Origin of the sequence: Micromonospora parastrephiae (assembly GCF_016802865.1) — a bacterium.
Taxonomy (GTDB): Bacteria; Actinomycetota; Actinomycetes; order Mycobacteriales; family Micromonosporaceae; genus Micromonospora; species Micromonospora parastrephiae.
In genome coordinates this window covers 1-43,850 of the sequence record NZ_JAEVHM010000031.1, presented here as the reverse complement: position 1 = coordinate 43,850, position 43,850 = coordinate 1, and the positions used below count along the sequence as shown (strand labels likewise).

At 72.0% G+C, this 43,850-nt stretch carries 33 protein-coding genes and 8 pseudogenes; 20 read left to right on the top strand and 21 right to left on the bottom strand.

Annotation, left to right across the window (positions count from 1 at the left end):
• Window positions 1–1,356 (top strand): bifunctional 3'-5' exonuclease/DNA polymerase (locus JNW91_RS09655; protein WP_203174536.1); only part of this gene is annotated, 1,356 nt, incomplete at its 5' end.
• 171 nt (window positions 1,357–1,527) lie between these two features.
• Window positions 1,528–2,121: a nucleotidyltransferase family protein gene (locus JNW91_RS09650; protein WP_203174542.1), complete on the top strand. Its 594-nt coding sequence runs from the start codon at window positions 1,528–1,530 to the stop codon at window positions 2,119–2,121.
• 102 nt (window positions 2,122–2,223) lie between these two features.
• Here JNW91_RS09650 and JNW91_RS09645 read toward each other — a convergent pair whose 3' ends face one another.
• The 6 genes and pseudogenes from JNW91_RS09645 to JNW91_RS09620 all read right to left on the bottom strand — a co-directional run bounded on the left by JNW91_RS09645 (window position 2,224) and on the right by JNW91_RS09620 (window position 9,759).
• On the bottom strand, window positions 2,224–3,633 hold the full coding sequence (locus JNW91_RS09645; protein WP_203174535.1) for a GH1 family beta-glucosidase: 1,410 nt from the start codon (window positions 3,631–3,633) through the stop codon (window positions 2,224–2,226).
• Entirely contained in the window at window positions 3,630–5,276 is a 1,647-nt protein-coding gene (yicI, locus tag JNW91_RS09640) for an alpha-xylosidase (protein WP_309244301.1), read from the bottom strand. Before yicI ends, JNW91_RS09645 begins: the two co-directional genes overlap by 4 nt.
• Window positions 5,277–5,320: 44 nt before the next feature.
• Window positions 5,321–6,865 (bottom strand): annotated as a pseudogene (locus JNW91_RS09635) (penicillin acylase family protein); the annotation flags it as partial.
• A complete protein-coding gene (locus JNW91_RS09630) occupies window positions 6,862–7,674 on the bottom strand; it encodes an ABC transporter ATP-binding protein (RefSeq protein WP_203174534.1) in 813 nt (270 codons plus the stop codon). The pseudogene JNW91_RS09635 and the gene JNW91_RS09630, both read right to left, overlap by 4 nt.
• A gap of 29 nt (window positions 7,675–7,703) precedes the next feature.
• Window positions 7,704–8,731 (bottom strand): annotated as a pseudogene (locus JNW91_RS09625) (FecCD family ABC transporter permease).
• 35 nt (window positions 8,732–8,766) lie between these two features.
• Window positions 8,767–9,759 carry a FecCD family ABC transporter permease gene (locus JNW91_RS09620; protein ID WP_407664294.1) on the bottom strand — a complete coding sequence of 331 codons (993 nt, stop codon included), beginning with the start codon at window positions 9,757–9,759 and terminating at the stop codon, window positions 8,767–8,769.
• Window positions 9,760–9,947: 188 nt separating this feature from the next.
• Here JNW91_RS09620 and JNW91_RS09615 point away from each other — a divergent pair, with 188 nt between their 5' ends.
• The 7 genes from JNW91_RS09615 to JNW91_RS09585 all read left to right on the top strand — a co-directional run bounded on the left by JNW91_RS09615 (window position 9,948) and on the right by JNW91_RS09585 (window position 19,869).
• A complete protein-coding gene (locus tag JNW91_RS09615; protein WP_203174533.1) occupies window positions 9,948–10,979 on the top strand; it encodes an ABC transporter substrate-binding protein in 1,032 nt (343 codons plus the stop codon).
• A gap of 4 nt (window positions 10,980–10,983) precedes the next feature.
• Window positions 10,984–11,841, top strand: a complete 858-nt coding sequence (locus JNW91_RS09610; RefSeq protein ID WP_203174532.1) for a siderophore-interacting protein — start codon at window positions 10,984–10,986, stop codon at window positions 11,839–11,841.
• Window positions 11,842–11,933: 92 nt separating this feature from the next.
• Window positions 11,934–13,478: a pyridoxal phosphate-dependent decarboxylase family protein gene (locus JNW91_RS09605; protein ID WP_309244300.1), complete on the top strand. Its 1,545-nt coding sequence runs from the start codon at window positions 11,934–11,936 to the stop codon at window positions 13,476–13,478.
• A 34-nt stretch (window positions 13,479–13,512) separates the two neighbouring features.
• Window positions 13,513–14,787 (top strand): lysine N(6)-hydroxylase/L-ornithine N(5)-oxygenase family protein, encoded by a 1,275-nt coding sequence (locus JNW91_RS09600; RefSeq protein ID WP_203174539.1) that lies wholly within the window; start codon window positions 13,513–13,515, stop codon window positions 14,785–14,787.
• Window positions 14,784–15,362 carry a GNAT family N-acetyltransferase gene (locus tag JNW91_RS09595; protein ID WP_203174531.1) on the top strand — a complete coding sequence of 193 codons (579 nt, stop codon included), beginning with the start codon at window positions 14,784–14,786 and terminating at the stop codon, window positions 15,360–15,362. The genes JNW91_RS09600 and JNW91_RS09595 overlap by 4 nt, the downstream gene beginning before the upstream one ends.
• Complete coding sequence (locus JNW91_RS09590) at window positions 15,359–17,197, top strand: IucA/IucC family protein (protein WP_309244299.1); 1,839 nt, start codon at window positions 15,359–15,361, stop codon at window positions 17,195–17,197. Before JNW91_RS09595 ends, JNW91_RS09590 begins: the two co-directional genes overlap by 4 nt.
• Before the next feature lie 338 nt (window positions 17,198–17,535).
• A complete protein-coding gene (locus JNW91_RS09585) occupies window positions 17,536–19,869 on the top strand; it encodes a beta-L-arabinofuranosidase domain-containing protein (RefSeq protein ID WP_203174530.1) in 2,334 nt (777 codons plus the stop codon).
• 21 nt (window positions 19,870–19,890) lie between these two features.
• On the opposite strand, the gene JNW91_RS09580 is transcribed toward JNW91_RS09585, so the two are convergent.
• Window positions 19,891–20,355, bottom strand: a complete 465-nt coding sequence (locus tag JNW91_RS09580) for a MarR family winged helix-turn-helix transcriptional regulator (RefSeq protein ID WP_203174529.1) — start codon at window positions 20,353–20,355, stop codon at window positions 19,891–19,893.
• A 136-nt stretch (window positions 20,356–20,491) separates the two neighbouring features.
• Between JNW91_RS09580 and JNW91_RS09575 the strand changes: the two genes are divergently transcribed.
• Both JNW91_RS09575 and JNW91_RS09570 read left to right on the top strand, forming a co-directional pair.
• Complete coding sequence (locus JNW91_RS09575) at window positions 20,492–21,052, top strand: NADPH-dependent FMN reductase (RefSeq protein WP_203174528.1); 561 nt, start codon at window positions 20,492–20,494, stop codon at window positions 21,050–21,052.
• Window positions 21,053–21,187: 135 nt separating this feature from the next.
• Entirely contained in the window at window positions 21,188–22,477 is a 1,290-nt protein-coding gene (locus tag JNW91_RS09570; RefSeq protein ID WP_203174527.1) for an MFS transporter, read from the top strand.
• A 113-nt stretch (window positions 22,478–22,590) separates the two neighbouring features.
• Here JNW91_RS09570 and JNW91_RS09565 read toward each other — a convergent pair whose 3' ends face one another.
• Genes JNW91_RS09565 through JNW91_RS09555 form a run of 3 tightly spaced genes read right to left on the bottom strand, consistent with a single transcriptional unit; the run spans window position 22,591 to window position 25,195 of the window.
• A complete protein-coding gene (locus JNW91_RS09565) occupies window positions 22,591–23,076 on the bottom strand; it encodes a GNAT family N-acetyltransferase (RefSeq protein ID WP_203174526.1) in 486 nt (161 codons plus the stop codon).
• 47 nt (window positions 23,077–23,123) lie between these two features.
• Entirely contained in the window at window positions 23,124–24,128 is a 1,005-nt protein-coding gene (locus JNW91_RS09560) for a phosphotransferase family protein (protein WP_203174525.1), read from the bottom strand.
• Between the two features lie 2 nt (window positions 24,129–24,130).
• Window positions 24,131–25,195, bottom strand: coding sequence for a LacI family DNA-binding transcriptional regulator (locus JNW91_RS09555; protein WP_203174524.1), 1,065 nt, complete (start codon window positions 25,193–25,195; stop codon window positions 24,131–24,133).
• Window positions 25,196–25,287: 92 nt separating this feature from the next.
• On the opposite strand from JNW91_RS09555, the gene JNW91_RS32085 reads away from it, so the two are divergent.
• Both JNW91_RS32085 and JNW91_RS09545 read left to right on the top strand, forming a co-directional pair.
• Window positions 25,288–25,632 (top strand): cupin domain-containing protein, encoded by a 345-nt coding sequence (locus JNW91_RS32085; RefSeq protein WP_203174523.1) that lies wholly within the window; start codon window positions 25,288–25,290, stop codon window positions 25,630–25,632.
• A pseudogene (locus tag JNW91_RS09545) lies at window positions 25,625–25,837 on the top strand (cupin); the annotation flags it as partial. The gene JNW91_RS32085 and the pseudogene JNW91_RS09545, both read left to right, overlap by 8 nt.
• 113 nt (window positions 25,838–25,950) lie before the next feature.
• Here JNW91_RS09545 and JNW91_RS09540 read toward each other — a convergent pair.
• Window positions 25,951–26,040: pseudogene (locus tag JNW91_RS09540) on the bottom strand (DNA-binding response regulator); the annotation flags it as partial.
• A gap of 24 nt (window positions 26,041–26,064) precedes the next feature.
• The gene (locus JNW91_RS09535) at window positions 26,065–27,321 is read right to left on the bottom strand and encodes a sensor histidine kinase (protein ID WP_407664295.1); all 1,257 of its coding nucleotides are present in this window, start codon (window positions 27,319–27,321) and stop codon (window positions 26,065–26,067) included.
• Between the two features lie 227 nt (window positions 27,322–27,548).
• On the opposite strand from JNW91_RS09535, the gene phoU reads away from it, so the two are divergent.
• Window positions 27,549–28,202, top strand: a complete 654-nt coding sequence (gene phoU / locus JNW91_RS09530) for a phosphate signaling complex protein PhoU (protein ID WP_203174521.1) — start codon at window positions 27,549–27,551, stop codon at window positions 28,200–28,202.
• A gap of 49 nt (window positions 28,203–28,251) precedes the next feature.
• Here the strand turns inward: phoU and JNW91_RS09525 are convergent, their stop codons facing one another.
• Window positions 28,252–29,019: a phosphoglyceromutase gene (locus JNW91_RS09525; protein WP_203174520.1), complete on the bottom strand. Its 768-nt coding sequence runs from the start codon at window positions 29,017–29,019 to the stop codon at window positions 28,252–28,254.
• Window positions 29,020–29,172: 153 nt separating this feature from the next.
• Here JNW91_RS09525 and JNW91_RS09520 point away from each other — a divergent pair, with 153 nt between their 5' ends.
• Window positions 29,173–30,453, top strand: a complete 1,281-nt coding sequence (locus JNW91_RS09520) for an MDR family MFS transporter (RefSeq protein WP_203174519.1) — start codon at window positions 29,173–29,175, stop codon at window positions 30,451–30,453.
• Between the two features lie 46 nt (window positions 30,454–30,499).
• A pseudogene (locus JNW91_RS09515) lies at window positions 30,500–31,782 on the top strand (MFS transporter).
• A 393-nt stretch (window positions 31,783–32,175) separates the two neighbouring features.
• Here JNW91_RS09515 and JNW91_RS09510 read toward each other — a convergent pair.
• From JNW91_RS09510 to mshA, 3 genes are all read right to left on the bottom strand, one after another.
• Window positions 32,176–33,036 carry a hypothetical protein gene (locus JNW91_RS09510; RefSeq protein WP_238424670.1) on the bottom strand — a complete coding sequence of 287 codons (861 nt, stop codon included), beginning with the start codon at window positions 33,034–33,036 and terminating at the stop codon, window positions 32,176–32,178.
• A gap of 226 nt (window positions 33,037–33,262) precedes the next feature.
• On the bottom strand, window positions 33,263–33,778 hold the full coding sequence (locus tag JNW91_RS09505) for a type III secretion system chaperone family protein (RefSeq protein ID WP_203174517.1): 516 nt from the start codon (window positions 33,776–33,778) through the stop codon (window positions 33,263–33,265).
• A 57-nt stretch (window positions 33,779–33,835) separates the two neighbouring features.
• Window positions 33,836–35,197: a D-inositol-3-phosphate glycosyltransferase gene (gene mshA / locus JNW91_RS09500; RefSeq protein ID WP_407664292.1), complete on the bottom strand. Its 1,362-nt coding sequence runs from the start codon at window positions 35,195–35,197 to the stop codon at window positions 33,836–33,838.
• Between the two features lie 215 nt (window positions 35,198–35,412).
• Here mshA and JNW91_RS09495 point away from each other — a divergent pair, with 215 nt between their 5' ends.
• Window positions 35,413–36,177, top strand: coding sequence for an SDR family oxidoreductase (locus JNW91_RS09495; protein ID WP_203174516.1), 765 nt, complete (start codon window positions 35,413–35,415; stop codon window positions 36,175–36,177).
• Window positions 36,178–36,204: 27 nt separating this feature from the next.
• Window positions 36,205–36,968: pseudogene (locus JNW91_RS09490) on the top strand (class I SAM-dependent methyltransferase).
• Here JNW91_RS09490 and JNW91_RS09485 read toward each other — a convergent pair.
• The 5 genes and pseudogenes from JNW91_RS09485 to JNW91_RS09465 form a co-directional block, all read right to left on the bottom strand.
• A pseudogene (locus JNW91_RS09485) lies at window positions 36,934–37,482 on the bottom strand (diguanylate cyclase domain-containing protein); the annotation flags it as partial. The pseudogenes JNW91_RS09490 and JNW91_RS09485 sit on opposite strands and share 35 nt — an antisense overlap.
• A 79-nt stretch (window positions 37,483–37,561) precedes the next feature.
• Window positions 37,562–38,371 carry an SAM-dependent methyltransferase gene (locus JNW91_RS09480; RefSeq protein ID WP_203174515.1) on the bottom strand — a complete coding sequence of 270 codons (810 nt, stop codon included), beginning with the start codon at window positions 38,369–38,371 and terminating at the stop codon, window positions 37,562–37,564.
• A gap of 189 nt (window positions 38,372–38,560) precedes the next feature.
• Window positions 38,561–39,229, bottom strand: a complete 669-nt coding sequence (locus tag JNW91_RS09475; RefSeq protein WP_007072219.1) for a response regulator transcription factor — start codon at window positions 39,227–39,229, stop codon at window positions 38,561–38,563.
• 7 nt (window positions 39,230–39,236) lie between these two features.
• Window positions 39,237–40,928: a sensor histidine kinase gene (locus JNW91_RS09470; protein ID WP_203174514.1), complete on the bottom strand. Its 1,692-nt coding sequence runs from the start codon at window positions 40,926–40,928 to the stop codon at window positions 39,237–39,239.
• 14 nt (window positions 40,929–40,942) lie between these two features.
• The gene (locus tag JNW91_RS09465) at window positions 40,943–42,751 is read right to left on the bottom strand and encodes an AMP-dependent synthetase/ligase (protein ID WP_203174513.1); all 1,809 of its coding nucleotides are present in this window, start codon (window positions 42,749–42,751) and stop codon (window positions 40,943–40,945) included.
• 220 nt (window positions 42,752–42,971) lie between these two features.
• On the opposite strand from JNW91_RS09465, the gene JNW91_RS09460 reads away from it, so the two are divergent.
• Together JNW91_RS09460 and JNW91_RS09455 are read left to right on the top strand one after the other, a co-directional pair.
• Window positions 42,972–43,427, top strand: coding sequence for an SRPBCC family protein (locus JNW91_RS09460; protein WP_203174512.1), 456 nt, complete (start codon window positions 42,972–42,974; stop codon window positions 43,425–43,427).
• 31 nt (window positions 43,428–43,458) lie between these two features.
• Window positions 43,459–43,850, top strand: a pseudogene (locus JNW91_RS09455) (hypothetical protein); the annotation flags it as partial.

Sequence of the window (43,850 nt, the reverse complement as noted above, 5' to 3'; positions counted from 1 at the left end):
CCGCCGCCGCGCGCCCCCGGCGCCCGCCCGGGGCACGGCCAGGGCGCGCTCTTCGACACGCTGCCGGGCCCGCCGGGCCCGGGCATCGAGGCACTGACCCAGGTGTACGCCGACCAGCTCGCCCGGGTCGCCACCACCGAGCACCCGGGGCGGTTCCGGCTGCTGGTGGCCGCCGAGTCGGCCGGTGCGCTGATCGCCGTGGAGATGGGTGTCGCCGGGCTGCCCTGGCGCGCCGAGGTGCACGACGCGATCCTCGCCGAGCTGCTGGGCGAGCCGTCTCCGGTGGGCGGGCCGCCGCGTCGGTTGGCCGAGTTGGCGGCCCGGATGGCCGACGCGTTCGGCGTCCGTCGGTTGCACGCCGACTCTCCGGCCGAGCTGTTGAAGGCGTTCGCCCGGGTCGGCGTGGAGCTGCCCAACACCCGGGCCTGGGTGTTGCGCGGGGTGGACCATCCGGCGGTGCCACTGGTGCTGGAATACAAGGAGCTGTACCGGATCTGGACGGCGCACGGCTGGTCCTGGCGTGAGCAGTGGGTGCGCGACGGGCGGTTCCAGCCGGAGTACGTGCCGGGTGGGGTGGTGTCCGGCCGCTGGGCGACCCGTGGCGGTGGCGCCCTGCAGATCCCGAAGGTGATCCGCCGGGCGGTGGTGGCCGACCCGGGCTGGCGGCTGGTGGTCGCCGACGCCGGTCAGTTGGAGCCGCGCGTCCTGGCGGCGGTCTCCGGTGATGCCCGGCTGGCGGCGGCGGGCGGTGCCGGCGATCTCTACGCCGCGCTCGCCCGGGACTCGTTCGGTGGTGACCGGGCACGAGCCAAGGTGGCGCTGCTCGGCGCGATGTACGGGCAGACCGGCGGGGCAGCGGTGCCCGCGTTGGCGGTGCTCAAGCGCAGTTACCCGACGGCGTTCGGCTTCGTCGAGGCGGCGGCGCGCACCGGTGAGGCGGGTGGGCTGGTGCGCTCCTGGCTGGGGCGGACGTGCCCGCCGGGCGCGCTCGGGTTCGGTGATCCCGACGAGGCGCCGGTCGATCCGGACGCGGCGGCCGATCCGCGGGGTCCCCGGGCGCGGGCCGCCCGGTCGAGAGGGCGGTTCACCCGTAACTTCGTCATCCAGGCCACCGCCGCGGAGTGGGCGTCGACGTTGCTGGCGACACTGCGTACGGAGCTGTCCGGCAGCGCCGCCGAGTTGGTCTTCTTCCAGCACGACGAGGTGATCGTGCACGCCCCGCAAGGCGAGGCCGCCGACGTCGCCGAGGCTGTCAGGCGGGCGGGGGAGCGGGCGTCGGCGCTGCTGTTCGGTGCCACACCGGTCCGTTTTCCGCTGGATCTGTCCATCGTCGACTGCTACGCCGACGCGGCCTGAGCCCGTCGACGGAGGTCGACTGTCGGGCTCCGATGCGTAACGGTTGCACTATTTCTCCTTTTCGCCCCGCCACCCGTGAGCGGCCGTCCTCGTTGCAGTGTCCGTAGGAGGGGCCGACCGGTCACGCTCGGTCCCGTGCTGGAGGGGGCGCAGCTGAACCGGATCGCAGCAATGATCATCGCCGCAGGCGGGGGACGACGGATCGGTGGTCCCGAGGCCCTGCTGCACCAGGGCGAGAAGCCCCTGGTCAACCAGATGATCGACACGATGACCAAGGCGGGCTGCGAGCAGATCGTGGTCGTGCTGGGTGCCGCCGCCGATCAGGTCCGGGAAACCGCCGACCTGGGCAGGGCCACCGTTGTGATCAACAAAGCGTGGGGCACCGGGGTCGGCTCGTCCATCCGGGCCGGCCTGGCCGCCATGGACGACGAGGGGATCGAGGCGGTGGTGGTGGTCCCGGTCGACATGCCGGGCCTGACCGCCGCGGCGGTTCGCCGGGTGGCCGCGCTGCCCTACCCGGACGTGCTGGTCTGCGCCACCTACGACGGGTTACGCGGCTACCCGATGCTGTTCGGCCGCCGGCACTGGCCCGGCATCGCCACCCTGGCCAGCGCCGACGTGGGCGCCCGCCCGTACCTGCTGGCGCACAAGGACCAGATCGTCGACATCGCCTGCGACTCGGTGGCCGACGGCAGCCGGGTCGACACACCGGAGCTGATGGCGCTCTACGGCCTGACCGTCCCGCCCCAGCGGGTAGGCGTCTAGGGCCGACCCTCGTCATCATGAGTTGTGGTGCCCAATTTAGTGCTCTAGCAGCTAATTTGTCGCCCACCACAACTCCATGATCGACCCGGCAGGGTGGGACGTTTACTCCTGGGCCTGGTCCAGTTCGCCGGTGGCGGCGAGCCGCTGGTACCAGTAGGCGCTGTCCTTCCAGGTGCGGACCTGCGTGTCGTAGTCGACGCGGATGATCCCGAAGCGGCGGTCGTAGCCGTAGCCCCACTCGAAGTTGTCCAGCAGCGACCAGACGAAGTAGCCGCGAACGTCCGCACCCTGAGCGCGGGCGTCGGCCATCGCGCCGATGTGTCCGCGCAGGTAGTCGATCCGCCGGTCGTCGTGGATCCGGCCGTCGTCCGACACCACGTCGTCGAAGGCCGCGCCGTTCTCGGTGATCATCATCGGCTGGCTGGGGTACTCCCGGTGCAGCCGCAGCAGCAGCTCCGTCAGGGCCGGCGGGTCGATGTTCCAACCCATCGCGGTGTACGGGCCGGGCTGCGGCAGGAAGTCGACGCGCTCGGCGGCGACCCACGGCGTCGACGTGGAGGCGCCGTGCCCGTCGGCGTCGGAGCGGGCCGACACCCCGTCCCAGGCCCGGACCAGGGTGCTGGAGTAGTAGTTCACCCCGAGCACGTCCAGCGGCACCGCGATCAGCTTCTCGTCGCCCTCGCGGACGAACGACCAGTCGGTGACCGACGCGGTGTCGGCGAGCAGGTCGGCCGGGTACTCCCCGTCCAGCATCGGGCCGAGGAACGCCCGGTTGGCGAGCGCGTCGATCCGCCGCACCGCATCCCGGTCGGCTTCGGAATCCGAGGCCGGCCGGATGACGTGCAGATTCAGCGTCACCGACAGCTCGGCGGCCGGCGCCAGCTCCCGGACCACCCGCCCGGCCAGGCCGTGGGCGAGGTTGAGGTGGTGCACCGCGGCCAGCGCCGCCGCCGGTTCGGTCCGGCCCGGCGCGTGTACGCCGGAGGCGTAGCCCAGGTACGCGGAGCACCACGGCTCGTTCAGCGTGGTCCAGGTGTGCACCCGGTCGCCCAGCGCGCCGACGATGCCGGCGGCGTACTCCTGGAAGCGCAGCGCCGTGTCCCGGGACGCCCAGCCGTCGGCCTCCTCCAACTCCTGCGGCAGGTCCCAGTGGTACATGGTGGCCACCGGGCGGACGCCCCGCTCCAGCAGCCCGTCCACCAGCCGCGAGTAGAAGTCGATGCCGGCCTGGTTGAACCGGCCCGAACCGCCCGGCTGCACCCGGGGCCAGGAGACCGAGAACCGGTACGCGCCCAGGCCCAGCTCGGCGATGTGGTCCAGGTCCTGCTGCCACCGGTGGTAGTGGTCGGCGGCCACGTCACCGGTGTCGCCGTTCAGCGTCCGCCCGGGAGTGTGGCTGTACGTGTCCCAGATGGACGGTCCGCGGCCGTCCTCGGCAGCGGCGCCCTCGATCTGGTACGCGGCAGTCGCCGACCCCCAGAGGAAGCTCTCCGGGAAGTGGTGTTGCGTCATCGTTCCGTCCCCTGGATCTCGCAGATGTAGCCCGTCGAGGCGCCGGCGACCAGTTCGGCGCTGGCCGTGACACCGTCGTAGCGCACCTCGAACTCGGCGCCCGGACCGTGCCCGGGTGACGGTACCCGTACCCGGGTCCGCTGCCCCTCGGCCGGTGCGTAGAGCCGCAGCCGCACGTCGTCGGCCCACTCGTAGTCCGGCCGGTCGGTGCGGGAGCCGAACGGGATGACCGCGCCGGGGCGGGCCAGCACGGGCAGGCTGTCGTACCCGTGCTTCTCGGTCACCCACGCCGGCCCGGTGACCTGCGCGCCGGTGACCAGGTGCGTCCAGGTGCCGGCGGGCACGTAGAAGGTGACCTCCCCGTCGGCGCTGAGCACCGGCGCGACCAGCACGTCGGAGCCGAGCATGTACTGCCGGTCCAGGTGCGCCGTGGCCGGGTCGTCCGGGAACTCCACGATCATCGGGCGCATCATCGGCGTACCGTCGCGGTGCGCCTCCTGCGCGGCGGCGGCGAGGTACGGCATCAGGCTGAGCTTGAGCTGCGTGAAGTGTCGCAGCACGTCGACGGCCTCGTCGTCGTACGCCCACGGCACCCGGTACGAGCCGGAGCCGTGCAGCCGGGAGTGCGAGGAGAGCAGCCCGAACGCGATCCACCGCTTGAACACCGCCGGGTCGGGGGTGCCCTCGAAGCCGCCGATGTCGTGGCTCCAGTAGCCGAAGCCGGACGCCGCCAGCGACAGCCCGCCGCGCAGCGACTCGGCCATCGCGACGAACGTGGACTCGCAGTCGCCACCCCAGTGCACCGGGAACTGCTGCCCGCCGGCGGTGGCCGAGCGGGCGAACAGCACCGCCTCGCCCTTCCCGCGTTCGGTCTCCAACAGCTCGAAGACCGCCTTGTTGTACAGGTAGGAGTAGTAGTTGTGCATCCGCTGCGGGTCCGAGCCGTCGTGCCACACCACGTCGGTCGGGATGCGCTCACCGAAGTCGGTCTTGAAGCAGTCGACGCCCATGTCCAGCAGGGCCTTGAGCTTGCCGGTGAACCAGCGGACCGCGTCCGGGTTGGTGAAGTCGACCAGCGCCATGCCGGCCTGCCACTTGTCCCACTGCCAGACCGAGCCGTCGGGGTTGCGGACCAGGTAGCCGGCCTCGCGGCCCTCCTCGAACAGGTAGGAGCGCTGCGCGATGTACGGGTTGATCCAGACGCACACCTTGAGGTCGCGTTCGTGCAGCCGGCGCAGCATCCCCTCCGGGTCGGGGAAGGTCGCCGGGTCCCAGACGAAGTCGACCCAGTGGAACTGGCGCATCCAGAAGCAGTCGAAGTGGAACACCGACAGCGGAAGCCCACGCTCGGCCATCCCGTCGACGAACTCGGTCACCGTCTTCTCGTCGTACGAGGTGGTGAACGACGTGGACAGCCACAGCCCGTACGACCAGGCGGGCACGCGGGCGGGCCGACCGGTCAGCGCCGTGTAGCGGCGCAGCACGTCCTTCGGGGTGGGTCCGTCGATGACGTAGTAGGTGAGGGTCTGACCCTCGACGCTGAACTGGGTCTGGGTGACGACCTCGGAGCCGACCTCGAACGACACGTGCTCCGGGTGGTCGACGAACACCCCGTAGCCGGCGCTGCTGAGATAGAACGGCACGTTCTTGGTACGCCTGCTCGCTGGCCGGAGCGCCCGCGTACCCCGAGGGTCGGGTGGGCGGCGATCCGACGTACGACGGTTGCCCGCACGGTGGCGAAGTCGGCGGCGTCGGTGCTGTCGGTGGCCATCCGACGGTCCCAGCGCAGCAGCCGGTCGCGCAGCGCGGCGGCGTCCGGGCCGAGCCCCGTCAACCCGGCCAGCACCGCCAGCAGCGGCCCGGCCGAGCCCAGGTACGTGTCGGTGTGCACGGCGGCCATCTGCGCGGCCGTCCAGTTCCGACCGCCGTCGAGCAGCTCGGCGATCCGACGCGCGCGGTGCGGCGGGGCGAACTCGACGCCGAGCGGCGCCGCCAGCCCGCGTTCGTTGGCCATCACCGCCCGACCAACCACCTCAGTGCGGGGCATCGGCGCGTACCAGCCCCGCCAGGTGTGCCGGTCCTCCCAGGCGGGGACCACCCGCCGGCCGTTGTCCGGATGTCGCACCGGCACCGCCCCGGCGACCCGGTGCAGCAGCCCACCCGCGGTGTCCGCCGCCTGCACCACGTTGACCGGCTCCACCCAGTGCCGCAGCGCGCGGTCCACATCGGCAACGGTGCGGGCGCGCAGCAGCTCGGGCAGCGCGGCGAAGCCCAGCTCGGCGCGGACCCGGGGCGGGTAGCGCAGGCTCAGCGCGGTCGCCTCGTCCGGTCCGCCGGCGATCACCGGGCCCCGGTCGGTCTCCAGCACCTCCACCTCGACCGGGGCCGCCCCGGCCACCTCGATCGTCTCGACGTGTCGGTGCACCGGCCGCCAGCCGTCCGGTCCGAGCGCCCGCACCCGGGGGCCGTCGCGGCGCAGCCGCTCGGCGTACACGTCCTGGTAGTCGGCCATCGCGTTGGTGATCGCCCAGGCCACCGCGCCGGTGTGCCCGAAGTGCGCGATGCCCGGCACGCCCGGCACCGCGAACCCGACCACGTCGTACTCCGGGCAGGCCAACCGGATCTGCTGGTAGACGCCCGGATCCTCAAGGAACCGGTGCGGGTCGCCGGCGAGCAGCGCGGCGCCGGTGCCGGTGCGCTCGGCGGCGAGCAGCCACCCGTTGCTGCCGGCGACGGACGGCCCGTCGGTGGCGAACGCCTCGACCGCGCCCGGGCCGAGCCGCTGCGCCACGTGCTCGCGCCAGAGCTTGCCGGGGAACCCGGCGAACAGGATGTGATGGCCCAGCCAGACCGCGAGCGGCGTCCACGGCTCCCACCGCCCCGGAGTCAGCCCGGTGGCGGCGAACTCCGGTGACCGGGCCGCCCCGGCGGCGAGGCCGGCGTTCACACCGGCCACGTACGCGCCCACCCACTCGGCGGTCGCCTCATCGAGGGCGGTGTGGCAGCGGCGGGCGGTGTCGTCGAGTCGGACCTGCCGGGCGAACCGGTCCCAGGCGAGCGCATCGGCGCCGAGGAAGGCGGCGCTGGTGCCCTGGGACCGGTGCCGTTCCACCTCGATCTGCCACGCCCGGTCGTACGCGGTCACCCGGCCCTGCTCGGCCGCCAGGGCGAGCGGGTCGTCGGCGCGCAGGTGCGGCACGCCCCACGGGTCGCGGAAACGCCAGGTGCTCATGCCGGCTCGGTCGCTCGGCGGCGAGCGGCGGGGACGACCAGCGGGGTGCCGGTCTCCGGGTCGTCGATCACCCGGCAGGGCAGCCCGAAGACCTCGGCGACCAGGTCGGCGGTGACCACCGTCGCCGGGTCGCCGGCGGCCACCACCCGACCGTCGCGCATGGCGATGAGGTGGGTGGCGTAGCGGGCCGCGTGGTTGAGGTCGTGCAGCACGGCGACAAGTGTGCGGCCCTGCTCCTCGTGCAGGCGGGCGCAGAGGTCCAGGATCTCGATCTGGTGGGCGATGTCCAGGTACGTGGTCGGCTCGTCGAGCAGCAGCAGAGGGGTCTGCTGGGCCAACGCCATGGCCAGCCACACCCGCTGCCGTTGCCCCCCGGACAGCTCGTCGACCAGCCGGTCGGCGAGGTCGTCGACCCCGGTGGCGGCCATCGACTCCTCGACCACCCGCTCGTCCTCGCGCGACCACTGCCGCAGCAGCCCCTGGTGGGGGTAGCGGCCCCGGGCGACCAGCTCGGCGACGCTGATGCCGTCCGGCGCGATCGACGACTGCGGCAGCAGGCCCAGGGTGCGGGCCACCGCGCGGGCCGACTGGCCGTGGATGTCCCGCCCGTCCAGCAGCACCGCGCCGGCGCTCGGGCGCAGCATCCGCGACAACGCGCGCAGCAGGGTCGACTTGCCGCACGCGTTCGGGCCGATGATCACCGTGAACGACCGGTCCGGCACCGCCACGGTCAGGTTCTCGGCGATGACGCGCCGGTCGTAGGCGAGGGTCAGGGCGGTGCCGCCGAGCCGGGTGCTGCCGGGGTGCATGAGCGCTCCTTCGAGGGGGTCGCGGGTGTTCACAGCCGACCCGCCCGGCGTTCGGCGGCCAGCAGCCAGACCAGGTAGCCGCCGCCGATCACCCCGGTCACCACGCCGACCGGAAGTTGGTGCCCGGCGAACGCGCGTTGGGCCAGCAGGTCGGCGCCGACCAGCAACGCCGCGCCGACGGCCATCGACGGCAACAGGTTGGGTCCGGCCGCCCGGGTCAGCCGTTTGGCCACGTGCGGCGCGACGAGCGCCACGAACGACACCGGGCCGGCGGCGGCCGCCGCGAACGACACCAACAGCACCGCCGAGGCGAGCAGCACCAGTCGCAGCCGGCGTACCGGCACGCCGAGGGCGCCGGCGGTGTCGTCGCCCAGCTCCATCATCCGCAGCGCCGGAGCGCAGCCGACGAGCACCAGCGGTGCCAGCACGGCAATGACGGCGAGCAGCGGCCCGGCGTTGGCCCAGCCCCGCCCGTCCAGGCTGCCGGTGAGCCAGAGCACCGCGCGGGCGGCGTCCATCAGCGGTGCCCGGGTCAGCAGGTAGCCGTTGACGCCGGTGAGGATCGCGGCGACGCCGATGCCGACCAGGATGAGCCGGTAGCCGTGCACCCCGCGCCGCCAGGCGAGCGCGTAGATCAGCAGGCCGGTGCCGAGCCCACCGACGACCGCGGCGCCCGCGAGGGCCAGGCTGCTGCCGCCGAGGACGACCACCACCAGCGCGCCGGTCGACGCGCCCTGGGTGAAGCCGAGGATGTCCGGGCTGCCCAGCGGGTTGCGGACCAGTGACTGGAACACCGTGCCGGCCAACGCCAGCGCCGCGCCGACCAGCAGGGCGGTGACCAGCCGGGGCAGCCGCAGCTCGGTCACGATGAACTGTTCCGCCGGGGAGCCGCCGCCGGCCAGGGTGCGCAGCACGTCGCCGGGCCCATCGGGTAGTCGCCGCTGCCGACGGCGACCAGGCCGAGCCCGGCCGCGAGCAGCGCGGCACCGGCGCCGACGGCCAGCGCACGAGGGCGGAACCGCAACGAAAAACCACCGGGGGTACGGAGAACGGTCACGGTGCTGAGCCTGCTGGTTCGCTCGCTACGCTGGCTCACGGGTGCGCCACCCGCGAACGGCTGACCAGCCAGAGGAAGAGCGGGCCGCCGAGCACGGCGGTCACCATGCCGACCTGAAGCTCACCCGGGCGGCCCAGCACCCGGCCGAGCACGTCGGCGCCGAGCAGCAGCACCGGCGCGAGCACCGCGCAGTACGGCAGCAGCCAGCGCAGGTCGGGACCGGTCAGGGCGCGGACGAGGTGTGGCACCAGCAGTCCGACGAAGACGATCGGGCCGCAGGCGGCTGTCGCCGCGCCGCACAGCAGCGTGACCGCGACGATCACGGCGGCGCGGATCAGCGCCGGCCGGGCGCCCAGGGCCCGCGCCGTGTCGTCGCCGAGCGTGAGGGCGTTCAGCGGTCGGGCGGCGCCGAGGGCGACCAGCAGACCGACGACGATGAAAGGCGCGACCCGGGCCACGGTCGCGGAGTCCGCGCTGGCCAGTGAGCCGACCGTCCAGAACCGCAGCCGGTCCAGCGAGGCGGTGTCCAGCAGCATCACCGCGCTCACGTACGAGTAGAGGGTGGCGTTCAGCGCGGCGCCGGCCAGTGCCAGGCGGGCCGGGGTGGCGCCGCGTCCGCCGCCCACGGCGTAGACGAGCGCGGTGACCACCGCCGCGCCGAGCAGCGCGAACCAGACGTACCCGCCGATGGCGGTGACGCCCAGGAAGGTGGCGGCGGTGGCGACGGCGGCGGACGCGCCGGCGTTGATGCCGAGCAGCCCGGGATCGGCGAGGGGGTTGCGGGTGAGGGCCTGCATCACCGCGCCGGCCACGCCGAGCGCCGTGCCGGCGAGTAGCCCGAGCAGCGTACGCGGCAGGCGCATCCGGTGCACCACGGCGTACTCGGTGGCATCGCGGTGCAGCAGACCGGACCAGACGTCGGCGAGCGGCAACGACTTCGCGCCGACCGCGATGCTGAGCAGCAGGATCACCCCGAGCAGCGCCACGGCGCCGAGCAGACCGGCGGCGCGGGCCGCCTGCCGCCGCACCGGGGGAGGGGCCGTGGACCTCACCGACACGCCTGGTGCCGGTCTGGTGACGGTGGGTGTGGCGTCCAGTGTGGGCTCCGGAGTTGTGGCGACACGTCGGTACCGCTGTTGACAACGACCGAGGTTAGGCTAACCTAACCCCGCTGTCCCGGTCGACCCCGGCCCTTCCTTGATCGAAAGACGACACCATGCCCGATGCACTGTCCTCCCGTCGGCTCTCTCGTCGTGGCCTGCTGGCCGCCGGTGGCGCCGCCACGCTGGCCGCCCTGCTCGCCGGCTGCGGCAAGGACGATGCCGCCAAACCCACTTCCAGCAACCGAGGCGGCCCCTGGTCATTCACCGACGACCGTGGCAAGAAGATCGAGGCGGCGGCCCGCCCGAGCCGTGTGGTGGCCTTCACCGGAGTGGCGGCGGCGTTGGTCGATTTCGGTCTCGACAAGCAGCTCGTTGGCGTGTTCGGCGAGACCAAGCGCACCGACGGCTCGGTCGACCCGCAGGCGGGCGACCTGAACGTCGAGGCCGTGGAGATCATCGGCAACGTGTGGGGCGAGTTCAGCCTGGAAAAGTACGCGGCGCTGCGTCCCGAGCTGCTGGTCACCCACATGTACGACCCGGACGCGCTCTGGTACGTGCCGGACGAGAGCAAGGACAAGATCCTGCCGCTCGCGCCCAGCGTGGCGGTCACCACCGCCCGGGTGCCGATGACCAAGCCGATCGAGCGGTACGCCGCGCTGGCCGAGTCGCTCGGCGCGGACCTGTCCGCGAAGAAGGTCACCGACGCGAAGACCCGCTTCGACGCCGCCGCCGAGGCGGTCCGCCAGGCGGTCAAGGCCAACCCCGGCATCAAGGTGATGGCCTGCTCCGGCAGCCCCGACCTGTTCTACGTCTCCAACCCGAAGGTCAGCACCGACCTCATGTACTTCGCCGAGCTGGGCGTGGACATCGTCGTACCGACCAAGCTCGAAGCCGGCGACTACTTCGAGGCGCTGAGCTGGGAGAACACCGGCAAGTTCCCGGCCGACCTGATCCTGCTGGACAACCGCAGCACCGCTTTGCAGCCCAAGGACCTCGCCGCCAAGCCGACCTGGCAGCAACTGCCGGCGGTCAGGGCCAACCAGGTGACGCCGTGGGACGCGGTGCCCCGCTTCTCGTACGCCGGGGCGGCGCCGCTGCTGGAAAACCTCGCCACCGCCGTCCGGAACGCGAAGAAGGTCAGCTGACGCCATGAGTACGAGCACCGTCGAACCCGTCGCCCTGCAGTACCGCTTCTTCGCCGCGCACGTCGTGCGGGCACGCCGGGTCGGCGCCTCGCTGATCCGGATCACCTTCGGTGGCCCGGAGCTGGTCGACTTCGCCGGCGGCGGGCGGGACCAGAGCGTGTCACTGTTCCTGCCGCACCCCGGGCAGCACGCACCGGTGGTCCCGATCGAGCAGGGCGACGACTGGTTCGGCGCCTGGCGGGCGCTCCCGCCGGACGTCCGCGCGGTGATGCGCTCGTACACCATCCGGGAGCACCGCCCGGCCGCCGGCGAGGTGGACATCGACTTCGTCAGCCACGGCGACACCGGCCCCGCCTCGCGCTGGGCCGCCCTCGCGGGGCCCGGCGACCGGGTGCTGCTGCTCGGCCCCGCGGTGTACGACAACCGCAGTGTCTGCTTCCGCCCGCCGGACGACACCGATGTCGTGGTGCTGGCTGCCGACGAGACCGCGCTGCCGGCCGCGGCGGGGATCCTGGCCTGGCTGCCCTCCGGCACCCCGGTGCGCGCCTGGATCGAGGTGCCGGACGCCGCCGACATCACCGAGCTGCCCACCGCCGCCGACGCCGAGATCCGCTGGATCGTGCGCGGCAGCACCGCACCCGGCAGTGACCTGCTGGTCAGCTCGATCCGCGCCGCCCGGCTGCCCGCCGGCACCCCGTACGCCTGGATCGCCGGCGAGGCCGGTGCGGTGCGGGCGCTGCGCCGGCACCTGGTGGGCGAGCGGGGGTTCGACCGCCGACGGGTGACCTTCGCCGGCTACTGGCGACGTGGGCTGTCCGAAGAGGACGTGCGTGCCGAGGCGCTGGCCGGCGCCACCGCCTGAGTAGCGACACCATCGAAGGCAGCACGACCGCGGCGCGACGGCGCGCCGGGGTGGGTTCCGGCTGCCCATCGTCGAGAACGTGGAGGACATCCGTGACCGTGCCGACGTATTCCGTCGAGACCACGCCACCGGCGCCGGCGACCGCGCCGGCCGCCGCGCGGGCACAGCTGCTGAACCAGGGCTCGGTCGAGCAGTACCGGCAGGCGATCGCCGACGGCGTCGACCGGGTCGTCCGGCGGGTGTCCGGTGTGGACCGGCCCGGCACCGGCATCACGCCGGCCGAGCTGGCCCCCGTGGTCGACCGCGTGGACCTGGACCGGCCGCTGGGTGACGCCGGCGCCGCCCTGGACGAGCTGGAGGACGTCTACCTGCGCGACGCCGTCTGGTTTCACCATCCCCGCTACCTCGCGCACCTCAACTGCCCGGTGGTCATCCCGGCGCTGCTCGGCGAGGCCGTGCTCACGGCCGTGAACTCGTCGCTGGACACCTGGGACCAGAGCGCCGGGGCCACCCTCATCGAGCGGCGCCTGATCGACTGGACCGCCCAGCGGATCGGCCTCGGCCCGGACGCCGACGGCGTGTTCACCAGCGGAGGCAGCCAGTCCAACCTCCAGGCGCTGCTGCTGGCCCGGGAGGAGGCGTGCGCGGACGCGCTCGGCCCGGCGGCCCGCGCCGAGCTCCTGCCCCGACTGCGGGTGCTCACCTCGGCGGCCGGTCACTTCAGCGTGCAGAAGTCGGCCAAGCTTCTCGGCCTCTCCCCGGACGCGGTGATCGCGGTCCCCACCGACGGCCGGCGTCGGATCCGCCCCTCCGCTGTCCGCGACGAGATCGTCCGGTGCCGGCAGGCCGGACTGGTGGTGATGGCCGTCGTCGGCACCGCCGGCACCACCGACTTCGGCTCCATCGACCCGCTCGCGGAACTGGCCGGGATCTGCGCGGCGGCCGGCGTGTGGCTGCACGTGGACGCCGCGTACGGCTGCGGGCTGCTCGTCTCGCCGACGCGCCGGCACCTGCTCGACGGCATCGAGCGGGCCGACTCGGTGACCGTCGACTACCACAAGTCGTTCTTCCAGCCGGTCAGCTCCAGCGCGCTGCTGGTCCGCGACCGGCGGGTGTTGCGGCACGCCACCTACCACGCCGACTACCTCAACCCGGCGCGGATGGTCGAGCAGCGCATCCCCAACCAGGTCGACAAGAGCCTGCAGACCACCCGCCGTTTCGACGCGTTGAAGCTCTGGCTGACGCTGCGGGTGATGGGGCCCGACGCGCTCGGCGCGCTCTTCGACGAGGTGGTCGACCGGGCCGCCGACGCGTGGCAGCTGGTCAGCGAGGACCCCCGCTTCGAGGTGGTGACCCGCTCGCAGTTGAGCACGGTGGTCTTCCGCTACCTGCCCACCGGCCCGGGCCGGGAGCTGGCCGACGCCGCCAACCTGTACGCCCGGGAGGCCTTGGCCGCGTCCGGCCTCGCCGTGGTCGCCGGGACCCGGGTGGACGGCCTGCACTTCTTGAAGTTCACCCTGCTCAACCCCGCCACCACCGTCGAGGACGTCGGCCACGTGCTCGACCTGATCGCGACCCACGCCGGCCGGTACGTGCATGACCGCACCACCGCCGAGCTGACCTGCCCCGTCGGCTGACCCGGTGACCACGAAACCGCGCCTGGAGACTCGGATGCCCACCCACGACTTCATCGCCATCGGGCTCGGCCCGTACAACCTGGGCCTGGCCTGCCTCACCGCGCCGATCGACGAACTGGACGGCGTGTTCCTGGAGGCCCGCCCGAGTCTCGCCTGGCACCCCGGCATGCTGCTGGAGTCGGCCCGGTTGCAGACCCCGTTCATCGCCGACCTGGTCAGCCTCGCCGACCCGACCTCGCCGTACTCCTTCCTCAACTATCTCAAGGAGATCGGCCGGCTCTACCCGTTCTACATCCGGGAGAGCTTCTACCCGCTGCGCAGCGAGTACGACGCGTACTGCCGGTGGGCGGCGGCGAAGCTGCCCAACCTCCGCTTCGGGCAGACCGTGACCACTGTCGAGTTCGACACCGCCGACGACCGGTACGTGGTGCGGGCGAGCGCCGGCGAGGGGGAGAGCGTCGAGTACCGGGCCCGACACCTCGTGCTCGGCACCGGCACCCCGCCGCACCTGCCCGACGCCGTCGCCGGCCTGCCCGGCGCCGTGCACAACTCGCGCTACCTGGAGCACCGGGCGGCGCTTAGCACCAAGCGCAGCATCACCGTGGTCGGCAGCGGGCAGAGCGCCGCCGAGATCTACCGCGATCTGCTCGGTGACATCGACCGGTACGGCTACCAGCTGAACTGGGTGACCCGCTCGCCCCGGTTCTTCCCCCTCGAATACACCAAGCTGACGCTGGAGATGACCTCACCGGACTACGTGGACTACTTCCACGCGCTGCCCGAGGTGACCCGTTACCGGCTGGAGGCCGAGCAGAAGGGCCTGTTCAAGGGGATCAACGCCGACCTGATCAACGACATCTTCGACCTGCTCTACGCGCGCAGCGTCGACGGGCCGGTGAACACTCGCCTGCTCACCAACACCGAGCTGGTCGGCGCCACGCACCAGGACGGGGCGTACACGCTGAGGTTGCGTCAGGTGGAGCAGGAGCGGGACCTCGCCCTGCGTACCGAGGGGCTGGTGCTGGCCACCGGCTACCGCTACCAGGTGCCGACGTTCCTCACCCCGGTTCGCGACCGGATCCGCTGGGACGCCCACGGCCGCTTCGACGTGGCCCGCAACTACAGCATCGACCACACCGGGCGGGGCATCTTCCTACAGAACGCGGGCACCCACACGCACAGCATCACCTCACCGGATCTGGGCATGGGCGCCTACCGCAACTCGTGGATCATCCGTGAGCTGCTCGGCCGGGAGTACTACCCGATCGAGAAGAGCATCACCTTCCAGGAGTTCGGGGTGTCGTCGTGACCACCGTCTTCACCCGCGTCGACGAGCGGCTCGGCGCGTTCGCGCTGCGTACCGTCGACCCGGACGCCGACGCCGCCCTGCTGCACACCTGGGTCACCCACCCGAAGGCGTCGTTCTGGCTCATGCAGGACGCCGACGAGGCCCAGGTCGCCGAGGAGTACCGACGGATCGCCGACCACCCGCACCACGACGCGTACCTCGGTCTGTGGCGCGGGACCCCCGCCTTCCTCGCCGAACGCTACGACCCGGCCCACGTCGAGCTGGTCGGCCTGTACGACCACCAGCCCGGCGACGTGGGCATGCACTTCCTCTGCGCGCCCACCGGTGCTCCCGTACACGGCTTCACCCGGGCGGTGCTCGGCACCGTCATGGCGTGGCTCTTCGCCGACCCCGCCACCGTCCGGGTGGTGGTCGAGCCGGACGTGCGCAACACCGCCGTGCACGCGTTGAACGCCGCCGTCGGCTTCGAGGTGGTCGGTCCGATCGCCAAGCCCGAGAAGGACGCGCTGCTCAGCGTCTGCACCCGCGCCCAGTTCCACGCCGCCGTCACCGACTTCGAAGGAGCCCAGGCGTGACCGCCACCGCCGTTCCCACCCCGATCCCCGCACCCGCGACCACCGGTGACCCGGTCGGGCATCTCACCCCGCAGCGCTGGGCGCGGGCCAACCGGCTGTTGGTGCGCAAGGCGCTCGCCGAGTTCACCCACGAACGGTTGCTCGCCCCCCGACCCGTGCCCGGCGACGACGACCGGCAGTGGTACGAGGTCCGCAGCGACGACGGCACGGTCACCTACCGGTTCGCGGCCCGGGTGTTGACCCTGGCGCACTGGCAGATCGACGCCGACAGCATCACCCGGCACCGGGACGGCGCGTCGCTGCCGCCGGACGCCGTGGACCTGATCGTCGAGCTGCGCGGCGCCCTCGGGCTCTCCGCGCGGGTGCTGCCGGTCTACCTGGAGGAGATCACCTCCACGCTCGCCGGCACCGCGTACAAGCTGGCCCGGTCCGCGCCGAGCGCCACCGAGCTGGCCGGGGCGGACTTCCAGACCATCGAGACGTCGATGACCGAGGGGCACCCCTGCTTCGTGGCCAACAACGGCCGGCTCGGCTTCGGCGTCGACGAGTACCACCGCTACGCCCCGGAGGTCGCCGCGCCGGTACGCCTGGAGTGGCTGGCCGCGCACCGGGACAACTCGACGTTCAGCAGCGCCGCCGACCTCGACTATGACACCCTGATCTGCGGTGAGCTGGACGCGCCGACCCGGGCCCGGTTCGCGGCCACGATGGCCGAGCTCGGCCTGGACCTCGCCGACTACCACCTGATTCCGGCGCACCCGTGGCAGTGGTGGAACAAGTTGGCGGTCACCTTCGCCGGGGAGCTGGCCGAGCGCCGGCTGGTGCATCTCGGCCCCGGGCCGGACGGTTACCTCGCCCAGCAGTCCATCCGCACTTTCTTCAACGTCACCGAGCCGCGCCGGCACTACGTCAAGACGGCGCTGTCGGTGCTGAACATGGGCTTCATGCGCGGCCTGTCGGCGGCGTACATGGCGGCCACGCCCGCCATCAACGACTGGCTGGCGGACCTGATCGCCGGCGACGAGGTGCTGGTTGGCAGCGGGCTGACCGTCATCCGGGAGCGGGCCGCGGTCGGCTACCGGCACCGGCAGTACGAGGCGGCCACCGAGCGCACCTCCCCGTACCGCAAGATGCTGGCCGCGTTGTGGCGGGAGAGCCCGGTGCCCGACCTGGCGCCCGGGCGGCGGCTGTCCACCATGGCCGCGCTGCTGCACGTGGACAGCGACGGCGGTTCGCTGGCGGCGGCCCTGATCGACCGGTCCGGGCTGCCCGCCGAGGCGTGGCTGCGCCGCTACCTGGACGCGTACCTGACCCCGCTGCTGCACAGCTTCTACGCCCACGACCTGGCCTTCATGCCGCACGGCGAGAACGTCATCCTGGTCCTCGACGAGCGCGACACCGTCGAACGGGTGATCTTCAAGGACATCGCCGAGGAGATCGCGGTGATGAACGCCGACGTCGAGCTGCCGGCGGAGGTGGAGCGGATCCGGGTCGACGTGCCCGACGACACCAAGCTGCTGACCATCTTCACCGACGTGGTGGACTGCTTCCTGCGCCACCTCAACGCGGTGCTGGTCGAGGCCGGGGTGCTCACCGAGGACGACTTCTGGCGTACGGTCGCGGCCTGCGCGGCCGACTACTTCGACCGGGTGCCGCACCTGGCCGAGCGGATCCGCCGCTACGACCTGTTCGCACCGGAGTTCACGCTGTCCTGCCTCAACCGGCTCCAGTTGCGCGACAACCAGCAGATGGTCGACCTCGCGGACCCGTCGGCGGCACTCCAGTTCGTCGGCACCCTGACCAACCCGCTGGCCGCCCACGACCCGCGTCGGTGACACCGGTCGCGGCAGCGGGTGCGATGGAGGCATGGTTTTTCCTCCGTACCGCGATTCTGCTCCCCGCCACCCTGACCACCGGCCTGACCGCCGCGTCGGACGAATGTCTGCTTGACCTGCCTGGTTGTTATCGATAACACCGGGCGGGCTCGCGCATCATCAACCGTGACTGCGCTGATCTACAGCCATTTGAAAGTCACCACCTTGAATAGAAGCGACCTTCGGCCGTAACATGCCGGACACGGATGTGAGCGCTAACGCTCGTGTCTGCCCGTCCTGTCGAGCCCGTCCCGCCCGGCTGTGCTCCGTCGCCTGTTGCGCTCTTCGTGGAGGTTTCCATGTCACCCCTGCCCATCAGTCGGCGCCGCGTGTTGCAAGCCGCCGGCGCCACCGCAGTGCTGTCCGCGACCGGCGCGACCGCGCTCGACGCGGACCCCGCCTCCGCGGCCGTGGTCCCACCGGTCCGCGCGGACATCGGTGTCTCGGCGTACCCCTTCGATCTGGGTCAGGTGCGGCTGACCGCCGGCCGCTGGATGGACAACCAGAACCGGACCCTCAACTACCTGCGCTTCGTCGACGTCGACCGCATGCTCTACAACTTCCGGGCCAACCACCGCCTGTCCACCAACGGCGCCGCCACCAACGGTGGCTGGGACGCGCCGAACTTCCCGTTCCGAACCCACATGCAGGGGCACTTCCTGAGCGCCTGGGCATACGGGTACGCGGTGCTGGGCGACACCACCTGCCGGGACAAGGCGAACTACATGGTGGCGGAGCTGGCCAAGTGCCAGGCGAACAACGGGGCCGCCGGCTTCGCGGCGGGATACCTCTCCGGTTTCCCCGAGTCCGACTTCACCGCGCTCGAGGCACGGACGTTGTCCAACGGCAACGTGCCCTACTACTGCATCCACAAGACCCTCGCCGGCCTGCTCGACGTCTGGCGCTACACCGGCAACACCCAGGCCCGCGACGTGCTCCTCCGGCTCGCCGGCTGGGTCGACACCCGGACGGCTCGGCTGAGCGCCAGCCAGATGCAGTCCATGCTGGGCACCGAGTTCGGTGGCATGAACGACGTGTTGACCGACATCTACCAGCAGACCGGCGACGCCCGGTGGCTCGCCACCGCCCAGCGCTTCGACCACGCCGCCGTCTTCAACCCCCTGGCTGCCAACCAGGACCAGCTCTCCGGCCTGCACGCCAACACGCAGGTGCCCAAGTGGGTGGGCGCCGCCCGCGAGTTCAAGGCCACCGGGACCACCCGTTACCGGGACATCGCCAGCAACGCGTGGAGGATCACCGTCGGGGCGCACACCTACGTCATCGGCGGCAACAGCCAGGCGGAGCACTTCCGGGCGCCCAACGCGATCGCCGGGTACCTCAGCAACGACACGTGCGAGCAGTGCAACACGTACAACATGCTCAAACTGACCCGGGAGCTGTGGCTGCTCGACCCGAACCGGACCGACTACTTCGACTTCTACGAGCGCGCGCTGATCAACCACCTGATCGGCGGACAGAACCCGGCCGACAACCACGGCCACATCACCTATTTCACCCCGCTCAGGCCGGGTGGACGTCGGGGCGTGGGCCCGGCGTGGGGCGGCGGTACCTGGAGCACCGACTACAACTCGTTCTGGTGCTGCCAGGGCACCGGCTTGGAGATCAACACGAGGTTGATGGACTCCATCTACTTCCGCAACGGTACGACGCTGACCGTGAACCTCTACGCGCCGTCGGTGCTGACCTGGTCGGAGCGCGGGATCACGGTCACGCAGAGCACCAGCTACCCGGTCAGTGACACCAGCACCCTCACCCTGTCCGGCACGATGAGCGGCTCGTGGAGTGTCCGGGTACGCATCCCGGCGTGGACCAGCGGCGCGACGGTCAGCGTCAACGGTGTGGTGCAGAACGTCGCCACGACGCCGGGCAGCTACGCCACGGTCACCCGGACCTGGGCCTCCGGGGACACCATCACCGTTCGGCTGCCGATGCGGGTCGTCACGCAGGCCGCCAACGACAACCCCGGCGTCGCCGCCGTCACGTACGGCCCGACCGTGCTCTGCGGCAACTACGGCAACACCTCGCTCAGCGCGCTTCCGTCGCTCACGGTCGCGTCGATCGCCCGGACCAGCACCAGCTCCCTGGCGTTCACCGCCACGGCGAACGGATCCACGGTCAACCTCGCGCCGTTCCAGGACGCCCACGGCTACAACTACACGGTCTACTGGAGCGTCAGTGGCAGCAGTGGCGGTGCCAGCCACCGACTGGTCAACGTGGGTACCGGCCTGGTGCTCGGTATCCAGGACATGTCCACCGCGGACGGTGGGCTCGCCGTGCAGTGGGGTGACAGCGGCACGGCCGACCACAACTGGGTCGTGGTGACCGACGGCAACGCGGTCAGGTTCCGCAACGTCAACAGCGGGAAGGTCCTCGGGGTGGAGAACATGTCCACCGCCGACAACGCCCGCGTCCTGCAATGGTCCGACAACGGCACCGCCGACCACCGGTGGACCCTGGTGGACAACGGCGACGGCACCTACCGGATCCGCAACGTCAACAGCGGCAAGCTGCTCGGCATTCTGAACGGATCCACCACGTGGGGCGCGCAGGCGGTGCAGGACCCGGACAACGGCAGCGCGGACAACCGGTGGCGGCTCGTGGCGAACGCCTAGGGCGGCGCGGCCCGGCCTGGCTCAGTTGGCCGTCCCCGCGCCGCGGAAGGCGCGTGCCAGCTGAGCCAGGTCGAAGCCCTCGAAGTGCTGGAGGAACCGCCGGCGTACGGCGGCCAGGTGACTGGGCCAGGACTCTTCCAGGCGGGCGAAGCCGGCGTCGGTGAGGACGGCGTTCCAGCCGCGGGCGTCCTGCTCGCACCGCTCCCGCTTGACCAGGCCCTGTGTCTCCAGCCTGATGATCGTTCGGGTCATGCCGCTGAGCGAGAGGTGGCAGAGCGCGGCGAGTTCGTGCATGCGCATCCGCCGGTCCGGTGCCTCGGAGAGGTTCATCAGGGCTGTGTACTCGGTCAGCGGCAGTTGCCGATCGCTGATCATGTCGCCGTCGATCGCGCGGGGCAGTACGTGCATCACCTGGCCCAGGGCGCGCACCAGGGCCTCCTCGTCCGGGCTGAGCGGTTTCGGACGCTCTGCGGGGGTGCTGGCCATGCGCCCATCGTAATTGCTTGATCGGTCAAGTGCCCACTTACGGTGTGGGGACGACCACACCGCAGTCATTTGCTTGACCAAGCAAGGATCGGCTAGCGTCGGCCCGTCAGCCCAACGACTTCTGAAAGGCGCCACCATGACCAGGATCGGGATCATCCTCGGCAGCACCCGCCCCGGGCGGAACGGGGAAGCGGTCGCCCGCTGGGTCCTCGAGGTCGCCAAGCAGCGCTCCGACGCGGAGTACGAGCTGATCGACCTGCTGGACTACGAGCTGCCGCACCTCGACGAGGCGTACCCGCCGGCGATGGGTCAGTACACCAAGCCGCACACGCTTCGCTGGGCCGAGACGATCGCCTCGTACGACGGGTTCATCATCGTGACCCCCGAGTACAACCACTCCACGTCGGGCGCCCTGAAGAACGCGATCGACTTCCTCTACGCCGAGTGGAACAACAAGGCCGTCGGCTTCGTCAGCTACGGCTCGGTCGGTGGCGCGCGGGCCGTCGAGCACCTGCGTCTGATCGCCGGCGAGCTTCAGATGGCCGACGTGCGTTCCCAGGTGGCGCTGTCGCTCTTCACCGACTTCGAGAACTTCAGCGTCTTCAAGCCCAACCAGTTCCACGAGGACGCCCTGACCACCACGCTCGACCAGGTGGTCGCCTGGAGCAGCGCGCTCGCTCCGCTGCGCCAGCGCTGACCTCGTACCGGACAGCCCCGGAGGCGGCCACGGGAGGAATCCCGGGGCCGCCTCCGTGTGCTGGTGCCCCAAAGGGGCTCGCGGTCAGCGACGCGTGCGCCCGGCACAGCCGATCGGCGTACTATCCTCGGCGCCATGAGCCGACCCACCGACGCCGGCCGACGTCCGCTGTGGCGGGACCGCACCTTCGGCACGTACTGGGTCGCGCAGTCGCTCTCCGCGGCCGGTGACTCGTTCGCCTACCTGGCGGTGCCGCTGCTGGTGCTCCAGGCGACCGGGTCGGTGGCGCGGATGGGGCTGCTCACCGCCGTCGCGGGGGCGGCGTCCGTCGCCGCCGGCATCTTCGGCGGGGTGCTGGTCGACCGGTACGACCGCCGCACCCTGATGATCATGGCGGATGTGATCCGGCTGGTGCTGTACGCCCTGGTGCCCCTGGCCTGGCTCGCCGGCCCGCAGGTCTGGCTACTCTTCGTCGTGCTGCCGATCTGCGAGGCGGCCGGCATGGTGTTCCAGGTCGCCGCGGTGACCGCGGTCCGCAACCTCGTCGACTCCGACCGGATCACCGAGGCCAACGGCCGGTTGCAGGCGACGTACGCGGCGACGGCCGTCCTCGGGCCGTTGCTCGCCGGCGTGGTGTCGGCCCGCTTCGGCCCGGCGGTCGCCATCGCCGTCAACGCGGGAAGCTTCGCGCTCTCCGCAGCCGGTCTGCGGCTGATCCGACTGCGGCCCGTCCAGGCCGAGGACGCCGCACCGGCGGCCCGGCAGCGCCCACTGACCGAGTTCCTGGCGGGGGCGCGGTTCCTGTGGCGACAGCCCGTCCTGCGCGCCCTGACCGTGCTGTTGTCGGTCTTCATCTTCCTGACCTACGGCTTCACCGACGTGTTGATCTACCACGTCACGCACGACCTCGGCGGCTCCGAGGGCACCGTCGGCACGGTGCTCGGACTGGCGGCGTTGGGCACCGTCGCTGGCGCGCTGCTCGTGGCACCGCTGCGCCGTCGGCGCGGTTTCGGCGCCACCTGGATCGGCGCGCACACGGTCTGCGGGTGCGCCGTGGCGGGTGTGGGCATCGCGACGAGCGTGCCGGCGGTCACCGCGCTGACCGCGGTGTACCTGTGTTGCCTCAGCATCGGCGGGATCTGCTCGATGTCGCTGCGCCAGGAGATCACCCCCGACCATCTGCTCGGCCGGGTCACCTCGGCGTTCTGGAGCACCCACTACTCCCTCGGGCCGGCTGGCGCCGCCGTGCTGACCTGGTCCGCCGGCAGGTACGGCGTCCAGGCGGTCACGCTCGTGGCCGGTGCGGGGTGCCTGCTGGTCGCGGCCGGTGGCCTGTTCACCCCGATCCGCCGCGCCGGCGCGGAGCCGGCCGCCGGGCAGGCGGCACTCCGCGCGGCGCCGGCCGGCGACCCCGTCCGTGGTTGAGACGCTTCAGAGCTGATGTCGTAGACGAGTCACGCGTGCGCGGCGAGCAGCCGATTCGTTCACGGCATCAGCTCCAAAGGCGCCAACCACCACCACGGCCTCCCGCGGGCCGGTCAGAACTCCTGGTACATGACGTGCAGGCCGACCCGGCCGAGGGTGGGGTGGCCGAACGCGCCCGGCACCGTGCCGACCACCTCGAAGCCCTCCCGCCGGTACAGCTCGACCGCCGACCGGTTGCTCTGCACCACGGCGTTGAACTGCATGCCGGCGTACCCCTGCCGGCGGGCCCAGCTGAGGGCGTCGCGGCACAGCGCGGTGCCCACGCCCCGCCCTCGCGTGTCGGCGTCGACCATGAAGCTCGCCGTGGACACGTGCGCGCCGGGCCCGGGGCGGTTGGTGCCCATCTTCGCGGTGCCGAGCACCCGCTCGCCGTCGACCGCGACGACGGTCCGACCCGGCGGGGCCTCGATCCACGTGCCGTACGCCGCGTCCGCGGTCATCTCGGGGTCGTAGGTGAACGTCTCCTGTGCCCGGATCACCTCCTCGATGATCGGCCACACCTGCGACCAGTCCTGGCCGACGAACTCCCGAATCCGCACGCAGGGCAGGCTACGAGCGGTGGCGCAGCCCGGCAACGGGAATTCGTTCAGCGAGTGCCGAGCGCGGCGATCTCCTCGTCGAGCAGGGCTGCCAGCCGGGCGTGCCGCCCGGGATGGCTGCTCGGCGTCATGCCACGGCTGGGCATCTCCACGGTCATCAGCAGATACAGGTGCAGCCGGTACAGCGCGAGCCGGCGACGCGCCGAGTCGTCCAGGACCAGCGGCCCGGCAGCGGCCCGGTACCCGTCCAGCAGGGGATGGTCCGGCTCGTCCTCGGCGCGTCGGAACAGCCGTGGCGAGACCAGGTCCAGCAGCGGGTCGCCGTACAGGTACCGTTCGCCGTCGACCAGGCCGCGCAGCCGCAACCGCCCGTCCAGGTCGGGCGCGGCCAGCACGTTACCGTCCCAGCAGTCGAAGTGCAGCAGAGCCGGGCGGCGTACCTCGTCCAGCACGTCGGCGTACCGCCGCACCAACGCGTGTAGATCGTCCGCGGTGACCGGCAGCCGGACCTTCCAGTCGGCCGCGTCGGCGAGCAGCGCGTCGAGCATCTCGGTGAACGCCGCCCGCCAGGTCGACCCGCCGGCCCGGTCGCCGTCGTAGCCGAACCGGTCGCCGGTGATCCGGTGCAGCGCGGCGAGTGCCACCCCGAGGTCGTACCGCGCCGGGCCGTCGTCGACGCCGTGCCCGGCCAGGTCGTACAGCGACCGGCCGGGCAGCATCCCGGTGACCAACCATTCGCCGTACGCCGGGTCGGCGCCGTGGTACAGCACCGGGGGTACGGGCACCTGCGGCGCCCGCTCGGCGACCAGCCGGAAGTACCGCGCCTCGGCGGCGCAGAGCCCCCGTTCGTAGCGCAGCAGCGGCGTTCCGGCCGGTGGGGCCACCTTCAGCACCACCCGACGGTCGTCGTCGAGCAACGCCCACCACACCGTGGCGTACCCGCCGCCGGCCAGCGGGCCCGCGTCCCGGACCCGGGACCGTGGCCCGAACGACGCGCGGACCAGGTACGCCACGTCGTGCGTCGTCAGGGGACGCTGTGTCGGGCTGACCACGGTCACGACGCCGGGTCGGCCCGCCGTGCCCGGGGCGCCGACCCGGTGGCGGCGCGTGCGGCGGGGCCGGTGGTGTCCCGACGGACCAACTCCGCGGGCAGCACCTCGACCCGGGGCGACACCGCCTCCGCGCCGAGCACCAGCGACATCGCGCGTACTCCCATGTCGACCAGCGGCAGCCGCACGGTGGTCAGCGCCGGGGTGACGTCCCGGGCGATCGGCATGTCGTCGAAGCCGATCACGGAGACCCGCTGCGGTACGGCCAGTGAACGGGCCCGCAGGGTGGCCAGCGCGCCGATGGCCATCGAGTCGTTGAGCGCCACGATCGCGGTCAGCTCCGGATCGGCGTCGAGGAGGCGGGCGGTGGCCTCGGCGCCGCCGTCGCGGTCGAACTCGGCGTACCGGATCCGCCGTTCGGGCAGGTCGCGGCCCTGCTCGACGAGGGCCTGTCGGAGGCCGGCCAGCCGATCGGTGGTGGTGGTGAGGATGCGCGGTCCGGCGACCACGCCGATCGTTCGGTGCCCCAGCTCGCACAGCTCCCGGCCGGCAAGGTACCCGCCGGTCCGGTTGTCGGGCATCACCGCGTCGCCGGAGTGCTCGTGCCGCCCGATCACCGCGACCCGTCCACCGGTCGCCCCGTACGCGGCGAGCTTCTCGTTGAGCTGCCGGGTGAACGCCTCGTCGTGGTAGCCGGAGCCGGCGAGGATCAGCGCCGCCACCTGGTGGCCGCGCAGCAGCTCCACGTACTCCAGCTCCCGGTCCGGGTCGCGGTAGCTGTTGCAGATCATCAGCAGCCGGCCCTGGTCGGTGGCGACGCGTTGCAGCCCACGGGTGATCTCGGCGAAGTACGGGTCGGAGACGTCGTGCACGATCACGCCGACCGCGCTGCGGTGCGAGCGGGCCAGCAGTTGGGCGTGCGCGTTCGGCACGTACTGCAACTCGGCGACGGCGGCGAGGACCCGCTCGCGCAGCTCCTCGGTGACCGGCTTGCTGCTGCCGTTGATCACACGAGAGGCGGTGGCGGGCGAGACACCCGCGCGCCGCGCCACGTCGGACAGGGTCGCCATGGCCGCCCCCTCGATCTGTTGACGGCGTTTCGCCGTGCCGGCTAGCGTCACGGTACCGCAGTGAAAGCCCTTTCCCGCAGGGAGGCCCTGCCGTGTCCGATCGCTTCGCGGTGCTTCAACTCGACGACCTTCCCACCAGACGCTGCTCGTGCGGGACCACCCGCAGAGGCTTCATCGCCGAGAGCGACGGCCAGGCCAGCGTCCATCTGCTCCAGGTGCAGGACGCGGTCACCCACCACCACCGCATCGCCACCGAGTACTACATCGTGCTGGCGGGTGAGGGTGAGATCGAGCTGGACGGCGTACGCCATCCCGCCCGGCCGATGTCCGCGTTCCTGATCAAGCCGGGATGCCGGCACCGGGCCATCGGCGACCTCACCGTCCTGCTGGTGTCCCTGCCGGCGGCGGACGACACCGACGAGTACTTCGATGCCTGACCGGTCGGCCGCGCTGCCCGGCGGCATCGGGGTGTCCCGGCTGCGGGTCTACGACACGGTCGGGCCCGACGGCGTGGTCGGCGGCACCCCGCACGTGCACCTGTGCTGTACGGAGGGGTACGTGGTGACCGACGGCGAGGGCGCGGTGCAGACGCTGACCGCCGACGGCTACCGGGAGACCCCGTTGCGGCCGGGCGCGGTGGTCTGGTTCGAGCCGGGCACCGTGCACCGCCTGGTCAACGGGGGTGGTCTGACCATTGTGGTGCTCATGCAGAACAGCGGCCTACCCGAGGCCGGCGACGCGGTGCTGACCTTCCCGACCGAAACCTCGAAGCCCTCCTTACGGAGCATGTACGACAAGGCGTCGGAGAACGACTCCTCGTCCTCGACCACGAGAACGCGGCTCAACGGGGATTTCCTTTCCATTTGCTGTCAGACCTGCCGTAGCTCGGCCGGACCGGCCTCGATCCCAACCGGCGGCAGTGTCGCCAGCAGGTCGTCCGGTGGACTTGCGGGCAGCCGGAGGGTGAACGTCGATCCACCGCCAAGAGTGCTCGACACCTCGACCCGTCCGCCATGGTTGCTCGCGATGTGTTTGACGATTGCCAGGCCGAGCCCTGTGCCGCCGGTGGCACGCGAGCGGGCCTGGTCGGCCCGGTAGAACCGTTCGAAGATCCGGTCCACGTCGGTCGGGGCGATACCGATGCCCTGGTCGGCGACGGCGATCTCGACGTGCTCGTCGCCTCTGCGGAGGGTGACCCGTACCGTGGTGTCCTCGCCCGAGTAGTTGATGGCGTTCTCCACCAGGTTGGCCACCGCCGTGGCGAGCTGGGTGTCGCTGCCGTAGACGGTGAGGCCGCGCTCGCCGTCCACCGTCACCTCGACGCTCCGCGCGGAGGCCGTGGTGCGGGTCCGGTCGACCACCTCGGCGATCACCCAGTCCAGCGCGACCGGCTCCGCCGGCGGCTGCGGCTCGGCGCCCTGCAACCGGGTCAGCTCCAGCAGCTCCTGCACCAGCCGACCCAGTCGGGTCGACTCGTGCTGGATCCGTTCGGCGAACCGGCGGGCGGCGACCAGGTCCTCCGAGAGGTCGGGTGCCGCGGCCTCGGCCGGTTCGGTGGCGTCCAGCAACGCCTCGGCGAGCAGTTGCAGTGCCCCGATCGGCGTCTTGAGCTCGTGGCTCACGTTGGCCACGAAGTCACGTCGCACCCGGGCCAGTCGGTGCGACTCGGTCACGTCGACCGCCTCCACAGCGATGAACCCGTTGCCGATGCCCATCGCCCGCAGGTGCACCCCGAGCGGGTTCTCCCCCGCGCTGTCGCGGCCCCGGGGCAGGTCAAGTTCGATCTCGCGCCGGACGCCGGTGCGTCGCACCTGGCCGGCGAGGGTACGGATCAACGGGTGCGCGGCGATCGTGCCCGGGGTGCTGCCGGTGCGCAGCAGACCCATCGCGCGGGCGGCCGGGTTGACCAGCACGGGTACGTCGTCGCTGTCCAGCACCACGACACCGGCCCGGAGCGAGTCGATCGTCCGGCGACCGAGCCCGGCCTGCTGCTCGTCGGCTATCGCGGGCCTCCCCCTGCTCCAGCGAGAGCTTGCGCTCCCCGTCGACGTGGAGCGACTCCGGGTCGGCAGGAACCGGGGCAGCACGAAACCGACGGCCACCCCGGCCGCCAACGCCACGGCCACCACGACCGCCACCGCCCACTCCACCCGGCGATCGTAGGGTCATTGTTAACCTGGCTACCACACAGAACGGGACGAACCACCCGCACTTCGAGGAATGTTCACCCCCGCGTCTGGCGTCGTTCACCGTGGTTCATCCCGGGTCCGTCCGCGCGACCTACCGTTGGCGTCGCACCTGCTCAACACTGCGCCGGCACCCCGTCGGCGGCGACCGACCACAGGACGTGATGATGCGCGACGAGTTCCGGGCCGACCTCCAGATCGTCAGCCAACTGCTGGTGGACATGGCGGAGGGCGTCCGCGCCGCCATGCGCCAGGCCACCCGGGCCCTGCTCACCGCCGACCGGCAGGCCGGCGAGACGGTCATCGAGCGGGACGCCGAGATCGACGACCTCTACCGACACGTCGAGGAGCGGGTCTGTGACCTGCTCGCCCGGCAGGCACCGGTGGCCTCCGATCTGCGGGCGATGATCACCGCACTGCACGTCGCCGCCGACCTGGAGCGGATGGGTGACCTCGCCGACCACGTGGCGAAGACGGCGCTACGTCGGCACCCGTCGCCCGCCGTACCTGCGGAACTGCGGGCGGTCTTCACCGAGATGTCCGAGATCGCCGACCGGATGGCGGCGAAGATCGGCTCGGTGCTGGCGAAGCCCGACGCCGACCTCGCCGGCGAGCTGGACCGCGACGACGACGCGATGGACGAGCTGCACAAGAGCCTGTTCTCGGTGCTGCTCGGCGACGACTGGCCGTACGGGGTCGAGACCGCCATCGACGCCACCCTGCTGGGCCGCTTCTACGAGCGCTTCGCCGACCACGCGGTCAACGCCGGCGAGCACGTGATCTTCCTGATCACGGGGGAGAACAAGCCCGCCAGCAACTGACCCGCATCGAAGAGGGGCCCCTGCACCGCAGGGGCCCCTTCGTCTGCTCTCAGCGGCCCTGGTTGGCGACCGCGGCGGCCGCTTCCTTCGCTGCCGTGGGGTCGAGGTAGCTGCCGCCCAGGGTGAGCGGACGCAGCTGCGGGTCGAGGTCGTAGCGCAGCGGGATGCCGGTCGGGATGTTCAGCTTGGCGATCGCCTCGTCGGAGATCTGGTCGAGGTGCTTGACCAGGGCCCGCAGCGAGTTGCCGTGCGCGGCCACCAGCACCGTCCGGCCAGCCAGAATGTCCGGCACGATCGAGTCGTACCAGTAGGGCAGCATCCGCTCGACGACGTCCTTGAGGCACTCGGTACGCGGCATCAGCTCGGTCGGCAGCAGCGCGTACCGCGGGTCGCCGACCTGCGACCACTCGTCGTCGTCGGCGATCGGCGGCGGCGGCGTGTCGTACGAGCGGCGCCAGAGCATGAACTGCTCCTCGCCGTACTCGTCGAGGGTCTGCTTCTTGTTCTTGCCCTGCAGCGCACCGTAGTGCCGCTCGTTGAGCCGCCACGACCGGCGCACCGCGATCCAGTGCCGGTCGGCGGCGTTCAGCGCCAACTCGGCGGTGCGGATCGCCCGGCGCATCACGCTGGTGTGTACGACGTCGGGCAGCAGGCTGTGCTCGCGCAGCAGCTCGCCGCCGCGCCGTGCCTCACCCTCGCCCTTCTCGGTCAGGTCAACGTCCACCCAGCCGGTGAAGAGGTTCTTGGCGTTCCAGTCGCTCTCACCGTGCCGCAGCAGGACCAGCGTCCCGATGGTGGGCCCCTCGCTCGCAGTCATGCGGATCATCCTGCACCAACCACCGGCCGGACACGCGGGCACCCGTCGTGACGACCACCACGTGAAAAAGCTGATGACCTGCGAATCCGGCCAGCACTAGGGTTGTAAGGCACTGAAGTCAGATCGGTCATTACTTGCAAGCGGGGGCGCCATATGCGGACGATGCGGAGCTGGTTCCGGGATACCACCGGCGGCCTGCCGACCACCTTCTGGTACCTGTGGACCGGCACCCTGATCAACCGTCTCGGCTCGTTCGTCCTCGTCTTCCTCGCCATCTACCTGACCCAGGAACGCGGCTTCTCCGCCTCTCAGGCCGGTCTGGTGCTCGGGCTGTGGGGCGTCGGCGGCGCGGTCGGCACCACCGCCGGCGGCACGCTCGCCGACCGGTGGGGGCGCCGACCCACGCTGCTCACCGCCCACGTCGGCGCCGCCGCCATGATGCTCGGGCTAGGGCTGGCCAGGGACCTCTGGGCGGTGGCGCTCGGCGCCCTGCTGCTCGGCCTGTTCGCCGAGGCGGCTCGGCCCGCGTTCGGCGCCATGATGATCGACGTGGTGCCCGCGAAGGACCGGCTGCGGGCCTTCTCGCTCAACTACTGGGCGATCAACCTCGGCTTTGCCTGCGCCGCCGTCCTCGCCGGCCTCGCCGCGCAGGCGGACTACCTGCTGCTGTTCGTGGTCGACGCCGGCACCATGCTGATCACCGCGCTGATCATCTTCACCCGGGTGCCGGAGACGCGGCAGGCCGGGCCCGCGGCCGCGGCCATGGTGCAGGCCCCACGCGGCGCCCTGCGGACGATCCTCACCGACCGGGTCTACCTCGGTTTCGTGGCCCTGAACCTGTTCGCCGCGCTGGTTTTCCTCCAGCACATCTCGATGCTCCCGATCGCCATGGGCGACGACGGCCTCAGCCCGGCCACCTACGGCTCGGTGATCGCGCTCAACGGCGTCCTGATCGTGGTCGGCCAACTCTTCGTGCCCCGGCTGATCCGGGGCCGCAACCGCTCACACGTGCTCGCCCTGGCCGCCGTGGTGATGGGCGTCGGGTTCGGGCTGACCGCGTTCGCCGGCACCGCCTGGTTCTACGGCCTGACCGTGCTGATCTGGACGCTCGGCGAGATGCTGAACTCGCCGTCCAACTCCACCCTGATCGCCGAGCTGTCGCCGGCCGAGCTGCGCGGCCGTTACCAGGGGGTCTTCTCCCTCTCCTGGCAGATCGCGGGGGCCAGCGCTCCGGTCCTCGGCGGCCTGGTGCGCGAGCACGCCGGCAACGACACGCTCTGGTTCGCGTGCGCCGTGATCGGCGTCCTGACCGCGGTGGCGCACCTGGTGTCGGGGCCGACCCGGGAGCGGCGCGCCGCCGAACTGCGCCGCTCTGGCGAGGCACTGGTACCGGTCAACACCCGGGCTTCGCAGCCCACCGAGGCGGTCGCCTGACCGACGGTCCGACTACTGTTAGGAAGCTGAACTGTCGGGAGGTCGGGTGCGGGCGCTGCGCCGTTGGTGGGACGACACTGCCGGTGGTCTCCCCGCCACCTTCTGGTACCTCTGGGCCGGCCTGCTCATCAACCGGGCCGGCGCGTTCGCGATGCTCTTCCTGTCGCTCTACCTCACCGATGCGCGCGGTGCCAGCGAGGCGTTGGCCGGCACGGTCGTCGGCGCGTACGGAGCCGGTGGGGCCGCCGGCGTACTGCTCGGCGGGGTGCTGGCGACCGGTGGGGCCGCCGGGCCACCCTGCTCGCCGCGCACCTGGTCACCGCCGGCCTGATGGTGGCGCTGGCGTTCAGCCGACCGCTGGTGTTGATCGCGGTGCTGTCCGCGCTGGTCGGCGTCGTGCACTCGATGCCCAGCCCGGCCTTTGTCGCGGCAATCGTCGACGTGGTGCCCGCGCAGCGCCGCTCACGCGCGTTCAACCTCCAGTTCTGGGCGTTCAACCTGGGCATGGCGGTCGCCTCGCTGCTCGCCGGGGTGCTGGCCGAGGCGAGCTTCACCGCGCTGTTCCTCGTCGACGCTGGCGCCACCCTGGCCGCCGCCGCCGTGATCGGCTGGAAGGTGCCGGAGACCCTGCGACGGGCCGCGCCGGCCCTCGCCCCCCGGCCACCGGCCGAGTCCGGCCGACTCCGGAGCCCCGGCCTGCACACCGCGCTCACCGACCGGACGTTCCTGGTCTTCGTCGGGCTCACCTTCGTGCTGGCCGTACTCACCCTGCAGACCTCGACGATCATGCCGCTGGCCATGCGGTCGGACGGCCTGGGCCCGTCGGCGTACGGGCTGGTGGTCGCCCTGGGCGGCGCGCTGATCGTGCTCGGGCAACTGTTCGTGCCCCGGCTGATCGACCGGCACCGCAAGGACGTCGTGCTGGCCGTCTCCACCGCCCTGCTCGCGCTCGGTTTCGGTGTGCTCGCCGTCGCGGACGACCTCGCTGTCTACCTCGGGGCCGCCGTGGTCTGGACGGTCGGGTCGATGCTCGCCGCCCCACCCAACGCCCAGATCAACGCCGACCTCGCGCCCCCGCAACTGCGGGCGCGGTACCAGTCCGTCTTCTACCTGACGTTCCCGGCCGCCGCGTTCGTCGCGCCCACGCTCGGCGGGGTGAGCCTGCAGTACCTCGGTGACCGGCACTGGCTGATCGTGGGCGGGTTGGGCCTGCTGGCCGCGTTCGGCCACCTGCTCGCCGGGCCGCCACGGGAGCGGCACGTCGCCGCGCTGCAACGGGCCGCCGGCCGGGAGCCGACAGCACCCGCCGACCACGTTTCGACCGGGTGAGTTGGCCAGTCAGGTCAACGGGGTACGAACAGCGCAAAGCGCCCACCATGCCCCGAAGGTCATGGTGGGCGCCCGCCGGTGGGGCCGGCGGCGGCGGGCAACACTCACCCCCGTAAGCATCGCCCGCTCGCGCCGCCGGTCCAAACAGGTGGGCACCGTCCCCCAACGGTTGGTCCACCCGTCCCCTCGCGCCTCGCCTGGTGCGCGGATCTGATCGATCCGCCGCTCCCCCGAACGTTTCCAAGCGTGGCGCGGTGCAATAAAGTTAGTTCGCCCGGATTCTGGATTCAACCCAGACCGGCTGTCTCGCCGGTCACAACTGGCGAGTATCCCCAGCTCGGGCCTCGCTCTCTGGCAACAGCCGCATACCCCTGCGACATTCCCGCAAACACCTCAACCGTCCTCACGCTCGGGTGATTCGGTCCGGAAGAAGTTGCTCTGCCGACCGTCGCGCATCTGCTCCTGATAGATCAGGTTCAGCCGGCGCAGGTCGAACGTGTAGAACCACTCATCCCAGGTGATCTCGCGGATCCGGCTGCTCTCCCGGTATCCGGGAATGTTGAACGTCAGCACCCCGGCCCGACCATCCCGCTCGGTGCCGGCGATGGTCGCCGGCTTCGCCCCGCGCTGCTGTGCCCACCGTTGGATCACCTCGTGGTTCGCGGTGATCAGGCTCCGCCCCGGCCGCTCCGGCCGATCCGCGATCGACGAGATCACCTGCGAACTACGGACCGATCGGCCGGTACCCCGCCCGGTCCGGATCCCACCGGCCGCCGTACCGGCGGTCGAGCGGGTCGGCGCGGCCCGCTTCGCCGCCGGCCGCGCCGGGGCCTTCTTCGCCGGCGCCTTCCGCGCGGGTGCGGTACGGGCCGTCGCCGTCCCACGCGCCGCAGTCGCCTTCCGAGCGGCCGCGGATGTGCGCGCAGCCGTCGACGTGGTCTTCTTCGCCGCCGTCGACTTCCGCGCCGGCGCGGTCTTCTTCGCCGCTGCCGTCCGCTTCGCCGGGGCGCTCTTGTTCGCCGGCGCGGCCTTCGCGCGGCTTGACGCCGGTCTCGCCGCCGCCTTCTTCGTCGCGGCGGCGCGACCCGCCGACGCCCTGCTGCCGGTGGCCCGGCCCGCAGGACCGGTGCTGCGCCGGCCCGCACCGGCCCGCAACGAACGCACCAACTGTTTCACCAGGTCGGGCTTGCGCAGAGCGGAGATCCCGGAGACACCGCGCTTGCGCAGCTGCCCCCGGATGTCGTCCACCCGCATCCGGGAAATCTCCGACTCGGAGATTCCAGGGGTACCCGGCGTCTGGTTACCGGCCTGCTGTTTGGTCCTGGTCGCAGTTCCGCCGCGACCCGAGCTGTTCCGCTGAGCCATGGGACGCTCCGCTCCTCGACACTCCGTCCTCGGCGCGCGGGGGTCCCTGCCGCACCGCGCGGTGCGGCATACCCGTCAGGAGCACTCCGAACCACCAGCCGCAGGCCGGATGCGGTCAGGCCGGGTCGGGGCCGGACCCGGAGGGTTCGAAAAGGTGGGCGAACGCGGCCAGATTCGCCGTCGACTCGCCGCGCTTGACCCGCCACTCGTACTCGCGCCGAATGGAGCTGCCGAAGCCGATCTCCAACATGGTGTCGAAGGATTCGTCGGCGTACGTGAGCACCGCCCCGAGCAGCCGGTCCAACTCGTCGGCGTCCACCCCCGCCGGGTTGACCCGCCCGGTCAGGTACACGTCGCCGACCGCATCGGTGGAGAACGAGACGCCGTACATCCGGGCGTTGCGCTGCAACAGCCAGGCCCACAGCTCCTCGCGCCGCTCGTCCGGCTGGCGCATCACGAACGCCTCGACCCGCAGCGCGTGCTCACCGACGATCAGGTTGCAGATCGTCTTGAGCTTGTGGGTGCCCGGCAGGGTCACCGCGTACGAGCCGGGCCCGGTCGACTCCCAGGCCAGGTCCCGCTCCGTACAGACCGACTCGATAAGGCTCGCAAGATCGCTCTTCGGGCTCACCGGGCCCACTCTACGACCGACCCGGTCCACGCACCCGGCGACGACCGACGGCACCGGTCACCACGAGCAGGAGAGCGCGGGATCGGCCAGGTCGGCGGCGAGCCGGGTACGGTGCGCGGTGATCGCCTCGCCGTAGACATTGAGCAGGCCGGCGACCGTGCGGTCCCAGGAGAAGTGCCGGGCGTGCTGCTCGGCACCCCGGGCCAGGGCGGCGCGGCGGGCCGGGTCGGGCAACAGACGGCCCAACGCGAGGGCCCAGTTCACCGGGTCGTGCCCGTCGATCAGCACCCCGCTCACCTGGTCCCGCACGGCGGTGACCAGCCCACCCACGGCGGCCGCCACCACCGGCGTGCCGCAGGCCTGTGCCTCCAGCGCGACCAGCCCGAAGGATTCGTTGTGCGACGGCACCGCGACCACATCGGCGGCCCGGTACAGCGCCGGCAGGTCGTCCCCGGTACGCGGCGGCAGGAATTGCACCCGGTCGGTGACCCCGAGCGTGGCGGCCAACTCGATCAGCGCGGTCGGCCGGTCCAGTCCGCTGCCGCTGGGGCCACCGCAGATCACCACGGTCACCTGGTCGGCCAGCGCCGGATCGCGCTGCCGCAGTGCGCCGACCGCCCGGATCAGGACGTCGGGAGCCTTGAGCGGCTGGATCCGACCGACGAAGGCAACCACGTACCCCTCGACCGGCAGGCCCAGCCGGCGACGAGCGTCGCGGGTGGCCGCGGACCGGTTGCCCGGCGCGGGCCGGAACCGGCCCAGGTCCACGCCCGGCTGCACCACGGTCACCCGCGTGGGGTCGGCGTCGTACCGGTCGACCAGGTCAACGGCCTCCGCGCGGGTGTTGGCAACCAGCCGGTCCGCCTCCGCGACCACCTGCTCCTCGCCGATCACCCGGGCCTTGGGCTCCGGTCTGTCGTCGGCCGCGAGCTGGGCGTTCTTGACCTTCGCCAGGGTGTGCGCGGTGTGCACCAGCGGCACCCCCCAGCGCTCCTTGGCCAGCCAGCCGACCTGGCCGGAGAGCCAGTAGTGGGAGTGGATCAGGTCGTAGTGACCGGGCGGACGGGACGCCTCGGCCCGCAGCACCCCGGCCGTGAAGGCGCAGAGCTGCCCGGGCAACTCCTCCTTGGTCAGCCCCTCCAGCGGCCCGGAGGTGATGTGCCGGACCTGCACGCCGGGAGCCATCTCGACCACCGGAGGCAGGTCGCCGGAGGTGGCCCGGGTGAAAATCTCCACCTCGACGTTGGCCTCGGCCAGCCGCCGGGCGACCTCCAGGATGTAGACGTTCATCCCGCCGGCATCACCCGTCCCGGGCTGGTGCAGCGGTGACGTGTGCACCGACAGGGTGGCGATACGACGCGGCCGGGGCCACGGTCGAGCACCTCGCTGACGACCGACGCCGGTGTGCATCTCCGCCACGTCCGCTCCTTTGTCACGGTTAATGCCGTCTCGCACGACCGGCGCTTCTCGGTCAACCCGTACGCCGGATGTCATCTTCCCCATCGGGCTAGGGAAATGCGCCAGCACGGCCGGCCGGGGTGACGGACCTCATCACCACACCCCTTCCGGCCCCACCCGGCCGCCGCCGCACGCCCGCCCGGAGCACCGCCGAGGGGCGGGGTCACAATGACCCGATGACCTCTGTCGCCATCGTCACCGGAGCGTCCAGCGGGATCGGCGCGGCCACCGCCCGTCGACTCGCCGCCGAGGGTTTCCACGTACTCGCCGCCGCCCGCCGCGCCGAACGGCTCGCCGACCTCGTCGCCGAGATCACCGCCGCCGGCGGCCAGGCCACCGCCGTGACCTGCGACGTCACCTCGGACGAGTCGGTCGCCGGGCTGGCCGAGGCCGCCGCACAGGCACCCGGGCCGGTCACCCTGCTGGTCAACAACGCCGGCGGGGCACGCGGACTGGACCCGGTGGAGTCCGGCTCGATCGGCGACTGGCAGTGGATGTACGACGTGAACGTGCTCGGCACACTCCGGGTGACCCAGGCGCTGCTGCCGGCACTGGAGGCGTCCGGCGGCGGCACCATCGTGGTCGTCTCCTCCACCGCCGGCCTGACCGTCTACGAAGGCGGAGGCGGCTACACCGCCGCGAAGCACGCGCAGACCGCCATCGCCGGCACGCTCCGGCTGGAGCTGTGCGGCCGACCGCTGCGGGTCATCGAGATCGACCCGGGCATGGTGAAGACCGACGAGTTCGGGCTGGTCCGCTTCGACGGCGACGCCGAGCGCGCCGCCGCCGTCTACGCCGGGGTGCCCGACCCGCTCGTCGCCGACGACGTGGCCGACTGCATCGCCTGGTGCGCCACCCGCCCCCAACACGTCAACGTGGACCGGCTGGTGGTGCGACCACGCGCGCAGGCAGCCCAGCACAAGGTGCACCGGGTCTCCTGAGACCCGCACGGGGCGGGAGGGCTCGGGATGAGCCAGGCGGCGCGACGCCGGCCCCTCGGCGTGGTCACCCGGGGTACCACCAACCCGAACCGCTCCGCCGGGTGGACAACTGGATCGTCGCGACCCTCGCCGAACGGCTGCGGGCCGCAGCCGACCCCCTGGTGGTGGACCTCGGCTACGGCGCGACACCGGTGACCGCGGTGGAGTTACGGGCCCGACTGGCCGCGGCCGTACGTCCCGACGTACGGCTGGTCGGTCTGGAGATCGACCCGGCCCGGGTGGCCGCCGCGGCAACGGCCGCCGACCCGCCCCGGCTGACCTTCGCCCGCGGCGGATTCGAGCTGGCCGGGCTCCGGCCCGTGCTGGTCCGCGCGTTCAACGTGCTGCGCCAGTACGACGAAAACGAGGTACCCGGCGCCTGGCGGACGATGACCGCAGCACTCGCCCCCGGCGGAGTGCTCGTCGAGGGCACCTGCGACGAACTGGGGCGGCTCGCCAGTTGGCTGCTGATCGACGCGGACGGCCCCCGTACGTTGACCCTGGCCGCGAAACTCACCACCCTCAGCAGCCCCGCCGAACTGGCCGAACGACTACCCAAGGCGCTGATCCACCGCAACATCCCCGGTGAACCGGTCCACGACCTGATCCGTGCCCTGAACGACGCCTGGCAGTCCGCAGCCCCCTACGCCACGTTCGGCCCCCGCCAACGCTGGTTGAGAGCGGTGACCCACCTGAAGGACACCGGCTGGCCCGTCCTCGCGAACCCACCTGGTGGCCGAGGGTGTCGTTGACGACCTTGAACCGGTCCAGGTCGAGGAAACACACCCCGACCCGCTGCGCGCCCCGACCCGGCTCGTTGAGAGCGGCGGTGAGCCGCTCGGTGAACAGCGTCCGGTTCGGCAGGCCGGTGAGCGGGTCGTGCGTCGCCTGGTGCCGGAACCGCGCCTCGCTGGCCCGCAACGCCCGCTCCGCCTGCGTACGCGCCACCATGGCGGCCCGGCGGATCGACTCCTGCTCGTCGAGGGTCCGGTCGCGCAGCGCACGGGCGTAACCGGTCGCCACGGCCGCCAGCAGCCGGGCCATCCGGTCCTCGACGTCCTCGGCCACCAGACCCAGGTCGCGCACCAGTCGAAGCTGGATGACCTCGACGGTACGGCCCAGCCCTTCCGCGGAGGCGATGTGCGCGGCGACCAACTCGGCGCCGACCCGGTGCCCGGCACGCAGGTCGAACGGCTCGGCGAGCAGCGCGCCGGCCAAGTGGCCGGTGAGCCGGTGCAGCAGCGCCTCAAGCTGCGCCTGCGTCATCGGCAGGTAACTGGTGCCGGAGACGGCCTTCGCCCAGGCCCGCGCGAAGGTGCCCGGGCAGGACGCCCCCTCGGGCGATTCAGCCACCGAGTCGCCCGACGCCGCCCATGAAGACGGCGCGTTCGGCGTCCTCCGCGCTGTCCGGGGTGTCCGGCCGCCACTGCGGCACCCACACCACACCCGGGTCGAGAAGCTCGAACCCGTCGAACAGCGCGGTCAGTTCGGCGCGGCTGCGGACCGTCAGCGGGCTGTCGGTACGCCGGTAGACCCGTTCCGCCTCGGCCCGCTCGTCCGCGCTGCGCCCGTCGTCGCTGGCCTGCGACAACACCAGGTAACTGCCGGGGGCCAGGGCGTCGCGCAGGGTCGCCAGCAGCTCCGCCGGCCGGTCGTCGTCGGGAACGAAGTGCAGCACGGCCACGACCATCACGGCCACCGGCTGGCTCAGGTCGAGCAGCTTGCGCACGTCCGGGTGGCTCAGGATGGCCTCCGGGCGCCGCAGGTCCTCCTGTACGACCACGGCGTGGTCGTTGCCGGCAAGGATCTCCCGGCTGTGCGCCACCGCCACCGGGTCGACGTCCACGTAGACCACCCGCGACGCCGGGTCGATCCGCTGGGCGATCTCGTGCACGTTGCCGACCGTGGGGATGCCGGAGCCGATGTCCAGGAACTGCCGGATCCCGGCCTCGGCCAGGTGGTGCACCGCCCGGCGCAGGAACGCGCGGTTGGCCTGGGCCATCAGCGGCGCCTCCGGCACCGAGGCCACCATCGCCTGCGCCGCGGCCCGGTCGGCGGCGAAGTTGTGCGAGCCGCCGAGGTAGTAGTCGTACATCCGCGCGACGCTCGGGCGCTCGATGTCGATGGTGTCGGGCGCCCAGTCCGGCCGCTGCATACGCTCACCCCTCCGAGTCGGCGTCGCGGGCATCGCCGCCCGCGCGGGTATTGTGCCCCCGCCAGGCCCGCCAGACCATAGCCTGCCGCCGGGTCGTCCGCCGACGTCGGTCGATACGCGAAGGTCCGCGCCGGCGTGAGCTAGCGCGGACCTTCGGTCGCGGTGTCCCGCTCGACGAGCGGGGGCAGATCAGAACTTCGGGGCGTCCGGCGCCTCGAGCAGGCCGAGCCGCAGCGCCGTCATCAGCGCCTGCGCCCGGTTGGCCGCTCCGAGCTTCTCGTAGAGCTTGGAGATGTGGGTCTTGGCCGTGGACTCACTGACGAACAGCTGCTTGGCGATGCCCGCCACGCTCATTCCGTCGGCGAGCAGCCGCAGCACCTGCCCCTCGCGGGGGGAGAGCTGCGGACCGGACGGGGCTAGCCGGCGCTTCATCGCCTCGGCCAGGTCGGCGGCGGTGAACGCGCTGGGGGAGGAGGCGGCGTGCCGGGCGGCTGCCACCACCTCGTCGGCCGGGGCGGTCTTCGGTACGAAGGCGCTCGCACCGGCCTCCAGGGCGCCGAAGAGCTGGTCGTCGCCGGCGTACATGGTCAGCACCACGATGCCCATGGACGCGCTGGACTTGCGCAGCGCGCGGGTGGCCTCCAGGCCGCTGCCGTCGGGCAGCCGCAGATCCATGATCACCACGTCCGGCTGCAGGGCGCCGGCCTGGCGTACACCCTCTGCCGCCGTGGCGGCCTCACCGACGACCTCGAACTGCCGGTCGCGCTCGAACGCGTGCCGCAGGCCCTTGCGAATCAGGTCGTGATCGTCGACAAGGAGGACCTTGGTACGGGTGGCCGGTGTCGGACTTGTGGTCATCCTCGGGTTACTCCCCTTCTGGTGCTGCGCTGTCGCGCACGTTATCGCGCCGGGACGAGGTGCCGAGAACCACCGCCACGGTCGTGCCGCTGGGTTGCCGTGGCCTGATCTCCAACCGGCCCCGGATACGTTCCGCCCTCTCGGCCATGATCGCAAGACCGTACCGTCCATCGGGGCGCTGGTCAGCCATCCCCTGACCGTCATCCGACACTTCTATTTGCGCGTACGGGGGGTCCACCTCACACGTGACCCACAGATTCGACGCCCCGGCGTGCTTGCGGGCGTTCGTCACCGCCTCCTGCGCGATGCGCAGCAACTCGGCCTCGGTGGCCGCCGGCAGGCGCGCCGTGGACTCGTCCAGCGACAGGTGCACCCGCAGCCCGCCGGACGCGCCCACCGTGCGCGCGTACTCGGCGATCGCCGCGGCCAGCCCACCCTGCCGGTCCACCTCGCTGCGCAGCTCGAAGAGGCTCAGCCGCAGCTCCTGGATCACCCGGGTCACCTCGGCGCGCAGCGTCCGCAGGGCCTCGGCGGTCTCGTCGGCGTCGTCGAAGACGGTGGCCAGGGCGTTGTCGATGCCGTAGCCGACCATCACCAGTTCCTGCGCCACCCCGTCGTGGATCTCCCGGGCCAGCCGCTGCCGCTCCTCGTTGGTGGCCAGCGAGCGGACCTCGTCGAAGAGCAGCGCCGCCTCCAGCCGCAGCGCGGCCGGCCGGGTCAACCCGGTCACCCGGGCCACCACCGGCGGCGGGTACGCCTGGGCGACGTCCGCCTCCAGCACCACCAGCCCCACCGTGCGCACGCCGGCGACCAGCGGAACGATCAGCGCGGACACGTCCCCGCCGCGGTGTGTACGCGACTGCGACCGGGCGGCCGTCGTGGCCTGCTGGCTGGCCCAGGCGTCGGCGATCGCCGAGTCCGCGTCGAGCGTCGTCTCCCAGTCCACCCGGTCCACCCCGGCCTGGGCGAGCACCACGAGCCGGCCGCCCCCGCTGGCCGACAGCACCGCGCCCCGGTCCGCGCGGGCCACCGTGCGCAGCTCCTCCAGCAGGTGCTCGGAGATGCCGCCCGGGTCCAGGGTCGCCCCGGGCAGCTGCCGGGCCACGGTGCGCAGCTGGGTCAACAGTCGGGTCGCCTCGGCGTACGGCTGGGGCTTGCCCTCGCCGCGGACGGCCATCACCCGGTGCAGGGTGCCGGCGGCGTACAGCCCCAGGGCGGCCAGGATCAGCCACTGCGCGCAGACCGCCAGATAGCCCGGCTGGGCGAGCTGACGGCCCCCGCCGGCCTCCGTCACCGCGCCGCTGACCAGCAGGGTGGCGGCGGTGACGGCGAGCAGGGCGGCGCCCTCGGAGAAGTGGCGGCGCAGCGCGGTGACGGTCACCGGGACCGCCAGGTAGGGCAGCACCGCCGACGCGCCCAGGCCGTCGACCGTGCCACCGATGGACGCGACCGCGGCGACCTGGCTCGCGGCCAGCCCCAGCACCACGACCTCGGCCACCCGGCTCAGCGGGCCGACCAGCCGGTGCTGCGGGGCCAGCAGCGAGGGCAGCCCGGCGACCGCCAGCAGCGCGATCCACCACAGCTGGGTGACGTCGTGGGTGGCGAACAGGGTCAGGACGGCGACCAGCGCCAGCATCACCAGGCGGGCGGCCGCGGCGAGGGGATGCGGGTGCGGTGCGGCGGATGTCGATGCGGGCACGTGACGGATGGTAGTCAGCCCCGGTAGATATCGGCGATTTCCGCCGCGTACGTCTTGTGGACGACCTGCCGCTTGACCTTGAGCGACGGGGTCAGCTCGCCGGTGGCCTCGGTGAAGTCGTGGGGCAGGATCCGGAACACCTTGATCGCCTCGGCCTTCGAGACGGCCTGGTTCGCGGTGTCGATCGCGGACTGGATCTCCGCGAGCAGACCCTCGTGTTCACGCAGCTGCTCGATGGAGGTGTCGGCGGGCAGCCCGGCGCCCGTCAGCCAGGTCGGCAGCGCTTCCTCGTCGATGGTGACCAGCGCCGCGATGAACGGCTGCCGGTCGCCGACGACGACGCACTGGCTGATCAGCGGGTGCGCCCGGACCTGGTCCTCCAGCACCGCCGGGGCGACGTTCTTGCCGCCGGAGGTGACGATCAGTTCCTTCTTGCGGCCGGTGATGCTCAGGTACCCGTCGTTGTCGAGCTGGCCCAGGTCGCCGGTGCGGAACCAGCCGTCGGCGCTGAGCGTCTCGGCGGTCGCCGTGTCGTTGTGCCAGTAGCCCTGGAAGATCAGCTCGCCGGAGATCAGGATCTCGCCGTCGTCCTCGATCCGCACGGTCACGCCGGGCAGCGGGCGGCCGACGGTGCCCATCCGGGTGCCGGTGGGCAGGTTCGCCGCGGCGGCGGGCGAGGTCTCGGTCAGGCCGTAGCCCTCCAGGACCGTCACGCCGACGCCGCGGAAGAAGTGACCGAGCCGGGCGCCGAGCGGCGCGCCGCCGGAGATGGCGTCGCGGCACCGTCCGCCGAGCGCGGCGCGCAGCTTGCGGTAGACCAGCCGGTCGAAGACCACGTGCTGGGCCCGCAGCGCCAGGCCGGGTCCGCCGGGGGTCTCCAGAGCCTCGCTGTACGCGATGGCGACGTGCTCGGCGCGGGCGAAGATGCCGCCCTTGCCGTCGGCGTCGGCCTTCTGCTTGGCCGCGTTGTAGACCTTCTCGAACACCCGGGGCACGGAGAGCACGAAGGTCGGCCGGAACTCCTGCAGCTCGGCGACCAGGTTCTTGGGGTCGGCGCAGTGCGCCATGGTGGCCCGGGCCTGCACCACGCCGATCTGGATCAGCCGGGCGAAGGCGTGCGCCAACGGCAGGAAGAGCAGGGTGGCCGCGCCGGCGTTGAACAGGTTCGGCAGCACCGGCACCGCGTTGGCGATGTCGGCGTACATGTTGCGGTGGGTGAGCACGCAGCCCTTCGGCCGGCCGGTGGTGCCGCTGGTGTAGATGATGGTGGCGAGGTCGCTGGCGCGGACCGCCTTGCGGCGCCGTTCGACCTCGGCAGGTTCGATCGAGGCGCCCGCGGTGACCAGGTCGTCGACCCCGCCGAGCTCGATCTGCCAGACGTGCTTCAGCTCGGGCAGCCGGTCGCGTACACCGGCGAGCAGGCCCGCGTGCCGACCGGTCTCCACCACGACGGCGACCGCGCCGGAGTCGGCGAGGATCCACGCGGCCTGCTCGGCGCTGGACGTCTCGTAGATCGGCACGGTGACCGCGCCGGTCGCCCAGATGGCGTAGTCCAGCAGTGTCCACTCGTAGCGGGTGCGGCTCATCAGCCCGACCCGGGCACCCGGCTGGATGCCGGCGGCGATCAGCCCGCGCGCCACCGCCACGACCTCGTCGCGGAACTGTCGGCAGGTCACGTCGGTATAGGTGGTGCCGTCGGTGGCCGGGTCGCGGCGGGCGAACTGGACCGTGTCCGGCGCGACCTCGGCGTTGTCCCAGACCGGATCGGTGAGGTTGGCCGCGTCGCCAACGGTGACGATTGGCGGAACGGAGAACTCGCGCACCTGCACTCCTTCGTGCTCGCACTGGCCGGACCGGTCGCCATCACGGACGTCGGTTCTGTCGAAACCTACCCGGCGGGCGGTTCCGGTGGGTCAAGCAGGATGGTCGGTCGGGCATCGTGGTGGTTGGTCCACGACGCGCGGTGGGCTGCTGACCCCCCGTCGCCGGGCGCGGCGGGGGCGGCGCGGCGCGGGGGCGGCACCCGCCGGGTAGCCTCCCCCCATGGCGGACTCCTCCACCCAGTCGATCATCATCGGCGCGTCACCGGACCTGGTGGCGGCGGTCATCTGCGACTTCCCGCGCTACCCGGAGTGGACCGAGGCGGTGCGCCACGCCGAGGTCGTCGAGGAGTACGAGGACGGCTACGCCAGCCAGGTGCGGTTCGTTATCGACGCCGGGGTGATGGCCGACGAGTACGTCCTCGCCTACGAGTACACCGAGGACCTGTCCCGGATCGAGTGGCACCTGGTCGCGCCGTCGAAGATGCAGAAGAGTCAGCGCGGTTCGTACGACCTGGTGGGTAACCCGGACGGAAGCACCACGGTGACCTACACCCTTGAGGTCGAGCTGTCCGTGGGCATGCTCGGCATGTTCCGGCGCAAGGCCGAGAAAATGATCATGGACACCGCGTTGAAGCAGCTCAAGCGCCGGGTAGAAACACCCGGTGCGGCGCAGTGACGCATCCGGCGGCAGGGTGGAGGGGCCGAGGTTGAGCGGCACGGATCCGGGTTCGGCCCGGCAAGAGGCGGAGCGGCTGGTCGCCACCCTGCTCGCGGGGGCGCGGCTGGCCTCCGCCGGGTCGGCGGGCGGCGCGTACGGCTCGCTGGGCGGACTGCTGTCAGGTGTCCTCGGTCACAGTGGCACCCCGGACGGCCGCTCCGGCGGCACCGGCGGTTTCGCCACCGGTTCGGCCGAATGCTGCGCCTGTCCGGTCTGTCGGGGCATCGCCGCGTTGCGTGACCCGAGTCCGGAATTCGCCGAACGGCTGGCCACCGGCGCCGGTGACCTGGCGGCGGGCGTGGCCAGCCTGCTGCGCGCGTTCTCCCCGCCGGAGCCGCCCGCGGCGACCACACCCGACTCCTCCGCACCGGCCCGGCCGAC

What these genes read in the sequence shown, in the direction of transcription:
- JNW91_RS09650 (WP_203174542.1), top strand. Translation starts at nt 1,528, where the DNA reads ATGATCATCGCCGCAGGCGGGGGACGACGGATCGGTGGTCCCGAGGCC.
- JNW91_RS09645 (WP_203174535.1), bottom strand. Translation starts at nt 3,633, where the DNA reads ATGACGCAACACCACTTCCCGGAGAGCTTCCTCTGGGGGTCGGCGACT.
- JNW91_RS09630 (WP_203174534.1), bottom strand. Translation starts at nt 7,674, where the DNA reads ATGCACCCCGGCAGCACCCGGCTCGGCGGCACCGCCCTGACCCTCGCC.
- JNW91_RS09510 (WP_238424670.1), bottom strand. Translation starts at nt 33,036, where the DNA reads ATGCGGGTGGACGACATCCGGGGGCAGCTGCGCAAGCGCGGTGTCTCC.
- JNW91_RS09575 (WP_203174528.1), top strand. Translation starts at nt 20,492, where the DNA reads ATGACCAGGATCGGGATCATCCTCGGCAGCACCCGCCCCGGGCGGAAC.
- JNW91_RS09570 (WP_203174527.1), top strand. Translation starts at nt 21,188, where the DNA reads ATGAGCCGACCCACCGACGCCGGCCGACGTCCGCTGTGGCGGGACCGC.
- JNW91_RS09520 (WP_203174519.1), top strand. Translation starts at nt 29,173, where the DNA reads ATGCGGACGATGCGGAGCTGGTTCCGGGATACCACCGGCGGCCTGCCG.
- JNW91_RS09460 (WP_203174512.1), top strand. Translation starts at nt 42,972, where the DNA reads ATGGCGGACTCCTCCACCCAGTCGATCATCATCGGCGCGTCACCGGAC.
- JNW91_RS09480 (WP_203174515.1), bottom strand. Translation starts at nt 38,371, where the DNA reads ATGCAGCGGCCGGACTGGGCGCCCGACACCATCGACATCGAGCGCCCG.
- JNW91_RS09580 (WP_203174529.1), bottom strand. Translation starts at nt 20,355, where the DNA reads ATGGCCAGCACCCCCGCAGAGCGTCCGAAACCGCTCAGCCCGGACGAG.
- JNW91_RS09600 (WP_203174539.1), top strand. Translation starts at nt 13,513, where the DNA reads ATGCCCACCCACGACTTCATCGCCATCGGGCTCGGCCCGTACAACCTG.
- phoU (WP_203174521.1), top strand. Translation starts at nt 27,549, where the DNA reads ATGCGCGACGAGTTCCGGGCCGACCTCCAGATCGTCAGCCAACTGCTG.
- JNW91_RS09610 (WP_203174532.1), top strand. Translation starts at nt 10,984, where the DNA reads ATGAGTACGAGCACCGTCGAACCCGTCGCCCTGCAGTACCGCTTCTTC.
- JNW91_RS09495 (WP_203174516.1), top strand. Translation starts at nt 35,413, where the DNA reads ATGACCTCTGTCGCCATCGTCACCGGAGCGTCCAGCGGGATCGGCGCG.
- JNW91_RS09615 (WP_203174533.1), top strand. Translation starts at nt 9,948, where the DNA reads ATGCCCGATGCACTGTCCTCCCGTCGGCTCTCTCGTCGTGGCCTGCTG.
- JNW91_RS09475 (WP_007072219.1), bottom strand. Translation starts at nt 39,229, where the DNA reads ATGACCACAAGTCCGACACCGGCCACCCGTACCAAGGTCCTCCTTGTC.
- JNW91_RS09585 (WP_203174530.1), top strand. Translation starts at nt 17,536, where the DNA reads ATGTCACCCCTGCCCATCAGTCGGCGCCGCGTGTTGCAAGCCGCCGGC.
- JNW91_RS09555 (WP_203174524.1), bottom strand. Translation starts at nt 25,195, where the DNA reads ATGGCGACCCTGTCCGACGTGGCGCGGCGCGCGGGTGTCTCGCCCGCC.
- JNW91_RS09525 (WP_203174520.1), bottom strand. Translation starts at nt 29,019, where the DNA reads ATGACTGCGAGCGAGGGGCCCACCATCGGGACGCTGGTCCTGCTGCGG.